This is a genomic window from Pseudoxanthomonas kalamensis DSM 18571 (assembly GCF_010211745.1).
GTDB lineage: Bacteria > Pseudomonadota > Gammaproteobacteria > Xanthomonadales > Xanthomonadaceae > Pseudoxanthomonas_A > Pseudoxanthomonas_A kalamensis.
Map to the genome: position 1 here is coordinate 1 of NZ_PDWQ01000007.1, position 57,671 is coordinate 57,671.

Annotated in this window: 46 protein-coding genes, 1 tRNA gene and 1 pseudogene (1 of these 48 running past the window's edge); 24 read left to right on the forward strand and 24 right to left on the reverse strand. The window is 67.2% G+C overall.

Annotated elements, in window-relative coordinates; all coding sequences use genetic code 11:
• Positions 1-453, forward strand: a pseudogene (locus tag CSC70_RS12965) (hypothetical protein); the annotation flags it as partial.
• 186 nt (positions 454-639) lie between these two features.
• Here CSC70_RS12965 and CSC70_RS12970 read toward each other — a convergent pair.
• The 4 genes from CSC70_RS12970 to CSC70_RS12985 all read right to left on the reverse strand — a co-directional run bounded on the left by CSC70_RS12970 (position 640) and on the right by CSC70_RS12985 (position 3,887).
• A complete protein-coding gene (locus tag CSC70_RS12970; RefSeq protein ID WP_162457071.1) occupies positions 640-1,461 on the reverse strand; it encodes a DUF5694 domain-containing protein in 822 nt (273 codons plus the stop codon).
• A gap of 223 nt (positions 1,462-1,684) precedes the next feature.
• A complete protein-coding gene (locus tag CSC70_RS12975; RefSeq protein WP_162457139.1) occupies positions 1,685-2,335 on the reverse strand; it encodes a hypothetical protein in 651 nt (216 codons plus the stop codon).
• Between the two features lie 134 nt (positions 2,336-2,469).
• Complete coding sequence (locus CSC70_RS12980) at positions 2,470-2,739, reverse strand: hypothetical protein (RefSeq protein ID WP_162457072.1); 270 nt, start codon at positions 2,737-2,739, stop codon at positions 2,470-2,472.
• 677 nt (positions 2,740-3,416) lie between these two features.
• Positions 3,417-3,887: a hypothetical protein gene (locus tag CSC70_RS12985; protein WP_162457073.1), complete on the reverse strand. Its 471-nt coding sequence runs from the start codon at positions 3,885-3,887 to the stop codon at positions 3,417-3,419.
• A 489-nt stretch (positions 3,888-4,376) separates the two neighbouring features.
• Here CSC70_RS12985 and CSC70_RS14620 point away from each other — a divergent pair, with 489 nt between their 5' ends.
• Positions 4,377-7,349, forward strand: coding sequence for a DNA methyltransferase (locus CSC70_RS14620; protein WP_343038783.1), 2,973 nt, complete (start codon positions 4,377-4,379; stop codon positions 7,347-7,349).
• On the forward strand, positions 7,346-8,236 hold the full coding sequence (locus CSC70_RS12995; RefSeq protein WP_162457074.1) for a nuclease-related domain-containing protein: 891 nt from the start codon (positions 7,346-7,348) through the stop codon (positions 8,234-8,236). Before CSC70_RS14620 ends, CSC70_RS12995 begins: the two co-directional genes overlap by 4 nt.
• 13 nt (positions 8,237-8,249) lie before the next feature.
• Here CSC70_RS12995 and CSC70_RS13000 read toward each other — a convergent pair whose 3' ends face one another.
• From CSC70_RS13000 to CSC70_RS13005, 3 genes are read right to left on the reverse strand one after another with little or no spacing between them, the layout of a single operon-like run.
• Positions 8,250-8,429 carry a hypothetical protein gene (locus CSC70_RS13000; protein WP_162457075.1) on the reverse strand — a complete coding sequence of 60 codons (180 nt, stop codon included), beginning with the start codon at positions 8,427-8,429 and terminating at the stop codon, positions 8,250-8,252.
• On the reverse strand, positions 8,410-8,532 hold the full coding sequence (locus tag CSC70_RS14830) for a hypothetical protein (RefSeq protein WP_281349623.1): 123 nt from the start codon (positions 8,530-8,532) through the stop codon (positions 8,410-8,412). The genes CSC70_RS13000 and CSC70_RS14830 overlap by 20 nt, the downstream gene beginning before the upstream one ends.
• A 3-nt stretch (positions 8,533-8,535) precedes the next feature.
• Positions 8,536-12,249 carry a methylmalonyl-CoA mutase family protein gene (locus CSC70_RS13005; RefSeq protein ID WP_246189432.1) on the reverse strand — a complete coding sequence of 1,238 codons (3,714 nt, stop codon included), beginning with the start codon at positions 12,247-12,249 and terminating at the stop codon, positions 8,536-8,538.
• Positions 12,250-12,470: 221 nt separating this feature from the next.
• Between CSC70_RS13005 and CSC70_RS13010 the strand changes: the two genes are divergently transcribed.
• Both CSC70_RS13010 and CSC70_RS13015 read left to right on the forward strand, forming a co-directional pair.
• Positions 12,471-13,571, forward strand: a complete 1,101-nt coding sequence (locus CSC70_RS13010; protein WP_162457077.1) for a Glu/Leu/Phe/Val dehydrogenase dimerization domain-containing protein — start codon at positions 12,471-12,473, stop codon at positions 13,569-13,571.
• A 112-nt stretch (positions 13,572-13,683) separates the two neighbouring features.
• Positions 13,684-14,841, forward strand: coding sequence for an isovaleryl-CoA dehydrogenase (locus CSC70_RS13015; RefSeq protein WP_162457078.1), 1,158 nt, complete (start codon positions 13,684-13,686; stop codon positions 14,839-14,841).
• A 7-nt stretch (positions 14,842-14,848) separates the two neighbouring features.
• Here CSC70_RS13015 and CSC70_RS13020 read toward each other — a convergent pair whose 3' ends face one another.
• Positions 14,849-15,616: a DUF2189 domain-containing protein gene (locus CSC70_RS13020; RefSeq protein ID WP_162457079.1), complete on the reverse strand. Its 768-nt coding sequence runs from the start codon at positions 15,614-15,616 to the stop codon at positions 14,849-14,851.
• A 43-nt stretch (positions 15,617-15,659) separates the two neighbouring features.
• Positions 15,660-18,479 (reverse strand): S8 family serine peptidase, encoded by a 2,820-nt coding sequence (locus tag CSC70_RS13025; protein WP_162457080.1) that lies wholly within the window; start codon positions 18,477-18,479, stop codon positions 15,660-15,662.
• Positions 18,480-18,642: 163 nt separating this feature from the next.
• Between CSC70_RS13025 and CSC70_RS13030 the strand changes: the two genes are divergently transcribed.
• Both CSC70_RS13030 and CSC70_RS13035 read left to right on the forward strand, forming a co-directional pair.
• Positions 18,643-19,818: a thiolase family protein gene (locus CSC70_RS13030; protein WP_162457081.1), complete on the forward strand. Its 1,176-nt coding sequence runs from the start codon at positions 18,643-18,645 to the stop codon at positions 19,816-19,818.
• A gap of 295 nt (positions 19,819-20,113) precedes the next feature.
• Positions 20,114-20,497 carry a hypothetical protein gene (locus tag CSC70_RS13035; RefSeq protein WP_162457082.1) on the forward strand — a complete coding sequence of 128 codons (384 nt, stop codon included), beginning with the start codon at positions 20,114-20,116 and terminating at the stop codon, positions 20,495-20,497.
• Between the two features lie 128 nt (positions 20,498-20,625).
• Here CSC70_RS13035 and CSC70_RS13040 read toward each other — a convergent pair whose 3' ends face one another.
• The 3 genes from CSC70_RS13040 to CSC70_RS13050 are packed head-to-tail and all read right to left on the reverse strand — an operon-like array spanning position 20,626 to position 22,975.
• Entirely contained in the window at positions 20,626-20,856 is a 231-nt protein-coding gene (locus CSC70_RS13040) for a DUF6587 family protein (RefSeq protein WP_425501586.1), read from the reverse strand.
• A gap of 11 nt (positions 20,857-20,867) precedes the next feature.
• A complete protein-coding gene (gene feoB / locus CSC70_RS13045; RefSeq protein WP_162457084.1) occupies positions 20,868-22,724 on the reverse strand; it encodes a ferrous iron transporter B in 1,857 nt (618 codons plus the stop codon).
• Positions 22,721-22,975, reverse strand: coding sequence for a FeoA family protein (locus CSC70_RS13050; protein ID WP_162457085.1), 255 nt, complete (start codon positions 22,973-22,975; stop codon positions 22,721-22,723). The genes feoB and CSC70_RS13050 overlap by 4 nt, the downstream gene beginning before the upstream one ends.
• Positions 22,976-23,173: 198 nt before the next feature.
• On the opposite strand from CSC70_RS13050, the gene CSC70_RS13055 reads away from it, so the two are divergent.
• The 5 genes from CSC70_RS13055 to yeiP all read left to right on the forward strand — a co-directional run bounded on the left by CSC70_RS13055 (position 23,174) and on the right by yeiP (position 28,227).
• Positions 23,174-23,566, forward strand: a complete 393-nt coding sequence (locus tag CSC70_RS13055; RefSeq protein ID WP_162457086.1) for a VOC family protein — start codon at positions 23,174-23,176, stop codon at positions 23,564-23,566.
• Positions 23,567-23,852: 286 nt separating this feature from the next.
• Positions 23,853-26,450 carry a sensor domain-containing protein gene (locus CSC70_RS13060; protein ID WP_162457087.1) on the forward strand — a complete coding sequence of 866 codons (2,598 nt, stop codon included), beginning with the start codon at positions 23,853-23,855 and terminating at the stop codon, positions 26,448-26,450.
• Between the two features lie 64 nt (positions 26,451-26,514).
• On the forward strand, positions 26,515-27,285 hold the full coding sequence (locus CSC70_RS13065; protein ID WP_162457088.1) for an SDR family NAD(P)-dependent oxidoreductase: 771 nt from the start codon (positions 26,515-26,517) through the stop codon (positions 27,283-27,285).
• 22 nt (positions 27,286-27,307) lie between these two features.
• On the forward strand, positions 27,308-27,631 hold the full coding sequence (locus CSC70_RS13070) for a hypothetical protein (RefSeq protein ID WP_162457089.1): 324 nt from the start codon (positions 27,308-27,310) through the stop codon (positions 27,629-27,631).
• A 29-nt stretch (positions 27,632-27,660) separates the two neighbouring features.
• The gene (gene yeiP, locus CSC70_RS13075; protein ID WP_162457090.1) at positions 27,661-28,227 is read left to right on the forward strand and encodes an elongation factor P-like protein YeiP; all 567 of its coding nucleotides are present in this window, start codon (positions 27,661-27,663) and stop codon (positions 28,225-28,227) included.
• Between the two features lie 7 nt (positions 28,228-28,234).
• On the opposite strand, the gene CSC70_RS13080 is transcribed toward yeiP, so the two are convergent.
• From CSC70_RS13080 to CSC70_RS13090, 3 genes are all read right to left on the reverse strand, one after another.
• Positions 28,235-30,073 (reverse strand): DUF7844 domain-containing protein, encoded by a 1,839-nt coding sequence (locus CSC70_RS13080; RefSeq protein WP_162457091.1) that lies wholly within the window; start codon positions 30,071-30,073, stop codon positions 28,235-28,237.
• Positions 30,073-30,384: a DUF2388 domain-containing protein gene (locus CSC70_RS13085; protein ID WP_162457092.1), complete on the reverse strand. Its 312-nt coding sequence runs from the start codon at positions 30,382-30,384 to the stop codon at positions 30,073-30,075. The genes CSC70_RS13080 and CSC70_RS13085 overlap by 1 nt, the downstream gene beginning before the upstream one ends.
• 73 nt (positions 30,385-30,457) lie before the next feature.
• Positions 30,458-31,846, reverse strand: coding sequence for an FAD-binding oxidoreductase (locus CSC70_RS13090; RefSeq protein WP_162457093.1), 1,389 nt, complete (start codon positions 31,844-31,846; stop codon positions 30,458-30,460).
• Positions 31,847-32,045: 199 nt separating this feature from the next.
• On the opposite strand from CSC70_RS13090, the gene serA reads away from it, so the two are divergent.
• Positions 32,046-33,284 carry a phosphoglycerate dehydrogenase gene (gene serA, locus CSC70_RS13095; RefSeq protein WP_162457094.1) on the forward strand — a complete coding sequence of 413 codons (1,239 nt, stop codon included), beginning with the start codon at positions 32,046-32,048 and terminating at the stop codon, positions 33,282-33,284.
• Positions 33,285-33,291: 7 nt separating this feature from the next.
• On the opposite strand, the gene CSC70_RS13100 is transcribed toward serA, so the two are convergent.
• Together CSC70_RS13100 and rnr are read right to left on the reverse strand one after the other, a co-directional pair.
• Positions 33,292-33,771 (reverse strand): GFA family protein, encoded by a 480-nt coding sequence (locus CSC70_RS13100; protein ID WP_162457095.1) that lies wholly within the window; start codon positions 33,769-33,771, stop codon positions 33,292-33,294.
• A 16-nt stretch (positions 33,772-33,787) separates the two neighbouring features.
• Positions 33,788-36,223: a ribonuclease R gene (gene rnr / locus CSC70_RS13105; protein WP_162457096.1), complete on the reverse strand. Its 2,436-nt coding sequence runs from the start codon at positions 36,221-36,223 to the stop codon at positions 33,788-33,790.
• 96 nt (positions 36,224-36,319) lie between these two features.
• On the opposite strand from rnr, the gene CSC70_RS13110 reads away from it, so the two are divergent.
• The 3 genes from CSC70_RS13110 (at position 36,320) to CSC70_RS13120 (ending at position 39,545) form a co-directional block, all read left to right on the forward strand.
• Positions 36,320-36,404: transfer RNA gene (locus tag CSC70_RS13110), tRNA-Leu, on the forward strand.
• A 91-nt stretch (positions 36,405-36,495) separates the two neighbouring features.
• The gene (gene parC / locus CSC70_RS13115; protein ID WP_162457097.1) at positions 36,496-38,745 is read left to right on the forward strand and encodes a DNA topoisomerase IV subunit A; all 2,250 of its coding nucleotides are present in this window, start codon (positions 36,496-36,498) and stop codon (positions 38,743-38,745) included.
• 140 nt (positions 38,746-38,885) lie between these two features.
• A complete protein-coding gene (locus CSC70_RS13120; protein WP_162457098.1) occupies positions 38,886-39,545 on the forward strand; it encodes a thiopurine S-methyltransferase in 660 nt (219 codons plus the stop codon).
• A 30-nt stretch (positions 39,546-39,575) separates the two neighbouring features.
• Here the strand turns inward: CSC70_RS13120 and bfr are convergent, their stop codons facing one another.
• A complete protein-coding gene (bfr, locus tag CSC70_RS13125) occupies positions 39,576-40,058 on the reverse strand; it encodes a bacterioferritin (RefSeq protein ID WP_162457099.1) in 483 nt (160 codons plus the stop codon).
• Between the two features lie 183 nt (positions 40,059-40,241).
• On the opposite strand from bfr, the gene CSC70_RS13130 reads away from it, so the two are divergent.
• Positions 40,242-42,626, forward strand: a complete 2,385-nt coding sequence (locus CSC70_RS13130) for a penicillin acylase family protein (RefSeq protein WP_162457100.1) — start codon at positions 40,242-40,244, stop codon at positions 42,624-42,626.
• A 35-nt stretch (positions 42,627-42,661) separates the two neighbouring features.
• On the forward strand, positions 42,662-42,970 hold the full coding sequence (locus tag CSC70_RS13135; RefSeq protein ID WP_162457101.1) for an I78 family peptidase inhibitor: 309 nt from the start codon (positions 42,662-42,664) through the stop codon (positions 42,968-42,970).
• Positions 42,971-42,976: 6 nt separating this feature from the next.
• On the opposite strand, the gene asnB is transcribed toward CSC70_RS13135, so the two are convergent.
• From asnB to map, 6 genes are all read right to left on the reverse strand, one after another.
• Complete coding sequence (gene asnB, locus CSC70_RS13140; RefSeq protein WP_162457102.1) at positions 42,977-44,674, reverse strand: asparagine synthase B; 1,698 nt, start codon at positions 44,672-44,674, stop codon at positions 42,977-42,979.
• A 222-nt stretch (positions 44,675-44,896) separates the two neighbouring features.
• The gene (gene dapE, locus CSC70_RS13145) at positions 44,897-46,027 is read right to left on the reverse strand and encodes a succinyl-diaminopimelate desuccinylase (protein WP_162457103.1); all 1,131 of its coding nucleotides are present in this window, start codon (positions 46,025-46,027) and stop codon (positions 44,897-44,899) included.
• Complete coding sequence (locus tag CSC70_RS13150) at positions 46,024-46,383, reverse strand: arsenate reductase (RefSeq protein WP_162457104.1); 360 nt, start codon at positions 46,381-46,383, stop codon at positions 46,024-46,026. The genes dapE and CSC70_RS13150 overlap by 4 nt, the downstream gene beginning before the upstream one ends.
• Before the next feature lie 153 nt (positions 46,384-46,536).
• Complete coding sequence (dapD, locus tag CSC70_RS13155; protein ID WP_162457105.1) at positions 46,537-47,475, reverse strand: 2,3,4,5-tetrahydropyridine-2,6-dicarboxylate N-succinyltransferase; 939 nt, start codon at positions 47,473-47,475, stop codon at positions 46,537-46,539.
• Positions 47,417-50,038, reverse strand: coding sequence for a [protein-PII] uridylyltransferase (gene glnD / locus CSC70_RS13160; RefSeq protein ID WP_162457106.1), 2,622 nt, complete (start codon positions 50,036-50,038; stop codon positions 47,417-47,419). The genes dapD and glnD overlap by 59 nt, the downstream gene beginning before the upstream one ends.
• A 4-nt stretch (positions 50,039-50,042) precedes the next feature.
• Positions 50,043-50,819: a type I methionyl aminopeptidase gene (gene map / locus CSC70_RS13165; protein ID WP_162457107.1), complete on the reverse strand. Its 777-nt coding sequence runs from the start codon at positions 50,817-50,819 to the stop codon at positions 50,043-50,045.
• Positions 50,820-51,152: 333 nt separating this feature from the next.
• Here map and CSC70_RS13170 point away from each other — a divergent pair, with 333 nt between their 5' ends.
• The 6 genes from CSC70_RS13170 to tsf all read left to right on the forward strand — a co-directional run.
• A complete protein-coding gene (locus CSC70_RS13170) occupies positions 51,153-51,647 on the forward strand; it encodes a Csu type fimbrial protein (protein ID WP_162457108.1) in 495 nt (164 codons plus the stop codon).
• 5 nt (positions 51,648-51,652) lie between these two features.
• Positions 51,653-52,453 carry a fimbrial biogenesis chaperone gene (locus tag CSC70_RS13175; protein WP_162457109.1) on the forward strand — a complete coding sequence of 267 codons (801 nt, stop codon included), beginning with the start codon at positions 51,653-51,655 and terminating at the stop codon, positions 52,451-52,453.
• A 7-nt stretch (positions 52,454-52,460) separates the two neighbouring features.
• On the forward strand, positions 52,461-54,872 hold the full coding sequence (locus tag CSC70_RS13180) for a fimbria/pilus outer membrane usher protein (RefSeq protein WP_162457110.1): 2,412 nt from the start codon (positions 52,461-52,463) through the stop codon (positions 54,870-54,872).
• A complete protein-coding gene (locus CSC70_RS13185; protein ID WP_162457111.1) occupies positions 54,869-55,903 on the forward strand; it encodes a Csu type fimbrial protein in 1,035 nt (344 codons plus the stop codon). The genes CSC70_RS13180 and CSC70_RS13185 overlap by 4 nt, the downstream gene beginning before the upstream one ends.
• 290 nt (positions 55,904-56,193) lie before the next feature.
• A complete protein-coding gene (gene rpsB, locus CSC70_RS13190; protein ID WP_162457112.1) occupies positions 56,194-57,039 on the forward strand; it encodes a 30S ribosomal protein S2 in 846 nt (281 codons plus the stop codon).
• Between the two features lie 117 nt (positions 57,040-57,156).
• On the forward strand, positions 57,157-57,671 hold the 5' portion of the coding sequence (tsf, locus tag CSC70_RS13195; RefSeq protein ID WP_162457113.1) for a translation elongation factor Ts. Its footprint extends 364 nt past the window's final position; the window shows 515 of its 879 coding nt (coding positions 1-515); its start codon is at positions 57,157-57,159; its stop codon lies beyond the right edge, outside the window.

Sequence of the window (57,671 nt, forward strand, 5' to 3'; positions counted from 1 at the left end):
GGTGGGGGTGTCGGTCTGCGCCAGCATGCCCGGCGCCGTCCCGAGTTGTGGGGCCGGCCGCCGGGCATGCTGGCGCAGACCGACACCCCCACCGACGCCGGCCGGGCGCAGGGTTCGGCGCGCAGCGAAGGCTACGGGCAGGACATCCACGCGGCCGAGCCGAGCATGCAGGTGGGCGGCTACCAGATCGTCTACGACCTGCGCAACGAAAACCGCCTGCGCGGCTGGCGCGATGAAGGCATGACCGAGATTTCGTTCCCGCTTCCGGGCATGCGGCAGTTCATGGTCTGTCCGCTGGAGATCGCCCTGCGCCGCGGCTCGGGCGGCTGCCGGCTGGCGGAACCGAACGACCCGGAGCTGGACAGCATCGGCGACGCGCGCAAGGTGGTCACCGTGGTCCGCGTCTATCACCGCGGCGATCTGGTCTGGCGCGGGCCGGGCGCGTACCGCTAGCCGAATGCGCCAAGTGGCTCAGGCCGCGATTCTCCCGATCCGCTGCACCGCATCACCGGCATGGTGGACCGGGGCCCACCCTGCGACAACGCATCGATGCAGCGGACGCCGGAAGCATGGTGTCCGCAGGGCGGGCTCAAGCCCGCCTTGCGCGTTGTTGCTTTTCCGCCCCGTGGCCCACGCCTTTCAGGGCATCAGGTAAGGCACCACGTCCTCGGCCTGGCGCTGCCCGTCGATCGCCAGCAAGTCCTTGAGGATGGCGGTATGGCCGGAGCCGGCGATCACCAGCACGCGCCGCCCCGGCGCGGCGGCCTGCTGCACGTTGGCGTACATGCGGAAGTTGCGATGCCACCAGCTCGCCGAGGCGTCGGCGCCGACGAATCCGCCCCCGGCATCCACGTCGTTCGTCTCGAGATACAGGTCCTTGTTCTCCCGCTCCCGTTCCGGGTTGTTGGCCAGGCGCAGCAGCTCGGGCAACGGCAACGTGGTCTGCTCGCGGGTTTCACGCGCCGACAGCGACGCGAGTTCCGCATCCAGCGCCGCCTTGAGGTCGGGGTCATGCGCGGCGATGTAGTCGAACAGCGCCCCACCCTTCCACTGCACCTCGCCCTCGTCGAAGCAGGTCACGCCACCCAGTCCGGCTTCCCTGGCCACGCGAAAACCGATCTGGTGGGTTTCATTGACGTCCAGCGCCGCGCCATCGTCGCGGTAGGCCGCATACGCCGCATCGTGCCGGGGTTGCGCCGACCGCTCGCACTCGATCAGCACATCGGTCGGCTGGAACGCCGCCAACCGCGTGGCCAGCGCCGCCAGATAGGCCTGGTTGTCGGCCGTCGTCACGTCGATCACCTTCGACTTGACCATGTCGCGGCCCGGATTGGCGAAATGGAACACGCCCAGCATCATCACTTTCGCCTCTTCCGGTGCGGGCTCCACCGCCCGCGCCGGCATCGGCAAACCCACCGCGCACAGCAACACCCAGACGCACCACGATCTGCAAACAGCCATCTCCACACCTCGAACGGTCGACAACACCTCTATCCAGATGCGCCAAACGGCCCAATGGTTGAACAGCGGCAGGGCGATCGATTCGCAGCGGGCGCAGACGTTGGGGCCGGGGGAAGATGAGCCGCGGGGGACAGTCGCATCGCGGCCCAACGGGCCTCGGAAAGTCTGTTCAGATCCCTGCCTTGCCGCTTCGATGGCGAAAGGCGGACAAGCCGTGCGCACCCTAATCGTTGCGCTGCGCCACGCGACCTTGCGCGAACCCGGGGAAGGTCTCCGCCATCGGCGCCGTGTCCGGCAGGATGTAGAACACCCCGCCCCGCTCGAACGTCGGACTGAGGATCTGCTCGTAGAACTCGGGCGCGACATTGATGCACCCATGGGTGATACGGTTGTCGTCCGGCGAAGGCGATGCGAGGCGTTCGACGCGTCGCTCGGCAGGGACACCCGTCGCGGTCGGGTGCAGGGAGACCGCGGAATCGTAGTCCACCCACAACACGCGTCCCGCGTCGATCGATGGACCGAAACCGCCCACGAAGCGTCCGGCCGGCGTGGTGCGGTCCCGGCCCGGAATCTCGCGCAGCGCGAGACCGGCGACGCCGGGCGCGGAATGGTCGCCGACCGCCGAGCCGAACAGACCGGGGGCCGCGCCGCGAAGCCGGCCATCGCCGCCGAACACCAGAACCTGCGCGGCGGCCTTGTCGATGACCGCGAACGGATAGCCCTGACTGTCGTTGGACGCGATGACCCAGCCCGCAAGCTCGATCACCGTGTCGGAGACCTCCTGGTCCGGCGGAAGCAGATCGACCGCGGCGACCGCTTGCGTGGCGGCCTGCCTGGCATTGGCCACGCCGACGCTGGCCGACGCCAGCGCCAGCAGCAGCGCACCGTGGGCGACCCGCATCGCAAGGCGTGTGGATGTACCGATGGGAGGACTCCCGGGAAAGAAAGGTGGCGCGCCGGGACCGCTGGCCAGCCAAGGCCACCGGGTCCCGGCACGGTCCGACCGGATCAACCGCGCGGCACGCGCCGCGGGGCCGATTCGATCTGCTGGACGCGGCCTTCCAGCGCATCCAGCCGCTGGTTGGCTTGCTGCGCGGACTGATTGGCCGATTCCGCACTCTGGGCCGCGCCCTGCACCCGCGTGTCGAGCGAATCCAGGCGCGAGTTGATCCGTGCGAAGTCGTCGTCGTAGGTGGCGCAGGCGCTCAGGCCCAGGGAAGCGACGAGCGCCACGCCGATCAGGCGCGCCATCGCCCGGTGCTGTTTGGTGAGGGACATATCCAATTCTCCTGCGTCGGGGGAATCGGGAATATAGCGGCGTTCGTGCCGATTGGCGGATGTGCCTTAAGGCCGCATTGGACTATGTGCATGGCGCGTGAAGTGCGTGCTGGCGGCGGATTTTCCGCGCCAGACCGTGTGGACGAAGGCCAGTGTCGCAGGGCCGGCTCAGCCCCGCCTTGCGCGGGTTGCGATTTGGACAAAATTTGTCCAACGGCGGAGATATTTTCTCCGCGGGCCGGGCTATTTGCTCGGCGGACGGACCTTTTAGCTCGGCGCTCGGGCCTTTTTGCTCGGTGGGCGGACCTATTTGCTCGGCCGGCCAGGAAAAAAGCTCGGCGGGCCGGGCCTGGAAGCCCGTGCGTCGGCCTATTTGCTCGGCGAACGGGCCTTTTTGCTCGGGCGGCGGGCCTATTTGCTTGGCGGGCGGGCCTTTTTGCTCGGCGGGCGGGCTTCGGAGAGCCGTGCGCGGGGAAATTCGGGGCGGCGGCGGGGCAAATAGGTCGAAGCGCGGGGTTCGGAGGCCGGCGGGCGGGCCGATTCGGGCGGAGCGCCGGCTGTCGGGGCCGGTGGGCGGGCAGGTTTTCCCGGTGCGCGGGGCAAAAAGCCCCGCAGGCCGGGTTCGGGGGCCGGTTCCCGTGGCGGAACAGGCGCCCCCGGCCCCGGCCGGTCACGGCTCAGGTGGCGGGTTGTTCCGCCGTGCGCCGCGAACTGTGGGAAAAGCGGGCGCCCAGGGCTTCGACCGCGCCCTCCAGCCCGCGATTGCGCCCGGACACCTTGAGCAGGCCATAGCCTTCCAGGGCGACGCTCATCAGGTCGCTGCCCAGCGCCATTTCCGAGTCGGACACGCGTTCCAGCAGGCGTTGCAGCCGGGTTTGCAGCGGGCGCAGGCGGTCCAGCGCCACCAGATCGGCCTGTGCCTCGGCCAGACCCAGCGCCGGCGGCACGATGTCGGGGTTCTGTTCCAGCACGGTCATGGTCTGGCGCACGAACGCCTCGGACTTGTCGCCCATCTTGGTGATCTGGCGGCGGGTGGCGTTGTCCAGCGCCAGCAGGCCGATCAGGCGGGCTTCCAGTTCGGTCAGGGCCGCGTTGATGGCGGTCATGTCTTCATCGGTCAGGGTCAACGACAACAGGTTCTGGCTCACGGCAAACTCCTTATGCATTCCATGTGAAGTGATGCCCGGCACATCCGGACCCCGGCACAGTGCAATGGCCCCTGCCGCCATGACCGCAGGGCAACGCCTCGACGATGGGTAGGGAAATACCGTGATCGGCTGTAGGAAATCGCGGATGCCCGCCGTGCCGGTCCGGCCTGCGATCTTTATCCGGTGCCGGAGATTCCCGGCACCCGCAGGGGGAACCACCAAAGCCGAATGTGCCGAATGGCTCAGGCCGCGATTCTCTCGATCCGCCCCACCGCATCGCCCGGCGATGGTGGGCCAGGGCCCACCCTACGACAACAATATCGGATGCCGAAATCATGGTGTCCGTAGGGCGGGCTCAAGCCCGCCTTGCGCGGGTTGCGACTTGCAGCGGCAGACCCGGATCGAACCCACCCCGCCACCGGACATAGTCCCCCGACCATCCTGTCCCCATGTCTGCGGTGTCGTATGCTCTCCGAAAAGGGGATCGGCATGCCGCTCAGCATCAACGAAATCAGGGACCGGGCGCGGGCATTCGCCAAGGAGTGGGCCGACGAAACCAGCGAGCGTGCCGAAGCGCAGAGCTTCTGGAACGAATTCTTCAACGTCTTTGGCGTCAACCGCCGCCGGGTGGCGGTGTTCGAGCAGAAGGCCCAACGGTTCTCCGGCAGCAAGCATGGCCGCATCGACGTGTTCTGGCCGGGGGTGATGCTGGCCGAACACAAGAGCGCCGGGGTCGATCTGGATGCCGCCTACCAACAGGCCACCGACTATTTCGCCGGCATCGCCGACGACGAACTGCCCCGCTACGTGCTGGTCTCGGATTTCCAGCGCTTCCGCCTGCACGACCTGGACGGCGATGCCGCGCCGGTGGAGTTTGCCCTGGCGGACCTGCACAGGGAAATCGGCCGCTTCGGCTTCATCAGCGGCTACCAGACCCGCCGCTACAAGGAAGAAGACCCGGTCAACGTGCAGGCCGCCGAGCGCATGGGCAAGCTGCACGACGCACTCAAGGCCGCCGGCTACGACGGCCACCCGCTGGAACTGCTGCTTGTGCGGCTGCTGTTCTGCCTGTTTGCCGACGATACCGGCATCTTCCCGCGGCAGGCCTTCCATGACCTGATCTCGCAACGCACCTCGGAAGACGGTGCCGACCTCGGCCTGTGGATCGCGCGGCTGTTCCAGGTGTTGAACACCCCGCCGGAAAAACGACAGAAGACACTGGACGAGCAATTGTCCGAGTTGCCCTACGTCAACGGCAAGTTGTTCGAGGAAGCCTTGCCGCTGGCGGATTTCAACGCCGCCATGCGCACCCTGCTGCTGGACGCCAGTACGCTGGACTGGAGCCGCATCAGCCCGGCCATCTTCGGCTCGATGTTCCAGTCGGTGATGGATGCCAAGGCCCGCCGCAACCTGGGCGCGCATTACACCAGCGAAAAGAACATCCTCAAGCTGATCGGCCCACTGTTCCTGGATGGTCTGAAGGACGAACTGGCGAAAGCCGGCAACGACGAAAGGAAGCTGGCACGGCTGCACCGCACGTTGGCATCGCTGAAGTTCCTGGACCCGGCCTGCGGCTGCGGCAACTTCCTGGTCATTGCCTACCGCGAACTGCGCGAGCTGGAGCTGGAGGTACTGAAGCGCCAGTTCGCCACCCAGCAATCGTTGCTGGCGCACGTGCAGGACCATGTCCTGGTGGACGTGGACCAGTTCCATGGCATCGAGATTGAGGAGTTCCCCGCACAGATCGCACAGGTGGCGATGTGGCTGATGGACCACCAGATGAACCTGCGCGTGTCCGAACAGTTCGGCGAAAACGTGGTGCGCCTGCCGCTGAAGAAATCCGCCGCCATCGTGCACGGCAATGCCCTGCGGATCGACTGGAACGATGTGATTCCGGCGGAGGAACTGGATTACATCCTCGGGAATCCGCCGTTCATTGGTCACCATTATCAGAACGCGGAACAGAAGGCCGACCAGGCCCGTGTCATGCACGAAATCCGGGGCAATGGCGTCATCGATTTCGTGGCGAACTGGTACGTCAAGGCCACCGAATATCTCAACCCCCGTCATTCCCGCGAAAGCGGGAATCGCCCTTCAACAGCGCGGAGCGCTGGTCATCCAGTGACTTTGGCTCCCGCGCCCGCAACGTCCATGGATCCCCGCCTGCGCGGGGACGACGGCGTGCGGGTGGCGTTCGTATCGACAAACTCGATCACCCAAGGTGAGCAGGTTGGCCTGTTGTGGCCGCTGCTTCTCTCCAGGGGCGCGCGAATTTTCTTTGCACACCGCACCTTCCAGTGGAACAACGAAGCACGTGGAGTCGCCGCGGTGCATTGCGTCATCGTCGGATTCGCGAACTGCGACATCTCGCCCAAGCGGCTCTTCGACTACCAGGACATCCGGGGCGAAGCTCAGGAGACAACGGCCACCAACATCAACCCTTACTTGGTCGATGCGCCGGATGTGGTCGTCACCAACAGGTCACTTCCGATCTGTGACGTTCCGAAGATGTCGTGGGGAAACAAGCCGACGGATGGTGGGCACCTCATTCTTTCTCCCGAAGAGCGCGACGAGCTGCTGGCATCGGAGCCGGGGGCTGCGAAATTCGCAAGGCGCTATATGAGTGGTGGCGACTTCATCAATGGAATCGAGCGCTACTGCCTGTGGCTCAATGATGCGACGCCCCAGGAGTTGAAGGCACTTCCGGAGGTGATGAAACGGGTGGAGGCCGTCAAGAAAAGCCGGTTGGCAAGCAAGGCCTCTTCCACGCGCGAGTACGCCAAATACCCCACCCGCTTCAGGCAGATCGCGCAGCAGGATTCGGACTATCTCGCAATTCCGGAGGTATCGTCGGAGCGACGCGATTACATTCCCATTGCATTTCTTGCCAAGGAAGTGATCTGCAGCAATAAAATTCAGTTCGTTCCGGATGCCACCCCATACCACTTCGGCATCCTGAGCAGTGCCATGCACATGGCATGGGTGCGCGCCGTTTGCGGTCGGCTGAAAAGCGATTTCAGCTACTCAAATACAATCGTCTACAACAACTTCCCTTGGCCGGATTTGCCGACAGCCAGCCCTGTAGGAGCGGCGTCAGCCGCGACAGCTGCCGGGGTCGCGGTTGACGCCGCTCCTACAGGGGAAAACAAATTGCGCACCACCATCGAAACCGCCGCCCAGAGCGTGCTGGATGCCCGCGCCCGGTTCCCCGACGCCACCCTGGCCGACCTGTACGACCCGCTGACCATGCCCCCGGCACTGGTCAAGGCCCACCAGCAACTCGACAAGGCCGTTGACAACGCCTACATCGCCGCCGAAAAAACCGCCGGCCGCAAGCCGCCCAAACTGTCCACCGACGCCGAACGCGTGGCCTTCCTGTTCGAGCGCTACCAGGCACTGACCAGCCTGCTGCCAGCGGAAAAGCCGAAGAAGGCACGGAAACGACGAGAGAAATCCGCATGAAGTGGCAATACTTCATTGGCCACGCCGTATTCATTGGCTCGGCGCTCATCACCATCGTCATTGTTCTTGCACTCAAGATAATGCGCGAGCGGCAGCAACGGCGTTCGCCACTACACGGCAGACAAATCGGGAATGTACCTGGGCAACAGATACAGGATCGCATCAACAAGGCCGGCGATGAGGCCGGTTTCGGCGTTGATGTCATGATCCTCGCCTTGCCCATGCTGTTCCTGATCTGGGCCACGATGCGAATCGACTGGACACAAGTTCGATTCGGCACGAGTGAATTGATCTTCCTCGTTGGGTGGGTGTTTTTCTTCGGATACGGCTTCTGGAAATACCAGCGTCACTCCAGACGCAGAGAACAGGCACGCGATGGCCTGCTGGCCGAACGCGTCACCGGCATGCAGCTCAATCGCCTATTCGCGCATGGATGCATCGTGATGCACGACCTCCCTTGCGGCGAGTTCAACATCGACCATGTCGTAATTGCCCCGCGCGGCGTGTATGCGGTGGAAACGAAGTCCTTCCGCAAGCCAAAGAACTTGCCAGCCGGCACGCCGGCCAAGGTCGAGTTCGATGGGGACACATTGAAGTTCAGCGACTTCACTAGCCGGAAACCGATTGAGCAATCCCGGCGCCAGGCCAGATACCTTTCCAGCTTCCTGCGTGAAAGCCTGGGCGAGGCCATCCATGTCGTGCCGGCATTGGCTCTGCCTGGCTGGTGGGTCGGAAAAACGGAGTCAGGCAAGGCCTCCGACATGTTCGTCTTCACCCCGATGGGCCGTGGCTGCGAATGGTTCACCTATGGAGAAGAATGCATTCCTGCTGCAAAGCGCCATCTGATCTCGCAAGCATTGGCCACCAAATACCCTGCTGCCACCTGAGACAGCCCAGCAACTACAATCGGCAATCCCGATAAATCGTCGGCTCCGGCATGGGAGCCGTCGGGCACAACGCTTCCACTGTCTCCATCAAGTCCAGCCATGCGGCAATGGCATCGCCTTCGGGCACGGCGCGATACGGCGGCCCCGCCTCGGCCACCAGCAACGGTCCACGATCACTCACCAGACGCTCCATCGTCTTGTCCGTTGACGAGTTCATCCAGCAATGCCTCGCGCTCGAAAAGTGCAAAGGCGAACGCCATCAATGCTTCCCGAATCTGATCTGCAAGCTTCGGCATCATCTACATGTTGCGGCGATATTCCCCACCCACGTCATACAACGCATGGCTGATCTGCCCCAGGCTATGCGTCTTGACCGCTTCCACCAGCGCCTCGAACACGTTGCCCCGCCGCCGCGCCGTGTCCTGAAGATACGCCAGCCCGTGGCCGTCGTGCACCTCTCCCTCGACTGTGGCGTCCTCGACCACGTGGCCGTGGCCGGTTTCCCCCTCCGGCGCCAGCCGGTTGCGTAGCGACTGCCAGCCGCGCACGTTGGCGATCTGCTGGGCCTTTTCCGCCTGCGTGCTGCGGATCAGCTCGATCTCGGTGGCGATCTCGCCGCCGTGCTCGCGCGGCAGGAAGGTATTGACCCCCACCAGCGGCAGGCTGCCGTCGTGCTTCTTGTGCTCGTAGTACAGGCTCTCTTCCTGGATCTTGCCGCGCTGGTACATGGTGTCCATGGCCCCCAGCACCCCGCCGCGCTCGCTGATGGCCTCGAACTCCTTGTACACCGCCTCTTCGACGATATCGGTCAACTGCTCGACGATGAAGCTGCCCTGCCAGGGATTCTCGTTGAAGTTCAGCCCCAGCTCCTTGTTGATGATCATCTGGATGGCCACCGCACGGCGCACCGATTCCTCGGTGGGGGTGGTGATGGCCTCGTCGTAGGCGTTGGTGTGCAGGCTGTTGCAGTTGTCGAACAGCGCGTACAACGCCTGCAGCGTGGTGCGGATGTCGTTGAACTGGATTTCCTGCGCGTGCAGGCTGCGGCCGCTGGTCTGGATGTGGTACTTGAGCATCTGGCTGCGGGCGCTGGCGCCGTAGCGTTCGCGCATGGCGCGCGCCCAGATGCGCCGCGCGACCCGGCCGATCACCGTGTATTCCGGGTCCATGCCGTTGCTGAAGAAGAACGACAGGTTGGGCGCGAAGTCGTCGATCTTCATCCCGCGCGCCAGGTAGTACTCGACGATGGTGAAGCCGTTGGACAGGGTGAAGGCCAACTGGCTGATCGGGTTGGCCCCGGCCTCGGCGATGTGGTAGCCGCTGATGCTGACCGAGTAGAAGTTGCGCACGCCGTGGTCGACGAAGTACTGCTGGATGTCGCCCATCATGCGCAGGGCGAACTCGGTGCTGAAGATGCAGGTGTTCTGCGCCTGGTCTTCCTTGAGAATGTCCGCCTGCACGGTGCCGCGCACGCTGGCCAGGGTCTGGGCCTTGATCCGGGCGTAGGTGTCGGCATCGACCAGTTGCTCGCCGGTCATGCCCAGCAGGGCCAGGCCAAGGCCATCGTTGCCGGGCGGCAATTCACCGTGGTATTGCGGACGCTCGCGGCCGGCGAAGAATTTTTCGATCTTCGCTTGCGCCTCGGCCCAGCGCGCGTCGTCTTCCTTCAGGTATTTCTCCACCTGCTGGTCGATGGCGGTGTTCATGAACATCGCCAGGATCATCGGCGCCGGGCCGTTGATGGTCATCGACACGCTGGTGGTCGGCGCGCACAGGTCGAAGCCGGAGTACAGCTTCTTCATGTCGTCCAAGGTGGGGATATTGACCCCGGAGTTGCCGATCTTGCCGTAGATGTCCGGGCGCGGCGCCGGGTCTTCGCCGTACAGGGTGACGCTGTCGAAGGCGGTGGACAGGCGCACGGCCGGCTGCCCGGCGCTGAGGTAATGGAAGCGGCGGTTGGTGCGCTCCGGCGTGCCTTCGCCGGCGAACATGCGGATGGGGTCTTCGCCGGTGCGGCGATACGGATACACGCCGCCGGTGTACGGGTAGCTGCCGGGCAGGTTTTCCTTCTGCAGGAAGTGCAGCAGTTCGCCCCAGCCGGCATACGGCGGCGGCGCGATCTTGGGGATCTGCTGCTGGCTGAGCGAGGTGGTGTAGTTGTCGATGCGGATGGCCTTGCCGCGCACCTGGTATTGGTTGACCGGGTCGGTCACCGCCTGCCGCCGCGCCGGCCATTCGCGCAGCAGCTTGAGCGCATCGGACGACAGCGACTGGATGGCGTCGTTGTAGCGCTGGCGCAGGGTCAGCAGGCTGCGGTCGGCCTGTAGTGCGGGCCCAGGCCCGCCGTCGACCACCTCATTCGCACCTGCATGGCGGGCCGGGGCCCGCCCTACGATGTCTTGCGAGGGAAGCAGGGCTTCCGGTGGGTACAGCTCCAGCGCTTTCGGCAGAGCCGGGTCGTCCAATTCCTTCAGCGCCTGCCAGCAGTGCTGGGCGCAGCTGGCGACTTCGGCTTCGCTGTCGATGCGGCGATTGATGCCGCGGCCCTGTTCGGCGATCTCGGCCAGGTAGCGCACCCGGCTGCCGGGGATCAGCACGGTGGCGCGCGGTTCCTTCAGCGTGGTGTCGATGGCCGGATGAAAGTCGCAGCGCGCCGTTCCCGTCCCGGCAGGAGCGGCGTGAGCCGCGAGGCTTTCATCTCCTGCGACCACCGTGGTTCCGCTGGTCGCGGCTGGCGCCGCTCCTACAACATGCAGCTTCTGGCGCAGCAGGCGGCACAGGCTGGCGAACATCCAGCTGACGCCGGGGTCGTTGAACTGGCTGGCGATGGTCGGATAGACCGGGATGTCGTCGTCGCTGGCCTGGAAGGCGTTGCGGTTGCGCTTCCACTGCTTGCGCACGTCGCGCAGGGCGTCCTCGGCGCCGCGGCGATCGTACTTGTTCAGCACCACAAGCTCTGCGAAGTCGAGCATGTCGATCTTCTCCAGCTGGCTGGCCGCGCCGTAGTCGCTGGTCATCACGTAGATGGGGAAATCGACCAGGTCGACGATCTCCGAATCGCTCTGGCCGATGCCGGCAGTCTCGACGATGACCAGATCGAAGCCCAGCGATTTCAGCAGGCCGATGCAGTCGCGCAGCACCGCGTTGGTGGCCACGTTCTGCCGGCGCGTGGCCATCGAGCGCATGTACACGCGATGGCTGCGCAGCGAGTTCATGCGGATGCGGTCGCCGAGCAGCGCACCGCCGCTGCGGCGGCGGGTCGGGTCGACCGAGACCACCGCGATGCGCATGGCCGGGAAGCTGGACAGGAAGCGGTTGAGCAGTTCGTCGGTGACGCTGGACTTGCCGGCGCCACCGGTGCCGGTCAGGCCGACCACCGGGGTCTTGCCGGCGGCCAGTTGCCATTGCTTGCGCAGGCGCGACAGTTCCGCTTCGGAAAGCTGTCCGTCCTCGATGGCGGATATCGCCTGGCCGATGGCGATCTCGTCGTCGATGCGGGGAACTTCGTCGGCGAGAGATAAGGAAGAAGAAAGGTGGCGGGCCTGGGCCCGCCCTATGGCATCGCGCGAGGCGGATGCGCGCGCGACCACGTCTTCGATCATTTCCACCAGCCCCAGCTTCATGCCGTCGTCGGGGTGGTAGATGCGCTCGACGCCGTAGTCCTGCAGCTCGCGGATCTCTTCCGGGGTGATGGTGCCGCCGCCGCCGCCGAACACGCGCACATGCGGCGCGCCCTTCTCCTTCAGCATGTCGACCATGTACTTGAAGTACTCGACGTGCCCGCCCTGGTAGGACGACAGCGCGATGGCGTCGGCGTCTTCCTGCAACGCCGCGCGGACCACGTCCTCGACGCTGCGGTTGTGGCCCAGGTGGATGACTTCCGCGCCCTGGGCCTGGATCAGCCGGCGCATGATGTTGATCGCCGCGTCGTGACCGTCGAACAGGCTGGCCGCAGTGACGAATCGCAGCGGCGTTGCGGCGTGCTGCCGCGCCGGGGCCGTGTCGGCCTGCATGACCATTGCAATCCTCCCGTTGCAATTCCGGTCACGATTGTAGCGGCCGGGCCGTGATCGTGCGGTCTTGCACCCGCGCGCGGCGATTGCTTTAGACTAGGCCCGCGCGACGTGACCGCCGCACCACGGCAACGTCGCTTTTTTCTTTTCCATCAGCCGGTTAGGTAAAGTTCTGCCACTTCGTGCCGCCATCGATGCGGCGCAGAATCGGAGCCACCCCCATGATCTTCGACACCCTGGCGACCTCGGGACACGAGCATGTCGTGTTCTGCCACAACCCCGACATCGGCCTGAAGGCCATCATCGCGATCCACAGCACGGTGCTGGGCCCGGCGCTGGGCGGCGTGCGCATGCGCCCCTACGCCAGCGAGGAGGACGCGCTGCGCGACGCGCTGCGGCTGAGCCGCACGATGACCTACAAGAACGCGCTGGCGGGGCTGAACGTCGGCGGCGGCAAGGCGGTGATCATCGGCGACCCGCAGCAGGACAAGACCGAGGCGCTGTTCCGCGGCTTCGGCCGTTACGTCGATTCGCTGGCCGGGCGCTACATCACCGCCGAGGATGTCGGCACCGACGTCGCCGACATGGAACACGTCTATCGCGAAACCGAATACGTGGTCGGCGTGCACCAGGTGCATGGCGGCTCCGGCGACCCGGCGCCGTTCACCGCCTACGGTGCGATGCAGGGCCTGATGGCCGCGCTGAACCGCAAGTTCGGCAACGAGGACCTGGACCAGCGCAGCATCGCCGTGCAAGGCTTGGGCCACATCGGCATGGAATTCGCCAAGTTGATCGGCGAGCGCGGCGCCAAGCTGATCGTCTCCGATCTTGACCCCGAGCGGGTCGAGCGCGCGGTGGAGGAATTCGGCGCCGAGGCGGCCAAGCCCGACGACATCTACGACGCCAATGTCGACGTGTTCGCACCGTGCGCGTTCGAATACGCGATCAACGAACAGACCCTGCCGCGGCTGAAGGCCAAGGTGATCTGCGGCACCGCCAACAACCAGATGTCGCACGCCACCGGCATCGAGGCGGCCAAGCGCGGCATCCTGTACGCGCCGGACTACGCGATCAACGCCGGCGGGGTGATGAACGTCTCGCTGGAGATCGACGGCTACAACCGCGAGCGCGCGATGCGGCTGATGCGCAACATCTACCACACGGCCAACGAAATCTTCGACCTGGCCGAGCGCGAGGACATCGCGCCGCAGTACGCCGCCGACCGCCTGGCCGAGGCGCGGATCGCGTCGATCGGCAAGCTGAAGCTGCCGCTGGGCCGCACCGCCCCGCGCTTCGTCGGCCACCTGCGCGGCGCGCACTGAGCGATTCGTACGCAGCAGCGGCGGATTTTCCCGCCGCGCAACACGGAATGACGGAGTTTTCCGGTAGAGTCCGTGTCCGATAGTTTCAGAAGATACGGACCAAGGGGACAGGATGCGGGCTTTCGCCATCAACGAGGACACCGACGCGCTGCGCGAGGCGGTGCGCCGTTTCGCCGACACCGAAATCGCCCCGCGCGCCGCGCAGATCGACCACGACAACGCCTTTCCGCAGGACCTGTGGCCCAAGCTGGGCGAGATGGGCCTGCTGGGCATCACCCTGCCCGGCGAGTACGGCGGCAGCGAGATGGGCTACCTGGCCCATCTGGTGGCGATGGAGGAGATTTCCCGCGCCTCCGGTTCGGTCGGCCTGAGCTACGGCGCGCATTCCAACCTGTGCGTGTCCAACCTGTACCTCAACGGCAACCCCGAGCAGCGCCGCAAATACCTGCCGCGACTGTGCAGCGGCGAATGGAAGGGTGCGCTGGCGATGAGCGAACCGGGCGCCGGTTCGGACGTGGTCGGGTCGATGACTTGTCGCGCCGAGCTCCGCGACGGCGTCTGGATCGCCAACGGCAACAAGATGTGGATCACCAACGGCCCCGAGGCCGACGTGCTGATCGTCTACATGCGCACCGCCGGCCGCGACGCCGGCAGCCGCTGCATGACCGCCTTCATCGTCGAGAAGGGCATGCCGGGATTTTCCACCGCGCAGAAACTGGACAAGCTGGGCATGCGCGGCAGCAACACCTGCGAGCTGGTGTTCGAGGATTGCGCGATCCCGGCCGAAAACGTGCTGGGCGAAGTCAACCAGGGCGTGCGCGTGCTGATGGGCGGCCTGAACACCGAGCGCCTGGTGCTGAGCGGCGGCCCGCTGGGGCTGATGCAGGCGGCGCTGGACATCGCCCTGCCCTATGTGCGCGAACGCCGCCAGTTCGACGCGCCGATCGGCAGCTTCGGCATCATGCAGGCCAAGCTGGCCGACATGTACACCGCGCTGCAGTCCAGCCGCGCCTTCGCCTACCAGGTGGCGCGCGATTTCGACGCCGGCCGCCATTCGCGCACCGACGCCGCGGCCTGCCTGCTGCATGCCTCGGAAGCGGCGGTGCAGGTGGCGCTGGAAGCGATCCAGGCGCTGGGTGGCAACGGCTACATCAACGAATTCGCCACCGGCCGGCTGCTGCGCGACGCCAAGCTGTACGCGATCGGCGCCGGCACCAACGAGATCCGGCGCATGCTGATCGGCCGCGAACTGTTCGCCGAACGCGACTGATCCGCGACTAGCCCAGCTCCGGCCACGACGAGGCATCCAGGGTTTCGCGGTAGGCATGCCAGGCCGAATAGGCCAGCCACGGCATGATGACGACCAGCCCCAGCAGGGCGGTGGCGAAGCCCAGCACGGTCAGCGCCAGCAACAGCAGGCCCCACAGCGCCATCACCCCCTTGTTGCGCAGCACCGCGTTCACGCTGGAGACGCCGGCGGTGACCATGTCGACGTCGCGGTCGGCGATCATCGGCAGCGAAAACGCGGAAATGGCGAAGGTCAGCCAGGCGAACACCGCGCCGATCGCCGAACCGATGGCCAGGTATTCCCACAACGCGCTTGCGCCTTCCCCGTCCAGCGGGAAGAAGGCGCTGAGCATCATGCCCGCCCGCGCCCACAACAGGATGATCACCCCCTGCCCGAGCGCGAAGATGCCGGCCTGGCCGACCACCCGGCAGGCCAGCACGAAGGAATCGCGCAGCTTCGGCGTGCGCCCGCGCTCCAGTCCGCGGCTGACGCAGTACAGCCCCACGCACAGCAGCGGCGCCACGAACACGAATCCCGACAGCAGGGTGGCGAGCAGGGCGAAGCGGCCCATCTTCCAGCCCAGCCACGAGATCGCCAGGCTCAGCAGCGCGATCACCACCCCGAACAGCAGCGACAGGCCCGGCGCACGCCGGTAATCGCGCCATCCGGCCACCAGCCAACGCCACGGCGCATCGAACCGTAACCGCGCGCACGGCACCACGAAGGGACGCGTTTCGTCCCCGGTTCCTGTCGTCACCCTGTCCCTCCCGCGTATCGAATACCTGCCTGCGCCGCCTCCGTCAGAACCCGTGGCGGTAACGCAGCGAAACCCCGCGCACGGCATCGCCGCCGCCGAAGCGTTGGTCGTAACCGAACGACAGCGACGAGGCCGGCGTCAGCCAGGCATCCAGCCCGAGACCAACGCGACCTCCGTACAGTGCCTGGTCGCCCTGCAACGGCGACCACGCTTCGACGCCGGTGAAGCTGGCCTGCCGCTGCACCGGATCGTCGCCGAACGACTGCAGCCATTCAGCATAGCCGCGCAACGACAAGCCGCGCCCGCCGACCTGACCCCAGTCGCGACGGGCGCGCAATCCGGCGACGGCACGGACGCTTTCCAGAGTGTCGGCATTCGCCCGCAGGCCGAAGCCGCCGGCGTCGGACTCGGCGAAACCGCCGCGGCCCATTTCCAGATAGCCCGCACCCAGATACGGCACCACGTGGCTGGCGCCATCGCCGAAGCGATAGCCGAACTCGAGGTCGGCACGGACAAAATCGCCGGCATATTCGCTGGCCACGCCTTCGCGTTCGTCGCCCAGCATCAATTCACGACGCAGCTGTCGCTCGTATCGGCCCAGTGACAACTGGCCGAGAACCTGCATCCGTCCGAACACCTTGCCCAGGTACATTTCCGCCTGGGTCTGGCGGTCGCGGCTGCGACCGGCGCTGTCGTTGCGGTAGCCATCCAGCCGGTTCTCGCCAAAGGCCAGGCCGACGACGAACCCTTCGCCGAGTCGCTGGTCCTGGCCCAGCACCCAGCCATTCATCTGGAAGCCCGCAACGCCCTGGCCGGGACCCCCCAGGTCGCGATACCAGGCGCCCTGCAGCAACGGCTGGCCAGCCAGCGCATCGAGGCGCGCGGACAGGGCCCGCCGCCGCGCCTCCAGCGCCTCCACTCCGGCCGCATCGGCGGCAGCGTGCAACTCGCCGGACAGGCTGCGCAACGACGCCAGCGCCTCGACTTCGTTCGATGCCGTCTGGAAGCGGCCTGCCATCTCGAGGAACCCCGCATCGGCTACCTCGCCCCCCTGTTCCGCTGCATCGACGCGATCGAAGGCGGCTTCGATCCGGTCGGCGGCGGACTGCGAGGCGCGGCTGATGCCCTTCATCGCCTTGGCCGTCGCCGAAACATCCAGACGGCTGATGTCCAGCCAGGCGCTGCTGGCGTCGTAACCGGCCGTCGCCTCGAGGAATACGCCGGTGGCCGCACCGACGCTGTCGAACCGGCCGGTCAACCCTCCCTGCGCGACCAGTACCTCTTCGCGCGCCGTGGCCACGTAACCGTCCACCACACCGAGCACCTGCAGATCGCCGCCCTGCAGCGTCGCCGCGCCATCGATCTGCAGGCTGTTCGGCAGCAGCAATGCCAAACGCGCGTCGGCGCCTTGCAGGTAATCGCCGCCGATACGCATCGGGCCGCCACCGTCCAGCGCCAGCGTGCCCTGGTTGTCCACGTCCCCGCCCGTCGATCCATCGCCGGACAACGTGCCCGCAGCGCCAATGCGGATCGAGGAATTCTGCAGCGCTCCGCTCAACTGCAGCGTTCCATCCAGAACCTGGGTATCGCCGAGATAATCGCTACTGCCGCTCAGCACCAGAATCCCGCTGCCGCGCTTGATCAGGCCGCCATCGCCGGTGATGTCGTTGCCCCAGGTCGAAGTGATGGCGTCGAAATCGGCGGTCACGTCGCCCCAGTCGAAGCGCCCGGGGCCGTTGACTGCACGACCGACGTCTAGCGAGCCGTAGCCGAACACCGCATCCACGCCCGGATCGCCAAGGTCGGTCGCCGTGCCCAGCAAAGTCTGCCGGACCAGATCGTTGTCGAAATAGGGAAAGGCCTCCCAGACCAGCGCAGCGGCGCCGGATACCAGCGGCGCGGCCAGCGAGGTGCCCGACCAGCGCCAGTATTCCGGAGCTGTCGGCGGATCGTCGGTGCCGGTGACCACCACGGTTCCGGGCGCGGCCAGGCAATAGTGCATGGCGATGCCGCAGGCGTTGGAATAACTGGCCAGCGCGTTCGGACTGTCCGCATCCAGCGCCACCACCGTCAGCCAGCCGCGCTCCAGATCGGCCGCCGGGCGGGTGCCTCCGGTTCCCGGCTGGCTGGGCAACGCCGCCATGTCGCTGGGATCGGCCCGCGATTCGTTGCCGGCCGCGAACACCACCAGCCCGTCGTTGCCGACGATGAACGGCCGGTACTCGGCAGCGATCGGTGCGGTAGCCGCCGGGTTGGTCCAGTACAGCCCGCCCCAGGAGTTGTTCATGATGCGGACGCCACGATCGATCAGGTCCTGGTGGATCGGCGCCAGGCCGAGGGCGCCATCGACCTCGTTGCCTTCGCCGCTGCCGTCGTCTTCCGGCGGGTCGTCGCTGATGATCCGCGCCGACACGATTTCCGCGCCCGGCGCGATTCCGCCCGGCCATTGCCCGAAGGCGCTGCCGGCCGCCGCCTGGGCCACCGCCGTGCCGTGCTCGACCACGTCGTCAACCGACAGATCGTTGTCCTGGCCGTTGATGTAGGTCAGGTTGGCGACCACCCGGTCCGACAGCGCGGGATGGTCGCGGTTGACGCCGCTGTCGACGATGCCGATGCGTACCCCGGCACCGGTGAACCCAGCGTCGTGGGCCGCGTACGTATTCGTCCACTCCAGATGCTGGCTGTAGGCCGGGTTCGGTGCTTCCACCACCGGCGGTGTGGGTGGAGGGGTCGGCGGAGGCGCCGCAGGGGGCGGATCGGCGCGCACGGCTCCCCCGCCACCGCCACCACAGGCCATCAAGCTGAACAGGGGCAGCAACAGCGAAAACCGCACCAATGTGGCAACAAAGTGTCGTACCGCCATTTCCCGATCCTCCCTAATTCGGCCCGGCTGCCGGTATACCACAACGCCTGCACTGGATTCGGCCGGGCAAGCGTGCCGCATCCGGCTTGCACCAACGTCCATGTTTACCGCCCCCGCCGCAGCCGCGATAATCTGGAGTCTTACCCCCTGGAGGAGAGCCCCCATGTCCGAGGTCGTCATCGTCGCCGCCAAGCGCACCCCCATCGGTTCGTTTCTCGGCCAGTTCACCGGCGTTCCCACCCCGACCCTGGGCGCCACCGCCATCGCCGCCGCGCTGGAACAGTCCGGCGTGCCTGCCGGCGACGTCTCCGAAGTCATCATGGGCTGCGTGCTGCCGGCCAATCTGGGCCAGGCGCCCGCACGCCAGGCCTCGCTGGCGGCCGGCCTGCCGAAGTCGGCCGGCTGCACCACCATCAACAAGGTCTGCGGCTCGGGCATGAAGGCGATCATGCTGGGCCACGACCTGATCAAGGCCGGCTCGGTCAGTGTCGTCGTCGCCGGCGGCATGGAGTCGATGACCAACGCGCCGCACATGATCCCCAACTCGCGCACCGGCAACCGCTACGGCAACTTCCAGGCGGTCGACCACATGTCCTGGGATGGCCTGACCAATCCCTACGACGGCCAGGCCATGGGCGTGTTCGCCGAGGCCACCGTGGAGAAGTACGGCTTCAGCCGCGAGGACCAGGACGCCTTCGCCATCGAATCGGTCAAGCGCGCGCAGGCGGCGCAGGCCTCCGGCGCCTTCGACGGCGAGATCGCCCCGGTCAAGGTCGCCACCCGCAAGGGCGAAGTCGAATTCGCCAGCGACGAACAACCCGGCAAGTCGAACATCGACAAGATTCCGACCCTGCGCCCGGCGTTCAAGAAGGACGGCACCGTCACTGCGGCCAGTTCGTCCAGCATTTCCGATGGCGCCGCCGCCACCGTACTGATGAGTGCCGACGAAGCCGCCAGGCGCGGGCTGAAGCCGCTGGCGCGGATCGTCGGTCATGCCACTCATTCGCACGAACCGGAATGGTTCACCACTGCCCCGGTCAGCGCCATCGGCGCCCTGCTCAAGCAGGTCGGTTGGAGTGTCGACGAGGTCGACCTGTACGAAATCAACGAAGCCTTCGCCGTGGTCGCGATGGCCCCGATCAAGGAACTCGGCATCCCGCACGCCAAGGTCAACGTCAATGGCGGCGCCTGCGCCCTGGGCCACCCGATCGGCGCCAGCGGCGCCCGCCTGGTGGTGACCCTGCTCAACGCCATGGCCAAGCGCGGCGGCAAGCGCGGCATCGCCTCGCTGTGCATCGGCGGCGGCGAGGCCACCGCGATCGCGGTCGAACTGGCGTGAATGCCGGTTTCACATATCCTTGACGAAGCTAACCAGCGGGACGCTTGACAGCTTCTTTCGGCTTGCGATCATGTCGACGACGCGCAAAAGCGCGTCGTCGACAACCCACCGGGAAAGCCGCCAGGGCCGATTTCTTGGCTGAACAGGCGTTTTCCACGTAATATGGAAGGTCGCTGGCGATTGTCGGCGGCCCTTCCAGGATCCACGGAGGGTGCTATGGGCGCCGCGGCGCCCGAGCCGTTACAGTTCCATCACGATTGAACCAGTTGTTGCTAACCACCCTTTGGAGAGAAACATGAAGACCAAGTTGCTGATCCTGCTGGCCGCCTCCGTGTTCGCGCTGGCCGCCTGCCAGAACACCGCCGAAGGCGTGCAGGAAGACGCTGCCGCCGCCGCTGACGCTGCTGCCGACACCGCCGCCGACGCCGCCGACGCTGCTGCTGCTGCCGCCGACGCCGCTGCCGACACCGCCACCGACGCTGCCGCCGCCACCGGCGAAGCCATGAGCGATGCCGCCGATGCCACTGCCGATGCCGCCGACGCCGCTGCCGATGCTGCCGCCGACGCTGGCGAAGCCATGAGCGACGCCGCTGCCGACGCCGCCGACGCCGCCGTCGATGCGGTCAAGGACGCAGCCGACGAAGCCGCCGACAAGGTGAAGGACGCCGTGGATCAGTAATCCACGCGCTCCACAGCTGTACCCGACAAGGCCCGCGCAAGCGGGCCTTGTTTTTGCGTGGCGTTTTTGCAGCGACGACGCTTTCCATGCCGCAGGATCGCAGCGTCAGGCCGGCCCCACTGCCCCACTCAATCCGAGCAGTTGTCGCAACCGCCGCAGCCGGACGCAGGGGCAACCGGAGGCGGCGCGATCCGGCGGCCGACCGCATGCAACCAGGCCGGCCGGCCTTCGCGCAGCAGCGGCAGGGCCAGGGCGACCCGCGCCTTGCGCAACGCATTCGGGAATTGCTTCCTGGCCACCACCCACGCGCTGATCGCCACCGCGACGGCGATGATGGCGTATTGCAGGGGCAGCGGCAGTTGCACGACGGTCAGCCCGCTCCCAGCAGTCGCGCCAGCTGGTAGGTCAGCAGCGATGCGGCATAGGCCAGCGCGAACAGGTACAGCGTGGCAAAGCCCATCTGCTTCCAGGAATTGGTTTCGCGCTTGATCGTGGCCAGGGTGGAGATGCACATCGGCGCGTAGATGTACCAGACCAGCAGCGACAGACCGGTGGCCAGCGACCAGCCATCGCCGATCAGCGGCGTCAACGCCTGCGTAGCGGCATCGTCGTCGACCGCCGACAGCGCGTAGACGGTCGCCAGCGAGGACACCGCCACCTCGCGCGCGGCCATGCCGGGGATCAGGGCGATGCAGATCTGCCAGTTGAAGCCCAGCGGGGCGAAGAACGCCGCCATCGCGTGGCCGATGCGGCCGGCGAAGCTGTAGTCGATCGCCGGACCGACCGCATCGGCCGGCGCCGCCGGGAACGACAGCAGGAACCACAGCAACACGGTCAGCGCCAGGATGATGCCGCCGACCCGCTTGAGGAAGATCATCGCCCGCTCCCACAGGCCGATCAGCAGGTCGCGCGGATTCGGCAGGCGGTACGACGGCAATTCCAGCAGCAACGCATGTTCGCCCTTGTCGCGACGCCATTTCTTCATCACCCAGGCGACCAGCAGTGCGCTGGCGATGGCGACCGCATACAACCCGAACAGCACCAGCCCCTGCTGGTTGAAGATGCCGATCCGCTTCTGCGGCACGAAGGCGCCGATCAGCAATGCGTACACCGGCAGCCGCGCCGAACAGGTCATCAGCGGCGCCACCAGGATGGTCGCCAACCGGTCGCGCGGGTCCTGGATGCTGCGCGTGGCCATGATGCCGGGAATCGCGCAGGCGAAACTGGACAGCAGCGGGATGAACGAGCGTCCCGACAGACCGGCCGACGCCATCATCCGGTCGAGCAGGAACGCCGCACGCGGCAGATAACCGCTTTCTTCCAGCGCCAGAATGAAAGCGAACAGGATCAGGATCTGCGGCAGGAAGATCACCACGCCGCCGAGACCGGCGATGACGCCGTCGACCAGCAGGCTCGACAGCGGCCCCTCGGGCAGGATCGCGGCGACGCTTTCGCCGAGCCAGCCAGTGCCGGCGTCGATGGCGTCCATCATCGGCGTCGCCCAGGCGTACACGGCCTGGAAGATCAGGAACATCACCACCGCCAGCGCCAGCAACCCGAACACCGGATGCAACAGCCAGCGGTCCAGCGCATCGTCGATCCGCGCGGTGCGTGCGGGCATCGCCACCGCCAGCGCCAGCAGGCGGCGGGTTTCGGCATGCAGGTCGGCGCCCTCACCCAGCGCGACTTGCGGCGGGCGCGGATCGGCAGCAATGCGGTCGACCTGTTCAACCAGCGCTCGCGCGCCGTTGTGCTTCACCGCGACCGTCTCGACCACCGGCACGCCCAGTTCGCGTTGCAGCGCCTCCAGGTCAATGGCGATGCCGCGCCGGCGCGCGGCGTCCATCATGTTGACCGCCAGCACCATCGGCCGGCCCAGCTCGCGCACTTCCAGTGCAAAGCGCAGATGCAGGCGCAAGTTGGTGGCGTCGACCACGCAGACCAGCACGTCGGGCGCGGCCTCGCCGGGCAGGAAGCCGCGGCACATGTCGCGGGTGATCGCCTCGTCCAGGCTGGCCGCGTTCAGGCTGTAGGCGCCAGGCAGGTCCAGCAACGTGTACTGGCGCCCGTCGGCGCCGCGGAAGCGGCCTTCCTTGCGCTCCACGGTCACGCCGGCGTAGTTGGCCACCTTCTGCCGGCTACCGGTCAGCTGGTTGAACAACGCGGTCTTGCCGCAATTGGGATTGCCAACCAGCGCCAGCCGCCGGATGTCCGCCATCGCGTTCATGCTGCCTCCTGGCCATTGCCGGCACGCAGGCGCACCCGCGCCGCTTCGGCCTTGCGCAGGGCGAACCGGGTGAAGCCGACCTGGACCAGCAGCGGATCGCCGCCGAACGGGCCGCCGGCCATCACCTGCACCGGCTCGCCGGCGACGAAACCCAGTTCGCGCAAGCGGCGTGCGATGTGGTCGCCCGGCTGCATTTCCTGCACGCAGTCCACGATGCCGGTCGTACGGCGGGGCAAATCGTTCAAGGTCACGGGTCGATACGGCTTAAATGGGAACTATTCTCATTCTAGCATTTCCTGCCTTCCGCGCACGCCCTTCCGAAGCTCGCAAGACCCGCAGTCGAGGGCCGCTATCATTCACCGATGGGCACATGCCGAACCCCTTCCCGACCCGACCGGGTCCGGCGTGCAGCGACCCGATCGATTTCCCGACAAGCCCGAGAAGAGAACATGCTCGACCATATCGGCATCCCGGTTTCCGACTACGCCCGCAGCCTGGCGTTCTACACGCAGGCGCTGGCCCCGCTGGGCATCGGCCTGACGATGGAGGTCACCGCGGACATGACCGGCAGCAGCAACGCCGCTGGATTCGGACGCGACGGCAAGCCGTTCTTCTGGTTCGGCGACGATGGCGCGCCTGCGCCCGGCCGGCATACCCATGTGGCCTTCGCGGTGGACAGCCGCGCCGACGTGGACGCTTTCCACGCTGCCGCGCTGGCCGCCGGCGGGCGCGACAATGGCGCCCCCGGCCTGCGCCCGCACTACCACCCCGACTATTACGGCGCCTTCGTGCTGGACCCGGACGGACACAACATCGAGGCGGTCTGCCATCGCCCGCAATAGGCACCGATTCCGGCAACGAGAACGACGATGCGGGACGCGATCCGGTCCGCATTCGCCATACGGCCCCGTCCTGCGGCACACTCTGCCTGTCCTGCCCTCGCCCGGGCCTGCGTTCCAATAACGAGGCCCGAGGCTTGCGTGTTTCCCGAAATGAGCGATCTCTCATGGTTCACGCCATCGAATGCCATCAGGCTTGCAGACAGCCCGGCCCTCTCCGGACCAGGGGGATGCCGATGGCGGGCGCGATAACGCCGGCACCACGGGCACCGACGGACGCATGATACGCATGCCCACAGGCCAGGACGCCACGGACAGGGACGAAGACGACACCCTGCTCAGCGACGAGGAACTGACCAGCACGCTGGCATCTCTGGTCGCGGCAGCCGGCAGCGCCGGGCATTCACAGCGTTCGCGCAAACTGCTGCGCCGTGCCGTCCACGCGCTGCGTACGTCGCTGGAGAACACGGAACGCGCACGCAACCGCTACCGCGCGCTGTTCGACGCGGTCCCCGATCCGGTCAGCATCCTGGCCGAGGACGGCACCGTGCTCGACCTCAACCAGGCCGGCATGCGTGCCTACCGTCGCCCGCGCGACGAAGTGGTCGGCAAGAACATCAGCGTGCTCAACCCGGACCTGCCGGAAGGCCACCTGGGACCGGTCTGGGAAACCCTGGATCGCGGCGGCACCTACGTGATCGAAGTCACCAACATGCGTGCCGACGGCACTCGCTTCCCGGTGGAAGTGCATTCGGCCAACTTCGACTTCGACGGGCGCAAGAGCCTGGTCGCGGTCGCGCGCGACCTCAGCGGCCGCCAGGAAGCCGAGCTGCGCTACCGCGAACTGATGGAAGTGGTCGACAAGGGCATCGTGGTCCAGGACCGCAAGCTGCAGATCGTCCACATCAACCGCGCCGCCCAGCGCATCCTCGACACCAGCGAGAACGGCATGCACGCGCGCGAGGAACTGCGCCTGGGCCGCTGGCAGATTGTGGACGGCAACGGGCACGAGATCGACCCCGAAGACCTCCCCCCCAGGCGCGCCCTGCGCAGCGGACAGGTCGTCGAAAGCGCGCTGCTCGGCCTGTACCACCGTATCCGCAAGCAGATGCGCTGGATCACCGTGACCTCGGTTCCGCAGTTCGCCGCCGGCAGCGACCAGCCGACCCAGGTCACCTCCATCTTCAGCGACGTCACCGCACTCAAGCGCGACAGCGCGCTGTTCGATCGCGTGCAATCGCTGGCCCACATTGGTGGCTGCGAATGGGATGCCGTCAACGACCGCCTGCACCTGACCGAAGAGGCGGTACGGATCCTGTCGCCGGCGCAGCCGATCCATCGCCTGGAAGATCTGTTGCGCTGCCTGCGCGAACCGGATCGCCGCCGCCTGCATGCCGCCATCGAGGCCTGCATCACCACCGGCAACGCCTTCGACCTGGAATTGCAGGGCACCCGCCACAACGGTCGCAGCTTCTGGATCCGTGCCATCGGCGAGCCCGACAGCGCCCATCCCGACGTCTCCCGCGTCACCGGCACCCTGCAGGACATCTCGCTGGACAAGCTGACCGAGGAATCGCTGCGGTTGCAGGCCTCGACCGACCCGCTGACCGGGCTGATCAACCGCGACGCCATCCTGCGCGAGCTAGACCGGCGCCTGATCGAGCAGGAGAACGCCGGTGTCGCGGTGCTGTACATCGACCTGGACCGCTTCAAGACCGTCAACGACGCGCTCGGCCACAACGCCGGCGACGAAGTGCTGCTGCAGGCCGCGCACCGCATCCTCGCCGCGACCAACGACCGCGGCATGGTCGCACGTTTCGGCGGCGACGAATTCCTGGTCGTCTGCAGCCTGCAGGAAAACAGCCAGCTGGCCGAACAGCTTGCCGACAGCATCCTCGCCGCCTTTGCCAAACCATTCCGCCTCGGTGACGACGAATTCAGCGTCGGCGCCAGCATCGGCATCGCCGTCGCCCCCGATGACGGCATCCGCCCGCAGGTACTGATTCAGAATGCCGACTTGGCGATGTACGAAAGCAAGCATCGTTCGCGCAACACCTGGCAGCCGTTCACGGTGGAACTGGCGCGTCAGCAGCACGACCGCCTGCAAATCGAAATGCAGTTGCGGCGGGCCGCCGACAACAACGAATTCCACCTGGTCTATCAGCCGCAGGTCGACCTGCGCCGTGGGCATACCGTCGCCGCCGAGGCGCTGATCCGCTGGCAGAATTACCAACTGGGCGAGCTGCGCCCCGACCTGTTCATCGGCCACGCCGAAACCACCGGCGACATCGTCCGCATCGGCCGCTGGGTACTGCGCGAAGCTTGCCGGCAGGCGCGCCAGTGGCGCGAGCAGGGGCTGGGCATCGTCCGCATCGCGGTCAACGTGTCGTACAAGCAGTTCGCCGGGGACACCCTGGCCGCCTACGTCGGCGGCCTGTTGCAGGAATTCGACCTGCCCGGATCGGCACTGGAACTGGAGTTCACCGAGCGTGTGCTGATCGAGGACGCGCCGGTGACGATGAAGACCTTCGCCGAACTGCGCGCGCTCGGCGTGATCCTGACCATCGACGATTTCGGCGAAGGCTACAGCGCGCTGAACTATCTGCGTCGGCTGCCGATCCACGGCCTGAAGATCAGCCAGCTGTTCACCGAAGGCGTGCCCGGCAACCGCTCCGACGTGGCGGTCTGCCAGGCGGTCTCGGCCATCGCCCGCAGCCTGGGGCTGGGGCTGGTCGCCGAAGGCGTGGAATCGGATGCGCAACGGCAGTTCCTGCTGCAGCTCGGGGTCCCGATCGGCCAGGGCTTCCTGTTCGCGCCTGGCCTGCCGGCTGACGAATTTGCCCGCCGCTTGGCCGGCATGCCGGTGGGCCGCGCCGCCTACGGCTGATGCCGCAGCGTGCCTGCGGGGCCCATCGGCTAGAATGCCGCCCTTCTCCACCGGCACCCACACCATGCAGATTTCCGCTACCCGCGCCATCGTCACCGGCGGCGTTTCCGGCCTCGGCCTGGCCGTCGCGCAACGCATCGTCACCGACGGCGGCAAGGTCGCGCTGTTCGACGTCAACGACGACAAGGGCGAGGCCGCGGTGGCCGCGCTCGGCGCCGGCAACGCCCGCTACTTCCACACCGACGTCACCAGCGAGGACGGGGTCGCCACCAATGTCGTGGCCGCCAAGGAATTCCTCGGCGGCCTGAACGCGGCGGTCAACTGCGCCGGCATCCTCGGCGCCGGGCGCGTACTCGGTCGCGAAGCGCCGATGCCGCTGGCGCAGTTCCAGGGCACGGTGATGGTCAACCTGGTCGGCAGCTTCAACGTCGCCAAGGCTGCCGCCGCGCTGATGCAGCACAACCCGCCCGGCGACGACGGCGAGCGCGGCGTGATCGTCAATACCGCCAGCGTGGCCGCCTACGAAGGCCAGATCGGCCAGGCCGCGTATTCGGCCTCGAAAGGCGGCGTGGTCGGCATGACCCTGCCGATGGCGCGCGAACTGGCCCGCTTCGGCATCCGCGTCAACACCGTCGCCCCCGGCATCTTCTGGACGCCGATGGTCGACGGCATGCCGGACGAGGTGCAGACCTCGCTGTCGGCCTCGATCCCCTTCCCTTCGCGCCTCGGCCGCCCCGAGGAATTCGCCGAACTCGTCGCCCATATCCTCGGCAACCGCTACCTCAACGGCGAAACCATCCGCCTCGACGGCGCGGTGCGGCTGGCGCCGAAATGATCACATCCTGCCGAGTCATCCCATGAGCATCATCGCCCGCTTCACCTACCGGATCCGGCCCGGCGGCATGCCTGCCTTCCGCGCCAAACTGCAAGCATCCGCCGATGCCAGATTCGTCTCGGCCTCGATGCCGCAGGCCATCCGCTTCTATCAGCCGGCCCTGCCCGGCGCGGATGCCGACCTCGTGATTCTGGACATCGAGTACCCGTCGCTGGCCGCCTTCGGCGAGCGTACCGATTACGAGCAGGCACACCCGGAATGGATGGCCATCTGGGGGCCGCAACCCGATGCCCCGGAACAGCTGCTTGGCGTCACCCTCGTCAAGCCATTCGATCCCTTCGCATAACCGACAGACCGACACACCACGGAAATCCCATGAAGGCATCCGACATCAAGAAAGGCAACGTCGTCGAATACGGCGGCGGCGTGTACCAGATCCGCGACATCGATCGCAGCTCGCCGCAGGGGCGCGGCGGCAACGTGCGCTTCCGCTTCGTCATGTACAGCGTGCCGGGCGGCAACAAGCTGGATGCCAGTTTCGACGCCGACGACAACCTGAGCGAAGTCGAGCTGCTGCGCCGGCAGGCCAGCTTCTCGTACATGGACGGAAGCGCCTTCGTGTTCCTGGACGACGAGGACTACACCCCGTACATGCTCGACGCCGAGGTGGTGGGCGATGACGCCGGCTACATCACCGAGGGCTTGGGCGGCTGCTACGTGCAGGTCATCGACGATGCGCCGGTGGCGCTGCAACTGCCGCAGCACGTCGTGCTGGAAGTGGTGGAAACCCCGCCGGAGCTGAAGGGCGGCACCGCGACCAAGCGGCCGAAGCCGGCCAGACTGAGTACCGGCATCGAGATCATGGTGCCGGAATACATCGCCAGCGGCGAACGCATCCTGGTCAACACCACCACCGGCGAGTTCGGCGGCCGCGCCGACTGATCGCGGGCTACGGCGGCGACCCGCTGCCGCTTTCCTCCGCCGCCAGTTCGCGCAGCCGCACCGACAGCGCGGCCAGGTTGGCGTCGATAGCGTCCAATGCCCGCTGCCGTACCGGCGACAACGCCGCATGTGCCTGCCGCAGCAATTCTTCACGCAAAACGTCGGCCTGCCCACGCCGCGCACCGGCCTGGGTCATGGCGCGCGCGATCTCGTCCGCCTGCGGCAGGCCATAACCTTCGGCGATCAGGCCAGCCGGACGCGATAGCGCGGCCTCCTCGGCCAGCAAGGCCTGCAACGCCTCCGCTGCCGGCCCGGCATCGCCGTCGCGATCCAGCAACCGGCGTTTCAGTTCGTCGCGAGCCAGCGCCTGTTGCCGTCGCAGGGCCGCCTGTTCCAGCACCAGCAGGGCGGCGCTGCCGCGCAAGCCGGCCTGTGTCAGCCACGGCGCACGCTGCTCCGGCAACAGGTCGAGCCAGTCCACGGCGCGCGATTGCGGCAGCGCCAGTTCGCCGCGCGCCGCGTCGAGCATGTCCTGGTAGTAACTGTCGGCCGCTTCGAACCGATAGCCCTGCCGGCGCGCCCGTTCTTCGTCGCCCAGGACCGAATCGTCGGCGATCCCCTCGCGTTGCAGGCGGCGCAGCAATCCGTTCGGGGTGATGCTGCGCAAAGGCGCGGCAGCCAGTCGTGGGACGCCATCGTGCAACAGGCGCCAGGTTTCCACCGCGCAGTTGTTGGATACGAAGTAGTAGCGGCCGTCGTAGCTCCAGTGCACGCGGGCCGCGCGTTCGAGCAAGGCGGCAATCTCCTCGCGCGACAATCGTAGCGGCAGCGAGTGCAGGCCGCGAAGCTGCACCTGGGTGTATTCCTCGACGACCTGCGACAGCGGCAGCATGAACAGCCGCGAGGGATAGTCCCCGGTCAGTCCGCGCCAGCTGGAAATCTGCACGTCGTCGACGAAGGCGCGGAACGACAGTACCCGGTGATACTCCAGATCCAGCCGACACTCCGGCCCCGGCACGCGCCCCGGCGCGCAGATCACCAGACGCAGCATGCTGTGCCCCCAGCGGCTCAGCGGCTGCGCATTGCCTTCGGCCAGCAGGTATTCAACTGCGTACACCCGCGCCGGATCCAGCGACAGCAGCGGCGCATCGGTCGCCGCAGTCGGCGATTCGACGAAGGCCAGCGTGCTGGTACATTCCGGATGCGCCGGCTGCACGGCGAAATGCGCGGCGAAATACCGGTACAGCGCCGGTCGCCGGCAGGCGTAGTCCGGGTCCAGCAGAAAATGTTCCAGATTGACTGCGACGAATTCGTCCGGCGACTCCAGCTCGTAGCGGTCCGGGCCGCGGTCGCGGAAATCATTGCGGCCGCCGCGACCGCCGAAACGGAACGGGCTGGCCGGCCAGCCGGCGAGGTCGAGCAGGCGTGAATCGGCCTGCAACCGACCTTTCGGCGTGCGCAGGTAGAAATGCGCCAACTCGTGGATCAACGCCGCCTGCACCGCGCGGGTCGGCGCGGCGGCGACATCGTCGGCCGAAGCATCCGAAGCAATGAAATCGTCCAGCAGCTGCCGGCGCAGCTGCACGCCCTGCCGTGCGCGCCCATGCACGCCTTCGGGCAGGTCGTCTCGCCAGCGCAGCGACAACGGCCCCAGCGCCTGCGTCCAGCGCGACGGCAGACGCGCAAGCGTGGCTTGCAGCAGTTCGCGGCTGGCGGTCGCGTGCGCGGCGTCCAGCTCCGATTCGTCCACCTGCAGCCGCAAGCCGTCCGCCGGCGCGGCCACGGCCAGACCCGAACACAGCAACAGCCACGGCAACCACAGGCAGGGGCGCAGCCCCCGCCGCATCAGCGCGCCAGGATCGCCTTCGCCAGCGCCAGATCGCTGGCCTGACGCGAAACGGCATCGTTCTCGCGCAGCAGGTGCAGCGCCGCCTCCAGCCGCACGCCGCGGATGCGGCCGTCGCTGGCGACGAACAGCGCCGCGTCGTCGCGGGCCGCCAGCACGATCTTGTCATCTCCGGAACTGCTGCCGGACGAGGCCGAGGTGCCGTTGGAACTGGCGCCGGCCGAACTACCCGCCGTGGTACCGGCAAAACTGCCCGCCAGCACCGGCGTGCAGGCAGCGGCAAGAAGAACAGTCGTCAGCAGTCGGCGCATGGTGTTCGCTCCGGGGAATCGTCGGCGACAAGCATACGGGCTGGACGCCGGCACGCCCAGCCTTGCGCCGGATTCAGGTGTCCAGCAGCTTGCCCGGATTCAGGATCCCATTCGGGTCGAAGACCCGCTTCAGGCCGCGCATCAGCGCAATTTCGGCCGCGCTGCGGGTGCTTTCCAGATACGGTTTCTTGACCAGTCCGATGCCGTGCTCGGCGGAAATGCTGCCGGCGTGCCGCTGCAGCACCCCGGCCAGCAGCTTGGTGACCTGCTCGCACTGGCCGACGAACACGTCCTGCGCCATCGACTCGGGCTTGAGCACGTTGATGTGCAGGTTGCCGTCGCCGATGTGGCCGAACCAGACCACCTCGAATTCCGGATAGGCCTGGCCCAGCAGCGCCTGCGCCTCGGCCAGGAACGCCGGCATCGCGGAAATCCGCACCGAGACATCGTTCTTGTACGGCACGTAGCAAGCGATGCTTTCGGTGATGCCTTCGCGCAGCCGCCACAACTGCGCGGCCTGCGCATCGCTCTGGCTGATCGCGCCGTCGACGATCCAGCCCTGCTCCATGCCGTATTCGAACGCGGCCATCGCCGCCGCCTCGCGCGCCTCGTCGCCGATGGCGAACTCGGTGACCACGTAGTACGGATAGGCGGCGTCGAACGGATTCTGGGCGCCGTGCGCCAGCACGTGGCGCAGCGCCACGTCGGTGAAGAATTCGAAGGCCTCCAGCTGCAGCCGTTCGCGGAAGGCGGCGAATACCCGCATCAGCACCTCGAACGACGGCAGTGCCAGCAGCATCACGTTGGTCGGCGGCGGCGGATCGGTCAGCTTCAGCGTGGCCTCGACCACGATCCCGAGCGTGCCTTCCGAACCGATCATCAACTGGCGCAGGTCGTAGCCGCTGGAATTCTTGATCAGGGCGCGATTGAGCTCCAGCAACTCGCCGCTGCCGCTGACCACCTTCAACCCGGCAATCCACTCGCGGGTGTTGCCGTAGTGGATCACGCGGATGCCGCCGGCATTGGTGGCGATGGTGCCGCCGATGGAACACGAGCCGCGCGAGGCGAAATCGACCGGATAAGCCAGCCCATGGTCGCGGGCAGCGTTCTGCGCCGCCTCCAGCGGGATCCCGGCCTGCACGGTCAGCGCGCGGTCCACCGGATCGAAGTCCAGCACCTTGTTCATCCGCTCCAGGCTCAGCACCAGTTCGCCGCTGGCGGCCACCGCACCACCGGACAATCCCGTGCGGCCGCCGGACGGTACCAGCGCCACGCCCTGCGCATTGGCCCAGCGCACGATGGCCTGCACCTGCTCCACCGTGTCCGGCAGGGCCACCGCCAGCGGCGCCGGCGTCCAGCGCCGGGTCCAGTCTCGGCCGTAGTGCTCCAGGTCGGCGGGATCGGTCTTCAGGCGCAGCGCGGGCGCGGCCTGCTTCAATGCGTCCAGGCGCGGGTCGGTCATCGGTACGGACAAGCGGGGCGAAAGGGGACTGCCAGCGTGCCAGCGCGCCGTGCCGGCGTCCAGCCATCGCGCCACGATCCGGCGATGACGGTTTCAGCGGCAACGAACGCATCGGCGGAATACCGCGTTCCGCCGCAGCATCGATGCAGCGGTTCTGGCATAGTGGCGACCCTTTCCGCGCCGTCAGCGCAGATCGCACATGTCGAAGAAAACCTCGTTTCCCAAGGGCGACCTGCGCGTCCTGCTGCTGGAAGGCATCAGCCAGACCGCCGTCGATACCTTCCGCGCCGCCGGCTACACCCAGATCGAATACCACAGGAAGTCGCTGCCCGAGGACGAGCTGAAGGCGCGCATCGCCGAGGCGCACATCGTCGGCATCCGTTCGCGCACCCACCTGAGCGCCGATGTGCTGGCCGAGGCGCGCCGGCTGTTCGCCGTGGGCTGCTTCTGCATCGGCACCAACCAGGTCGATCTGGAAACGGCCGAACTGGCCGGTGTCCCGGTCTTCAACGCGCCCTACTCCAACACCCGCAGCGTGGCCGAGCTGGTCATCGCCCAGGCCATCATGCTGCTGCGCGGGGTGCCGCAGAAGAACGCCGAATGCCATCGCGGCGGCTGGTCCAAATCCGCCGAGGGCAGCCACGAGGCCCGCGGCAAGACCCTGGGCATCATCGGCTACGGCCACATCGGCACCCAGGTCGGCGTACTGGCCGAGGCGATCGGCATGCAGGTGGTCTTCCACGATATCGAGACCAAGCTGTCGCTGGGCAACGCGCGGCCGTCGGAAAGCCTGCGCGAACTGCTCGGACGCAGCGACGTGGTATCGCTGCACGTACCGGAAACCGCGGCGACCCGGAACATGTTCGGCGCGGACGAAATCGCCGCGATGAAGGCCGGAGCGCACCTGATCAACGCCTCGCGCGGCACCGTGGTCGACATCGACGCGCTGGCCTCGGCGATCCGCGACGGCCGCCTCGGCGGCGCGGCGGTGGACGTGTTCCCGGTCGAGCCCAAAGGCAACGGCGACGAATTCGAATCGCCGTTGCGTGGGCTGGACAACGTCATCCTGACCCCGCACGTCGGCGGCAGCACGCTGGAGGCGCAGGACAACATCGGCATCGAGGTGGCGTCCAAGCTGGTCCGCTACAGCGACAACGGCAGCACCCTGTCGGCGGTCAACTTCCCCGAGGTCACCCTGCCCGGCCACGAAGGCAGCCGCCGCATCCTGCATATTCACCGCAACGTGCCGGGCGTGCTGTCGCAGATCAACGACGTGTTCCGCGGGCGCGAGGTCAACATCGACGGCCAGTTCCTGCGCACCGATCCGCAGGTCGGCTACGTGGTCATCGACATCACCGCCAGCGAGGAACAGACCACCGACCTGCGCGAGGCGCTGACCGCGATCCCCGGCACCCTGCGCACCCGCGTGCTGTACTGAGCCGCGCTCAGCCGCGTGGCGGCGGCCAGTCCGCGGTGTCGTGGTCGGGGTGCTGGAAGGACACGATGCGGGCCAGAAACTCCGCCGCCGCTTCGTCTTCCTCGGTGCGTCGCTGCGGCAGTGCGGACAGTCCGTCCACGTAGGGCAGCTTGCCCTCCACCCCGTACTGCACCCACGGCGCCAGCGCGGATGGGTCGTCGAACGCACCGGCCGCGATGGCCAGGCCGTCTGGCGCCTCGTAGGTCAGCGGCGTGCCGCAGTCGGCGCAGAAGCCGCGATTGACCAGGTTCGACGAAGCAAAACGCCGGGGCTCGCCGCGGGTCCAGGCGAACTCGGCGCCGCGCACCGACACCAAGGGCGCGAAATAGCCGCCGAACGCCTTCTGGCACATCCGGCAATGGCAGATCGAGGCATCGTCCAGTTCGCCGACGACCCGGAACCGGACCGCGCCGCACTGGCAACCACCGCTATGGACTGGCTTAGGCATGGATGCTCCGGCGCGCTCAGTATTTCTGCTTCTTGCGCCGTGCCGGGAAGGCACGCTGGCCGCTGCCGGCCGCTTCGTCCTCGCGGCCTTCGACCAGGCGGAAATCGATCTTGCGCTCTTCCAGGCTGGCCTTCAGCACCACGATCCGTACCCGGTCGCCAAGGCGGAACTCCATCCCGCGACGCTCGCCGGTCAGGGTCTTGCGCACCGGGTCGAAGTGGTAATAGTCGTGCGGCAGCTGGGTGACGTGGATCAGACCGTTGACCTTGGACTGGTCCAGCTCGACGAACAGGCCGAAGCTGGTCACCCCGCTGATCACGCCGTCGAACTGCCCGCCCACGTGCTGCTCCATCCACGCCGCGCGGTAGCGTTCGTCGACCTCGCGCTCGGCCTCGTCCGCACGCCGCTCGCGCTCGGAACACTGCAGCGACAGCGCCGCCATCTCGTGCGGGCTGTAGCGGTACTTGTCGGACTTGCCACCGACCAGCGCGTACTTGATCGCCCGATGTACCAACAGGTCCGGATAGCGGCGGATCGGCGAGGTGAAATGGGCGTAGGCCTCCAGCGCCAGACCGAAATGGCCGACGTTGTCCGGCGAATACACCGCCATGCTCTGGCTGCGCAGCAGCACCGACTCCAGCAGCGCCGCATCGGGGCGGTCGCGCACCTTCTTCAGCAGCTTGCTGAAGTCGGCCGGCTGCACCTTGCTCCAGGCCGGCAGGCTCAGCTTGAATTCCTTCAGGAACTCCAGCAAGTCAGCGTACTTGGATTCCGGCGGCCGCTCGTGGATGCGGTACGGCGCCGGAATGTGCTTCTTCAGCAGGTAACGCGCCGCCTCGACGTTGGCGGTGACCATGCATTCCTCGATCAGCTTGTGCGCGTCGTTGCGCAGCAGCATGCCGGCCTGGGTCACCTCGCCGCGATTGTCGAGCACGAAGCGCACTTCCGAGGACTCGAACTCGATCGCCCCGCGCCGCTTCCTGGCCTTGGCCAGCACCTGGTACAACTGGTGCAGGCGCTGCAGCTGCGGCAATTGCGCACCGACCTGCGCCTGCGCTTCGGCGTCGTCCTCGCCTACCGCCTTCCACACCTGGGTATAGGTCAGGCGGGCGTGCGAATTCATCACCGCCTCGTAGAACTTCGAACGGGTCACCTCGCCTTCGTGATCGATCTGCATGTCGCAGACGAAGCACATGCGATCGACCCGCGGATTCAGCGAACAGATGCCGTTGGACAGCGTTTCCGGCAGCATCGGCACCACGAAGCCGGGAAAATACACCGAGGTGGCACGCCGTTGCGCCTCGTCGTCCAGCGGACTGCCGGGGCGCACGTAATGCGACACGTCGGCGATGGCGACCAGCAAACGGAAGCCGTTGCGGTTGGGTTCGCAGTACACCGCGTCGTCGAAATCCTTGGCGTCCTCACCGTCGATGGTGACCAGCGGCAACTGTCGCAGGTCGACCCGGTCGCCGAGCATCGACGCATCCACCTGCAACGGCACCGCCGCAGCCTCATCCAGCACCGCCTGCGGGAATTCGCTGGGAATGTCGTGGCCGTGGATGGCCATCTCGACCACCAGCGACGGCGTCAGCTTGTCGCCCAGCACCGCCAGCACCCGTCCGATCGGCGGCCGCCGCGGGTCCGGCGCCTGCACCAGTTCGCACACCACCAGTTGTCCGTCGCGGGCATCGCCGCGCGCGTCCGGCGGGATCTGCACGTTGCGCTGGATGCGCTTGTCGTCCGGCACCACGTAGCTGATGCCCGCCTCCAGTTCGAAGCGGCCGATCAGCCGGCTCATCCGGCGCTCCAGCACCTCGACGATGGCGCCTTCGCGGCGACCGCGACGGTCCATGCCGGTGATACTGGCCATGGCGCGATCGCCATGCATGACCTTGCGCATCTCGTACGGCGGCAGGAACAGGTCGTCGCCGCCGGCATCCGGGCGCAGGAAGCCGAAGCCGTCGGGATTGGCGATCACCACCCCGGGCACCAGGTCCATCTGCTCGGCCGGCGCATAGCCGCCACGACGGTTGAGCAGCAACTGGCCGTCGCGCACCATCGCCGACAGCCGCTTGTCCAGGGCCTCGCGACGGTCCGGTTCGGTCAGCCGGAAAGTCTGCGCCAGGAAATCGGCGTCCTGCGGGCCATCAGACGCCGCCAGCAGTCCGAGAATGGCCTCGCGGCTGGGGATCGGATTGGCATAGCGCTCGGCCTCGCGCGCGGCGTGCGGATCGTGGAACCCCTTGCCCCTGGCCGGCCGCGCGGTCGCCTCCTTGGCGGGTCGCGAAGGCTTGCCCGGCTTGGGACCCCGGACCGGGGCAGCGGCCGTTTCCGGCATCCATGGCGGCAGCTTGCCACCGCCCTTGTTGCCGCCGGAACGGGGCGCGGTGCCCTTGCCGGAAGCCTTGCCTGGCGCGGTCTTCCCGCCGCGCTTGGGGGTACGTTTGCTCATCGCCGCATGGTACACCCGCCCTGCCCCGACCCAGCGCCGCCCGGTGCCTGGCCGTTGACAACATCCAGGCCTGGCTTCAAAATTGGCGGCTCACCTGCCCAGGTGGCGGAATTGGTAGACGCACTAGTTTCAGGTACTAGCGGGTAAAACCGTGGAGGTTCGAGTCCTCTCCTGGGCACCAAGACATGAAACCCCGCTGCGGCGGGGTTTTCGCTTTCCGGGTGTCGGCGACGGGTAGAATTCATCGATTGAATTCGCAAGCCCATCGCATCATGACCGAATCCTCCACGCCACGTCCCAGCTTCCACGGTTTCGAGCAGATTCCGCTGCGCGAGTACGCCGAACGCGCGTATCTGGACTACTCGATGTACGTGGTGCTGGACCGCGCCCTGCCCTTCATCGGCGACGGCCTCAAGCCGGTGCAGCGGCGCATCGTCTATTCGATGAGCGAGCTTGGCCTGTCCGCCGCATCCAAGCCGAAGAAGTCCGCGCGCACGGTCGGCGACGTGATCGGCAAGTTCCATCCGCACGGCGACAGCGCCTGCTACGAGGCGATGGTGCTGATGGCGCAGCCGTTCTCGTACCGCTATCCGCTGATCGATGGCCAGGGCAACTTCGGCTCGGCCGACGACCCGAAGTCGTTCGCGGCCATGCGCTACACCGAGTCCAAGCTGACCCCACTTGCCGAGGTGCTGCTGGGCGAGCTGGGCCAGGGCACGGTGGACTGGGTACCCAATTTCGACGGCACGCTGGAAGAGCCCAGCTGGCTGCCGGCGCGACTGCCGCACCTGCTGCTCAACGGGACCACCGGCATCGCCGTGGGCATGGCCACCGACGTACCGCCGCACAACCTGGGCGAAGTGGTCAGCGCCTGCATCCGCCTGATCGACGACCCGCAGGCCAGCGTGGCCGACCTGTGCGAACACGTGCGTGGTCCGGACTATCCGACCAGTGCAGAAATCATCACCCCGGCGGCCGACTTGCGCGCCATGTACGAAACCGGCACCGGCAGCGTCCGCGCCCGCGCCACCTGGGAGCGGGAAAACGGCAACCTCATCGTCACCGCGCTGCCCTATCAGGTGTCGCCGTCCAAGGTGATCGAGCAGATCGCCGCGCAGATGCGGGCCAAGAAGCTGCCGTGGCTGGAAGACATCCGCGACGAGTCCGACCACGCCAACCCGGTGCGGATCGCACTGATTCCGCGCTCCAACCGGGTCGATGCCGAACAACTGATGGGCCACCTGTTCGCCACCACAGACCTGGAAAAGAGCTACCGGGTCAACCTCAACGTGATCGGTCTGGACGGCAAGCCGCAGGTCAAGCACCTGAAACTGCTGCTGGAGGAATGGCTGCAGTTCCGCTACGACACCGTGACCCGCCGGCTCAAGCACCGGCTGGAGAAGGTCGAACGTCGCCTGCATCTGCTGGAAGGCCTGCTGATCGCCTTCCTGAACCTGGACGAGGTGATCCGGATCATTCGCAGCGAGGACGAACCCAAACCGGCACTGATCGCCCGCTTCGACCTCAGCGAAGCGCAGGCCGAATACATCCTGGAGACCAGGCTGCGCCAGCTGGCGCGGCTGGAGGAAATGAAGATTCGCGGCGAACAGGACGATCTGGACAGCGAGCGCGACCGCCTGATCGCCACCCTCGACAGCAAGGCCAAACTAAAGAAGCTGATCAAGGACGAATTGCTCGCCGATGCGAAGAAGTTCGGCGACGCTCGCCGCTCGCCGCTGGTCGCGCGCGAAGCCGCGCAGGCGCTGGACGAAACCGAACTGGTCGCCAGCGAGCCGGTGACCGTGGTGCTCAGCGCGAAAGGCTGGGTGCGCGCGGCCAAGGGCCACGATGTCGAGGCCGCCGCACTGTCCTACCGCGAAGGCGACGGCCTGCTGGCCGCGGTGAAAGGCCGCAGCACGCAGCAGGTGGCCTTCCTAGACAGCCAGGGCCGCAGCTATTCGACGCTGGCGCACTCGCTGCCGTCGGCACGCGGCAACGGCGAACCGCTGACCGGACGCTTCTCGCCGGCCGCCGGCGCCGGTTTCGTCGCGCTGGCCAGCGGCGGCAACGACGACCGCTTCGTGCTGGCTTCGTCGCACGGCTACGGCTTCGTCACCCGCTTCGAAAACCTGACCGGGCGGCAGAAAGCCGGCAAGGCGATGCTGTCGCTGGCCGAAGGCGCGCGGGTACTGCAACCGGCCGCGGTCGGCAGCGTGGAAACCGATCGCCTGGTCGCGGTGACCAGCGCCGGTCACCTGTTGGCGTTCCCGGTCTCCGAACTGCCCGAGCTGGACAAGGGCAAGGGCAACAAGCTGATCGAGATCCCCAAGGCCAAGCGCGGCACCGAACGGGTCGTCGCCGTTGCCGTGGTCCCGCCCGGCGGCAACCTGCAGGTCAAGTCCGGCGCGCGCACGATGAGCCTGTCGTTCAGGGATCTGGAACCGTATCTGGGATCGCGCGCCAGTCGTGGCGGGCTGTTGCCGCGGGGGTGGCAGAAGGTCGACGGACTGGATGTGCAGTAGGCCATGCCCTCCATTGTTTGCCACCGTCTCGCGCTGCGGCGCGTTCTTCACCGCGACAGCGGACAGTTCGACTCGGCGCGGCAAAAGGTGGACGGACTGGATGTGCAGTAATTCTTCCGCTCTCCGCTGCATCGAAACGCATGGATACCGACTTCTGGCTTGATTGCTGGCAGCAAGGCCGGACCGGCTTCCACCAGTCCCGCGTGCTGCCGCTGCTGCAGAAGCACTGGCCGGCACTGGGCTTGCCGGCGGGCAGCCGGGTGCTGGTTCCGTTGTGCGGCAAGAGCCTGGACATGCACTGGCTGGCCGCGCAGGGCCATCGGGTTCTGGGGCTGGAGCTGTCGCCACTGGCGGTACAGCAATTCTTCGACGAAGCCGACCTGCAGCCGCAGCGGCATCGCAGCCGATATGGCGAACACCATGTCGCCGGCCCGATCGAAATCATCTCCGGCGATGCCTTCGACGCCGATACCGCGCTGCTGTCCGACGTGGCCGGCGTGTACGACCGCGCGGCGCTGATCGCCCTGCCCGATGCCCTGCGCCAGCGCTATGTCGATACCGTCTACGCCGCCCTGCCCGCCGCTTGCGACGGCCTGCTGCTCACGCTGGAATACGATCCGGTGCAGATGGACGGGCCGCCGTTCCCGGTGGCGGAGGACGAAGTGCGATCACGGCTGCAGGGCTGGTCACCGGTATTGCTGGAACGACGCGAACTGCTGTCGCAGGAACCGCGTTTCCGCGAACGCGGGCTGAGCGCGCTGGATACCGCGGTGTATCGCCTGCGCAAGTCCGCTAGCTGATCCAGGGCCGCGCCCGAGCGGAGAACCCGGTCAGCTCGCTGGCGCGTCGTCCAGTTTGGTCAGCAGGTAGTTGGCCAGGCCCAGTCGCCGGATCAGCGAAAGCTGCTGCTCCAGCCAGTGCGCATGGTCTTCCTCGGTGTCCTTCAACTGCACTTCCAGCATGTCGCGACTGACGTAGTCGCCGTGCTGCTCGCACAAGGCCACGCCCCTGGCCAGGTTGGCGCGCACCGCGTATTCGGTCTGCAGGTCCAGCTGCAGCATCTGTTCGACGTCCGTGCCCGGCTCGAACGGCTCCGGCCGCATGTCCGGATCGCCCTCCAGGAACAATATCCGCCGCAGCAAGGCATCGGCGTGCTCGGTTTCTTCCTGCATCTCATGGTCCAGGCGCTGGTACAACGCCGTCAAACCCATGTCCTCGTAGCGGCGCGAATGGATGAAGTACTGGTCGCGCGCGGCCAGTTCGCCACGCAGCAGCTGCTTCAGGTATTCGACGACGTCGGGGTGGCCTTTCATCGGGCAAGCATCCAGGTTCGGAACCGCGAACGATGATGCCCGATCGCCAGCGGCGCCGGCAGAATCGGAATCAGTCTCGTTCGTCATCGACTTCCAGCATCGATTTCCGGCATCGACAGGGTGATGCCGGTTGCTGCTTCCGTGGCATCATCGACCGCTGTCGTCCGTCGGGGGAACTGCATCATGTGGAAATGGCTGCGCCGCATCGTCCTGCTGCTGATCGTCCTGCTGCTGGCGGCCGTGGTCGTGGCCTGGTGGATGTTGCGCGGCAGCCTGCCGCAACTGGATGGCGAGCTGGCCCTGCCCGGGCTGTCGGCGCCGGTCAGCGTGCAGCGCGACGCCTTGGGCGTAGTCACCGTCGAGGCGGCGAACGAAACCGACATGGCGCGTGTGCTGGGCTACGTGCACGCGCAGGAGCGTTTCTTCGAAATGGACCTGATGCGGCGCAGCTCCGCCGGCGAACTGTCCGAACTGTTCGGCCCGGTGGCGCTGGAGCTGGACAAGCAGCGCCGCGTGCACCGCATGCGCGCCCGCGCCGAAGCCAGTCTGGACAGCTTCGCCGGCAACCGGCGCACGCAACTGCAAGCCTATGTCGAGGGCGTCAACGCCGGCCTGGCCGCACTCGACTCGCGTCCCTGGCCCTACCTGCTGCTGCGCCAGCAGCCGCGTCCGTGGACGATGGCCGACTCGGCCCTGACCGGCTACGCCATGTACTTCGACCTGCAGGACGAACGCAACCTGCGCGAACTGGCCCTCGCCCAGATTCGCCAGCACTCGCCGCCGGCGTTGTACGCGCTGATCGCCCATGACGGCAGCCGCTGGGACGCGCCGCTGTACGGCCCGCCGCGTGGCGATGCCGTTCTGCCCGGTCCCGATCAACTCGACCTGCGCACGCTGCCGACACCGGACGGCGATCCGGCGCCCGCCATCGACGATGCCGGCACGCCCGGCAGCAACAACTGGGCGGTATCCGGCGCCTTGACCGCCGATGGTCGCGCCATCGTCGCCGACGACATGCATCTGGGTCTGCGTGCGCCCGGCATCTGGTTCCGGGCACGCCTGCGCTATGCCAATACGCGCGCACCGGGCGGCACGGTCGATGTATCCGGCTTCACCCTGCCCGGCCTGCCGGCAGTGATCGTCGGCAGCAACGGCCACGTGGCCTGGGGCTTCACCAACAGCTACATCGACACCGCCGACTGGAAACGCATCGCCAAGGCCGACTTGCCTGCGGCGGGGCTGCGGGAGCACGTCGAACGCATCGCCGTGGCCGGCGCCGAACCGATCGAACTGCGCGTGCGCGACACCGACTGGGGGCCGATCCTGCACGAGGACGCCAATGGCGACGCACTGGCCCTGCGCTGGGTCGCCCATCTGCCCGGCGCGGTCCGCGTCGATCTGGCCGACATGGCCGTGGCCGGAGACCTCGACGCCGCCTTCGCCGTGGCCGACCACGCCGGCGTGCCGGTGCAGAACCTGATGCTGGCCGACAGCCAGGGCCGCATCGGTTGGCGCTTGATCGGCATGCGTCCGCAGCGCAGCGGCGAATGCGGACTGCCGCTGGATGTCCCGTCTCCAGCCGTAGATGCCGAAGCCGGCGTAGCGCCCCAGGCGGAACCGGCCACCGCCTGCCCCGACTGGCCGATCCACGCCGACGCCGCACCGCAGGATGTCGATCCGGACAGCCATCGTCTGTGGACCGCCAATGCGCGCACGCTGGACAGCGAGGCACTGCAAGCGGTCGGCGACGGCGGCTATGCCTTCGCCGCGCGCGCGCAGCAGATCCGCGACGACCTGTTCGCCAGCGAACGCTTCACCGAGCACGACCTGCTGGCGATCCAGCTGGACGACCGCGCCGTGTTCATGCAGCAGTGGTGGCAATTGCTGCAGGCGCAGCCGGCCGCCGACGGCAGCGCGCTGGCCGAACTGGCGGCAGCGGCGAAGGACTGGAGCGGACGCGCCTCGGTCGATTCGGCCAGCTACCGGATCGTCCGCGCCTGGCGCCTGGCCGTGCGCGAACGCATCGCCGACGGCCTGACCGCCCCGGTACGCGCCGCCCTCGGCGAGGACTTCCAAATGCCGCAGCTGGGGCAACTGGAAGGCGTGGTCTGGCCGCTGCTGCAACAGCGCCCGGCGCATCTGTTGCCGCGTCAGTACGCCAGCTGGGATGCCCTGCTCGAGGATGCCGCCCGCGCCACCCGCGACGAACTGGCCGCGCAAGGCCCGCTGGCGCAGCGCAGCTGGGGCGAACGCAACACCGCACGCATCTGCCATCCGCTGTCCGCCGCGCTGCCGCTGGGCGATCGACTGCTGTGCATGCCGCACGAACCCTTGCCGGGCGACGCGATGATGCCGCGCGTGCAGGGGCCGGCCTTCGGCGCCAGCGAACGCATGGTGGTGTCGCCCGGGCACGAGGCCGACGGCATCATCCACATGCCCGGCGGACAGAGCGGGCATCCGCTGTCGCCGTTCTGGGGCGCCGGCCACGACGACTGGGTGCAGGGCCGCGCCACGCCGTTCCTGCCGGGCCCGGCCCGGTATACATTGCGCTTCTCGCCCGTGCGCTGAGCACGCCGCCCGCCCTGCACAACCGGAGTCCCGCCATGTCGCCGCGCATCCTGCTTTGCTGTCTTGCCGCCACCGTTCTGGCCGCCTGCAGTTCGGTACAACCCGCACCGGGCAAACCCGACGAACGTGCCGCCGCATCCGGCGAATGCACGGCCGAGCCGGTGCAATGGGCAATCGGGCAACCCGCCTCGCAGGAAGTCATGGGCAAGGTCTGGCGCGAAAGCCATGGCGGCCTGATCCGGCCGATCGCGCCCAACCAAGCCGTCACCCAGGACTACCGCGCCGACCGCGTCAACGTCGTCGTCGACAAGGACAATGTGATCACCCGCATCTATTGCGGCTGACGGCGGCTACTCCCCCGCCAGCGCCTGTTCGTGCACGCCGGCCACCGCGCGGCCGGACGGGTCGGCGGCATTGGCGAAGCTGGCGTCCCAGGCGATCGCCGCCGGTGACGAACAGGCAATCGACTTGCCGCCCGGCACGGATTCAGCCGCGGCCGGCGTCGGATAGAAACGCTCGAACACGCTGCGGTAGAAATACGCTTCCTTGGTCTGCGGCGGGTTGATCGGGAAACGCTTGTCGGCGGCGGCCAACTCGCGGTCGGACACCTGTGCCTCGGCGTGCGCCTTCAGCCCGTCAATCCAGCCGTAGCCGACGCCGTCGCTGAACTGCTCCTTCTGCCGCCACAGGATCGAATCGGGCAGGTAGCCGTCGAAGGCCTGACGCAACACGCCCTTCTCCATCCGCTGCGGGCCGGCGCTGCTCTTGTCGACCATCTTGTACTTCGCGTCCATGCGCATGGCCACGTCGAGGAACTCGCGGTCCAGGAACGGCACCCGCGGCTCCACCCCCCAGGCCATCATCGACTTGTTGGCGCGCAGGCAGTCGTAGTTGTTCAGCGCGTCCAGCTTGCGTACCAGCTCCTCGTGGAATTCGCGCGCGTTCGGTGCCTTGTGGAAGTACAGGTAGCCGCCGAAGATCTCGTCGCTGCCTTCGCCGGACAGCACCATCTTCACGCCCATCGCCTTGATCCGTCTCGCCAGCAGGTACATCGGCGTCGAAGCGCGGATGGTGGTGACGTCATAGGTCTCGATGTGGCGGATCACTTCCGGCAATGCGTCCAGACCTTCCTCGAAGCTGTATTCGAAGCCGTGGTGCACGGTGCCCAGCGACTCGGCCGCAATCGCGGCGGCGGCCAGGTCCGGCGAGCCCTTCAGGCCGATGGCGAAACTGTGCAGGCGCGGCCACCAGGCCTCGGCCTTGTCGTCGTCCTCGATGCGATGGCGCGCATAGCGCGCAGCGACCGCGGCCACCAGCGACGAATCCAGCCCGCCGGACAGCAGCACACCGTAGGGCACGTCGGTCATCAGCTGCCGGTGCACGGCCGCTTCGAAGGCTTCGCGCAGTTCCAGCGGCGCTACTTCGACGCCTTCGACGGCATCGTAATCGCGCCATGGCCGCTGGTAATAGCGGCTCAGCTCGCCGGTCGCGCTGTCGTACCAGTGCCCCGGCGGGAACTGCGCCACGTCGGCGCAAGTATCGGCCAGCGATTTCATCTCCGAGGCCACCCGCAACCGGCCTTCCCTGTCGTGGCCCCAGTACAGCGGCACCACGCCGATCGGGTCGCGGGCGATGATCGCGCGACCCTGCGCCTTGTCCCACAGCGCGAAGGCGAAGATGCCGTTGAGGCGGTTCAGGTAACTGGCCGGTTCGTCTTCCAGATACAGCGCATTGATCACTTCGCAGTCCGAGCCGGTCTGAAAGGCGTAGTCCTGCTTCAGCTGCTTCTTCAGTTCGCGGTGATTGTAGATCTCGCCGTTGACCGCCAGCGCCAGCCGTCCGTCGTCCGACAGCAGCGGTTGCGACCCGCCGGCCGGATCGACGATGGCCAAGCGCTCGTGGACCAGGATGACGCCCTCGTCCAGGTACACACCGCTCCAGTCGGGGCCGCGATGGCGCTGGCGTTGCGACAGTTCCAGCGACTGCCGTCGCAGATCCTGCAGGTCGTCGCCCGGTTGCAGGCCGAAGATGCCGAAGATCGAACACATGGGGAAGGTTTCCGTTTTCCGTTGAAGGGCTTGGGCGAAAAAAAACCCGCATCTCGCGATGCGGGCTTGCTGATTCGGCTTGGTGTACTTCGCCTAGTCGCGGACCCGCATCGGCCGCGCACGATTGTTCGCGCACGGATTGTTGCGGTTGGCGTTGTTGGCGTTGTTGGCGAACATGAGCATGCAGTCACGCTATCCGATGCCGGTGCTGCAGCGCAACAGTTACGCCAGCAACCGTTCGATCAGTTCCAGGTACAGCCCCGGCAGCGCCTGCAGTTCGTCCACGCTGACGTGCTCGTCGACCTGGTGGATGCTGGCGTTGACCGGGCCGATCTCGACGCACTGCGCGCCCAGCGGCGCGATGAAGCGCGCGTCCGAGGTGCCGCCGCCGGTGCTTTCCTCCGGCGGCACGCCGATGAACTGCGTCAGCACCTCGCGGGCGACGCTGCGCAGGCGTCCTTCCGGGGTGTAGAACGGCTCGCCACTGCGGTGCCAGGCCAATGTGTAGTCCAAGCCGTGTTCGCCCAGCATCGCCTCGATCTCCGCCTCGAGCCGCGGCGCGTCCCAGTGCGGGTTGTAGCGAAGATTGAACAGCACCTGCAGTTCGCCTGGGATGACGTTGTTGGCGCCGGTGCCGGCATGCACGTTGCTGATCTGCAGGCTGGTCGGCGGAAAGCTTTCGTAGCCGTCGTCCCAGTGCCGCGCGACCAACGCGGCCAGCGCCGGCGCGGCCTGGTGGATCGGATTGCGCGCCTTGTGCGGATAGGCGACGTGACCCTGCACACCCCTCACCGTCAAGGTACCGGACAGGCTGCCGCGGCGGCCGACCCGCAGCAAGTCGCCCAGGGTGTCGGCCGAGGATGGTTCGCCGGTAATGCACCAGTCGATGCGCTGACCACGCTCGCGGAACATCTGCGCCACTTTGCGCACGCCGTCGATGGCGTCGCCTTCCTCGTCCGAAGTCAGCAGCAGCGCCAGCGTACCCGGATGTCCGGGATGCGCGGCGGCGAAGCGTTCGGCGGCGATGACGAAGGCGGCCACGCTGCCCTTCATGTCGGCCGCACCGCGACCGTACAGCGCACCGTCGCGAATCTCGGACACGAACGGATCGCTGGCCCAGGCCTCGCGCGGGCCCGGCGGCACCACGTCGGTATGCCCCAGCAGGACCAGCACCGGCCCGCCGCCGCTGCCATGCGAGGCCCACAGGTTGTCGACCTCGCCGAAGCGCAGGGATTCGCAGGAAAAGCCTGCTGCCCGCAGCCGCGCGGCGATCAACGCCTGGCAGCCGGCATCGTCCGGCGTCAGCGAAGCGCGCGCGATCAGTTCGCGGGTCAGGTCGAGGACATCGCTCATGCGCCGATGCCGAAACGCTTCTTGAAGCCGTTGTCGCTGAAGCCCTGGCTGACCTGGCCGTCGTCGGTCACCACCAGCGGGCGCCGGACCAGTTGCGGGTATTCGCGCAGCAGCAGCTTCCATTCGGCCTCGCTGCCCGGCGCCTTGCGGTTGTCCGGCAACTGCCGCCAGGTGGTCGAGGACTTGTTGATCAGCGCATCGAATCCATCCGCCTGACCCGCCCACTCCGCCAGCGTCTCCGGCGACGGCTTGTTGTCGCGGTAATCGACAAAGGTATACGCCACCCCGAAGCGATCCAGCCACTTCATCGCCTTCTTGCAGGTGTCGCAGTTCTTCAGGCCATAGATCGTGGTCATTACCCGTACTCCTGTTCCTTCGGACCCCGCCACTCAGGATCGTCATCCCGGCGAAAGCCGGGACCCAGCTCCTGCCGTTGTTTTGTCTTTCAGTGCTCTAACGACACGAGCATAAGCCTGAATCCCGGCTTTCGCCGGGATGACGGGCAATATTCAGTCCGCCAGGCCGCGCAGCAGGTCGTTGACACTGGTCTTGCTGCGGGTCTTTTCGTCGACCTGCTTGACGATGACGGCGCAGTACAGCGAATGCGAGCCGTCGCTGGCCGGCAGCTGGCCGGACACCACCACGCTGCCCGGCGGCACGTAACCGTAGGAAATCTCGCCGGTCGCGCGGTTGTAGATGCGCGTGCTCTGGCCGAGGAACACGCCCATGCCGATCACGCTGTGGTGGCCGACCACCACGCCTTCGACCACTTCCGAGCGCGCGCCGATGAAGCAATGGTCCTCGATGATGGTCGGGCCGGCCTGCAACGGCTCCAGCACGCCGCCGATGCCGGCACCGCCGGACAGATGCACGTGCTTGCCGATCTGCGCGCAACTGCCGACCGTGGCCCAAGTATCGACCATCGTGCCCTCGCCCACGTAGGCGCCGATGTTGACGAAGCTGGGCATCAGCACCACGTCGCGGCCGAAGTAGGTCCCGCGCCGCGCCACCGCGCCCGGCACCACGCGCACGCCGAGCGCGCGGAATCGGGCTTCGTCATAGCCGGCGAAACGCGCTTCGACCTTGTCCCAGAACGGCGCCGGCTGTGCGTCCACCAGCGCCATGTCGTTGACGCGGAAATACAGCAGTACCGCTTTTTTCAGCCATTGGTTGACGGTCCAGCCGCCGTTGCCGTCCGGCTCGGCCACCCGCAGTTCGCCGCTCTCCAGGCCAGCGATGGCCTGCAGCACCAGCGGCCGTACCTGCGCCTCGGCCTCACCCGGCGTCAGTTCGGCGCGGCGCTCGAAGGCGGCTTCGATGGACGATTTCAACGACTCGGTCTTGCTCAACGTGGGGCTCCTGGCAGCGGTCGGCCTCGATGCCGACGGTTCAATTCTTCTCGTTATCCAGTCCCGCAAGCAAGGCCTCGCGCAAGGCCTGCTGCGCATCGGCTGTCAGCGGACGGTCGGTCTCGTCGGTGATCTGGAAGAAATCCTCGGCGCGTTCGCCGAAGGTGGCGATGCGCGCCTCGTGCACGCGCAAGTGCTGGCGGCGCAGCACCTGGGCCACGTCGGACAGCAGGCCGGGACGATCCGGCACGACCAGACTCAGCACGGTCTGCCGACCGTCCAGAGTGGCGCCGAACTCGATCCGCGGGGCGAAACGGAAGTGCTTGAGTTGCCGAGGCAAGGCCCGCCGCGAGGTGCGCACCGCGTCCAGCGGACCGTCCAGCGCCTGCTGCAGCGCCTGCGCCACCTCGTCCGGGTCGCCGCTGGCGTAACTGTCGGCCGGCAGCACCTCGAAGCTGTCGAACACCGTACCGCCCGGCCCCATCAGCACCCGCGCCTGATGGATGCCGAAGCCCATGCGGTCCAGGCTGGCGAGGATGGCGGCGAACAGGCCGTCGCGGTCCGGCGAATGCACGAACACCTCCATTGCACCGGCGTCCGCGTCGACCCGTCTTGCACTGGCGCGGGTCTGGCCTGCGCCCACGCCGCGGATCGCCAGCGCCTGCCAGACCACCTGCTCCGGCCGCAGCCGCAGGAAGCTCTCGCGCGGCATCCGCGCGAACAAGGTGTCGGCCTGCGGCGCCGGCACGCCCTGCACCGCCAGCAGCCGGCGCACCTCACTGCGCGCCTCGGCCAGTCGTGCAGCCATCTCCACCGGATGCTCCAGCCCTTCGCGCAGGGCGCGACTGGCGGCGAAATACAGGTCGGCCAGCAGCCGGTCCTTCCACGCATTCCACAATTTGGGGCTGGTACCGGCGATGTCGGCGCAGGTCAGCAGGTACAGATAGTCCAGGTGCTCGCGATCGCCGACCAGGGTGGCGAAACGGCGGATGACTTCGGGGTCGGCAATGTCCTGCTTCTGCGCGGTCACCGACATCCGCAGGTGCTGTTCCACCAGCCAGGCGACCAGCGCGGTATCGCCGCTCGACACGCCATGCGCCTGGCAGAACTCGCGCGCATCGACCGCGCCGAGTTCGGAATGGTCGCCGCCGCGGCCCTTGGCGATATCGTGGAACAGCCCGGCCAGCAGCAGCAGCTCGGGCTTGCGCAACCGCGGCCACACTTCGTGGGCAATCGAAAAACGCTCGTCCGGCCGTCCCTGGGTGAACAGCGCGATGTTCCGCAGCACCATCAGCGTGTGCTGGTCGACCGTGTAGACATGGAACAGGTCGAACTGCATGCGCCCGGACACCTGGGCGAAGGCCGGGATCCACTGCCCCAGCACCCCCAGCCGCGCCATCCGGGTCAGCGTGTCGACCGCGCGCGGGCTGCGCAGCAGGGCCATGAACGCCTCGCGCTGCGCCGGCGTGGCCTGCGGATACGCCGTCAGCCTGGGCAGCGCCTCGGCCAGCGCGCGCGCGGTCCGCGAATGCAGGCCACGTGCCTGCGGATGCGCCGCCCAGCAGGCGAACAGCGCGAACACCTGCTCCGGCTCGCCGCGCGGCCAGTCGCGCGAACGCGCGGCCAGATAGCCATTGCGCAGGGCGAACCGGTCGTCCAGCGGTTCCGGCACGCCTTCGCCGTCGAACTGTTCCTCGAAGCGATGCAGCAGCCGGTCGCTGATGCGGCGGACGATCGCCGCGCTGCGGTAGAACCCCTGCATCATCTTCTCGACCGCAAGGCTTTCGGCGTCGTCGACGAAACCCAGATGGCTGGCCAGGGTCTTCTGGTAATCGAAACGCAGGCGTTCTTCCGGACGGCCGGCGACCAGGTGCAAGCCGTAGCGCAGGCGGCTGAGCGCATTGCGCTCGCGCGCCAGCGCGCGTGCTTCGTCCGGCCCCAGGTGACCCAGGCCGACCAGCGCTTCCAGATCGTGCACGCCGAAGGTACGCAGCGCCATCCAGCCCAGCGTGTGCAGGTCGCGCAGGCCGCCGGGGCCTTCCTTGATGTTGGGCTCCAGGTTGTCCGAGGTGTCACCGTGGCGGGCATGCCGCGCACGCATTTCGTCCAGCTTGGCGGCGAAGAAGGCGCGTGCCGGCCACACCCGGTCGGCGCCGATGGCCGCCTCCAGCAGCGCGACCTGTTCCGGCGTGGCAACCAGCGGACGCGCCTCGATCAGCGCGGTCAGCACGGTCTGGTCCTCGGCCGCTTGGGTGGTCTGTTCGGGCGAACGCACCGCATGGCTGGCCGCCAGTCCCGCATCCCACAACCGGGCGAACAGCGCCGACAGCGCCTCGCGATGGGCCTGCTGGACGTCCGCTTCGGCCAGCACCAGCAAGTCGATGTCCGAATGCGGGAACAATTGCCCGCGGCCATAGCCACCGACCGCGAACAGCGCCAGCGGCGCATTGGCCGGCAGGCATTGCCGCCAGACGCGACGGAGGATCTGGTCGACGCCGCGCGCGCGCAGCGCCACCAGACGGTCCATGCCGTTGCCGCGCACGCCGGCATCGAAGCGCCGGTTCAGGCGCGCGTCCAGTGCCTCGAGGTCTTCGCGCAGCGAGGCGACCGGATCGGTTTCGCCAGCGGCGTGCACCGCCGGATCGGGCACGGCCGCGGACATCGGATCAGAGATCGTTGTCGTCGCCCGGCAGCCGGGTCAGGATTTCGACGCCATCCTCGGTCACCGCCACCGTGTGTTCCCACTGCGCCGACAGCTTGCGGTCCTTGGTGACCACGGTCCAGCCATCCGGCAGCGTGCGGGTATGGCGGCTGCCTTCGTTGATCATCGGCTCGATGGTGAAGGTCATGCCCGGCTTCAGCACCACGCCCTCGCCGGGGCGACCGTAATGCAGGACTTGCGGCTCGTCGTGGTAGACCGTGCCGATGCCGTGACCGCAATACTCGCGCACGACCGAGAAGCGCTCGGATTCCGCGTACTGCTGGATGGCGTGGCCCACGTCGCCCAGCGTTGCTCCCGGCTTCACCGTGCGAATGCCGCGGAACATCGCCTCGCGGGTGACTTCGACCAACCGCCTGGCCATCACCGACGGCGTACCGACGTAGTACATGCGGCTGGTGTCGCCGTGCCAGCCGTCCTTGATGACGGTGACGTCGATGTTGACGATGTCGCCGTCCTTCAGCACCTTGCCAACGTTGGGGATGCCGTGGCAGATCACGTTGTTGACCGAGGTGCAGACCGTCTTCGGGAAACCACGGTAACCGACGTTGGCCGGGATCGCGCCCTGCACGTTGACGATGTGGTCGTGGCAGACCTGGTCGAGCTCCTCGGTGGTCACGCCCGGCTTCACGTACGGGGCGACGACCTGCAGCACTTCGGCGGCCAAACGGCCGGCGACGCGCATGTGCTCGATTTCCTGTGGGGTTTTCAGTTGTATCGACATTTGCTGATTATCGTCGATTTCGACCCAACCTGAACGGAATGCGGATTCCACCCCCGTTCGACCCGTCCATGGCACAGACCATGGTCGAACGGCGCGCCCGCCATAATGTGACAAAATGAGGCAGTTGCTAGCGCATCGCCTTCCCGCCGGCCACGATCAACCACCGCCAAATCCGTGACTGCCATAACACTTTGCACGCGTTCTCCTGCATGTTTGATGCGGGATGCAGTTCAACGAAAAGTTGGCATGGTCCGTGCGTACACCCGATCACCCGGCGCTTTCCGACCGGCTTCCAGTTGCCAACTCCCTGAACCACATCTCCAAGGACTTTTCATGAACGTGTTCAAGACCAGCCTGATCGCCACCGCCCTGATTGCCGCGGGCGTTGCCGGCAGTGCCCATGCCGCTACCGATACCGCTACCTTCCAGGTGCAGATCGTCATCACCGAGTCCTGCGACATCTCGACCGTCGCACCGACCGACATCGATTTCGGCACCCATACCCGTTCCACCGGCGCTCCGGCCGATGCCACCGGCACCATCACCGTCAACTGCTCGAACGGCACCCCGTATCAGATCGGTCTGGACAACGGTCAGAACGCCCTCGCCACCCAGCGTCGCATGGCGAACGGCGGCATCTTCGTTCCCTATAACCTGTACAGCGACAACGGCCGTACCGTTCTCTGGGGCAACACGTTGAATACCGACACGGTCTCCGGCACCGGTACCGCCGCCGACCAGGCCTATACCGTCTACGGTCGTGTGCCTTCGACCAACTACCCGACCGGCACCTATCTCGACACCGTCACCGCCACGGTCATCTACTGAGCCGAATGAGCTCCGTCGCCGCTCGACAGCAACGGCCAGCGCTGATCCGCTGGCCGTTGCGCATCGGTCTGACCGGTCTGCTGACTGCGACCTGTGCATTGTTCGCACCGGTACTGTCGGCCGCCAGCCTGCAGGTCGCGCCGATCCTGCTGGAATTTCCGGCGGATGAGCAGGCGCAGGGCCTGTGGCTGAGCAACACCGGGCAGGCACCGATCCGTGCCCAGGTCCGGGTGATGCAGTGGTCGCAGACCGACGGCAGCGACCAGTTGACGCCGACCCGCGAACTGCTGGCCAGCCCGCCGATCCTGGAGATCGCGCCGGGCCAGCGGCAACTGGTCCGCATCATCCGTCCGCAACCGCAGGCGCCAGGCTCGGAGCTGTCCTATCGACTATTGGTAGACGAACTGCCCGATGCGGAAGCCGAGTCGAACGGCGGCCTGCAATTCCTGCTGCGCTATTCGGTCCCGGTCTTCGTCCTGCAACCGGGACGGACGCCGGCGATCGCCGCCATCGGGCCGCACCAGCCATACGATACTTCGCCGCTGTCGGCACGGATTGCCGACGGTACGCTGGAAGTGGCGAACGGCGGCAACACCCGCGCGCGAATCAGCCAGCTCAGCTACGTCAACCGCGACGGCAGCCGAGTGTCGCTGGTCCCCGGACTGGTCGGCTACGTGCTGGCCGGGCAACGCATGCAATGGCCGCTCGAGCTGCCGGACACCGTACGCCCGGGCGGCGCATTCAAGGCGATGTTCAACAACGACCGTGAAGAACAAATCCTGCCGTTGCCCGAAACCACGCCTTGAGCTCTCCTTGCCGGGAATCGTGCTGTCGTGCCTGCTGTACGGTGCGCAGGCCGACGCGACCGCGCTTGCGACGGGCACGCACGCCAGCGGCCTGACCCTGGCCGACAACGGCAGCAGCATCGTCGATGGCAGCTTCGACGACGACGGCCTGCGCACGGACGATACCGAGTTGTATCTGGAAGTGGTGCTGAACCAGGCCGCCACCGGGCAACTGGCCCGCTTCGTCCAGCGTGGCGACCGCTTCTACGCCAGCGCCGCCACGCTGCGCAACCTCGGCCTGTCCTGGCCGAGCAGCACGACCGCGAACGGTCTGGTCGCACTCGACGACCTGCCGGGCCTGCAGGCCGAATACGACCCCGCCGCCCAGCGCATCCGCCTGACCGCGCCGGTGGACATGCTGTCGGCCGCGCCCGCTCAGCTCGGATACCGGCAGCCCGAGGTGCCGCAGATCGATCCGGCCACGCAACGGCCCGGCCTGATCCTGAACTACGATCTGTACGCACAGGATGGCGACGGCTACCGCTCGGTCAGCGGCTGGAACGAACTTCGACTGTTCGGCCTGGGCCCGGGCGTCTGGAGCAACACCCAGAGCCTGCGCATGGACAGCGTCGACGGCCGTGACAGCCGCCACGAGTCGGTCCGGCTGGACACATTCTGGCAGATCGACTTCCCCGACCGCATGCTGTCGCTGACGGTCGGCGACAGCCTGACCGGCGCGGTCGCCTGGTCGCGCGCCACCCGCATCGGCGGCATCCGGCTGGCCCGCAACTTCAGCCTGCAGCCCTATCGCATCACCACCCCACTGGCCTCGTTCCTCGGCGAAGCCGCCCTGCCTTCCACCGTCGACCTGTACATCAACGGCCTGAAGCAATCCAGCCAGCAGGTCCGTCCCGGCCAGTTCCAGATCGATTCGGCGCCGGCGCTGAACGGCACCGGCCAGGCGCAGATGGTGATCACCGACATCAACGGCCAGGCCCGGGTCGTGGACTTCAACCTGTACGGCACTCCGCAACTGCTGCAAGCAGGCCTGTCCGACTGGTCGCTGGATCTGGGCACGGTACGCCGCGAATACGGTCTGCGTTCGTTTTCCTATGCCGGCCAGCCGATGCTCAGCGCCAGCGGGCGCTACGGCGTGACCGACGACTTCACGATGGAAGGCCATGCCGAAGCGGTGGAAGGCCTGCAGATGGCCGGCGCCGGCGGCAACTGGCTGCTCGGCCAGCGTGGCGGCGTGTTCGGCGTGGCGCTGGCCGGCAGTCGCCACGCCGGCGAACAGGGCCGCATGGCCGGCGCCAGCTACCAATGGAATTCCAGCCGCTTCAACCTGTACGCGCACAGCCTGCGTCGCAGCCGCGATTTCCGCGACGTGGCCAGCCTGGAAGGCTCGCTGCTGGCGCGCAGGACCGACCAGATCTATCTGGGCCTGTCGACCCGGATGGGCCAGTGGGGCGCCAGCCTGGTTAGGCAGGAGTACCCGGACGCCGATCCCAGCCGCTTCGCCAGCCTGACCTGGTCGCGCAGCCTGCCCGGCAACGGCTCGCTCAATTTCAGCTTCAACCGCGACCTTGAGGATCGCGACGGCGACAGCTACTACCTGTTCTGGTCGATGCCGCTGGATCGCCGCACCTCGGTTTCGGCCAGCGCACGCCATGCGCCGAACAGCGACAGCCTGACCGCCGAGATCAACCGCTCCGTCCCCAGCGACGAAGGCGGCTGGGGCTGGCGCGCGCAAGGCACGGTTGGCGACAACGCCGGCGGACAGGCACAGGTCAGCCAGCTCGGCCGCTACGGGCAATGGAACGCCGGCTTCTACTACTGGCAAGGCAGCGGCAACGCGGATTCGACCACCACCTACTACGCCAGCGCCAACGGCGGCCTGGTCCTGATGGGCGGCCATTTGCAGGCCATGCGCCGGGTCGACGACGCCTTCGCCCTGGTGTCGACCGCCGGCGTGGCCGACGTGCCGGTCAAGCTGGAAAACCGCCTGATCGGCCACACCGACAAGAACGGCCTGTTGTTGATCAATCGGCTCAATGCCTGGCAGGACAACCTGCTGTCGATCGACCCGATGCAGTTGCCCGCGGACATGGAGATCGAAACCACCCGCCTGCAGGCGGTGCCGGCCAGCCGCAGCGGCAGCCTGATCGAGTTCCCGATGCAGCGCACACGTTCGATCACCCTGGTCCTGAACGATGTCAGCGGCAAGCCGATCGCCGCCGGCAGCCCGGTGCGGATCGTCGGCGCCGGCGACCAGGCCGTCACCGTAGTCGGCCAGGACGGCATCGTCTACCTGCGCAACCCGCCAAGCGGTGCGCGATTGCTGGTAGGCACCGCCGAAAACCGCTGCACTGCTACCCTGCCCGACATGGCCGACGATGCCGCGGGCATGATCGATCTGGGCGAGTTGACCTGCCGATGAACACCGAATCCCTGCATTCCGAAACCCACCCCGCCAGCCGCGCCTTGCCGGTCCGCGCATGGCTGCTGGCCGTGCTGGCCCTGTGCGCGCTGGTGCTGGCGCCGCGTCCAGCCGCCGCGCAGAGCTGCTGGATCAATGGCAGCATGAGCATCGATTTCGGCACGGTCACTTCGGCCGGCAAGGACACTTCGAACACGCTCGGCTTCACCTGCTCCAAACCCGGGCTGCTCAATGCCGCCTATCGCGTATGCCTGTTCATCCCCGAAGGCAGCCCGATTCCCGGTGTCAACCCGCGCTGGCTGACCAACTACAACGGCGGCCAGATGGCCTACGACCTGTACTCCGACGCCGCGCGCACGCAGATCATCGGCCCCTACGGCAGCGGCTACCCGACCTACAGTTCCACCTTCTCGATATCGGGACTTGCCTACCAGGAAAGCAACGGCACGCTGCCGATCTACGGGCGGGCGCATGCAGGCCAGAGCCTGCCGGCCGCCTACGCCTACGCAAGCCAGATCAGCAATTCGCAGCTGCGCTACAGCTACAACGCAACAATCTGGCCGTTCAGCGTCTCTGCTCCCAGCGTCGCCGAATGTCTGTCCGGCGGCGGCTCGGGTTCGGGCATCGTGAGCTACTACACCGGGGTCGCTGCCACCTTCGCCAACACCTGCCATATCGTGGTAGCCAGCGACATGGATTTCGGCACCGCCCCGGCGCTGACCGGCAACGTCGATCAGACCTCGACCATCCAACTGGAGTGCCCGGTCGGCACCAGCTGGCAGGTGCGGCTGGACAACGGCAACCACGCGACCGGAAACACCCGGCGGATGGCCTCCGGCGGCAACTTCGTCACCTACAATCTCTACCGCAACGCCGCCCGCACACAGCGCTGGGGCAACAACAACGGCAGCGACGTGGATGGCTCCGGCAACGGCGCCACCCAGACGCTGACCGTGTACGGGCGGGTGCCGGCGCAGGCCGCCGTCTCCGGCACTTATACCGACACCATCACCGTCACCCTGGTCTACTGACCCCGGATTGCCGGCGGCGGCGGCGGCGGGCTATAATTCCGCGGCTTTGCGGGGCAACCCGTCAGGCACGTCCACGCCGGACGTCACCGGCGAATACACACCCATCGCCACCACCCGTGCCGGGGTGCCCCGAGACTTCTGGGATATTTCCAGAAAAATCAACGGGTTCGGTCACGGAAGCGATGGGGAGGCCCAACCCCGGAATCGTCGTGCCCGCCCTGGCGGACACTCCCTTGCGCGGCTCAACCAAGCCTGCCGCGCCCGGGCGATTCCCCATCAGGAGTACTGCAATGCCCCAGATCACCATGCGCCAGATGCTGGAAGCCGGCGTCCATTTCGGCCACCAGACCCGCTACTGGAACCCCAAGATGGCACCGTACATCTTCGGCGCCCGCGGCAAAATCCACATCATCAATCTGGAAAAGACCGTCCCGCTGTTCAACGACGCGATGAACTTCCTCTCCGGCGTCGCCCAGAAGCGCGGCACCATCCTGTTCGTCGGCACCAAGCGCAGCGCGCGCGAGGCGATCAAGGAAGAGGCCGAGCGTTGCGGCATGCCGTTCATGACCCAGCGCTGGCTGGGCGGCACCCTGACCAACTTCGCCACGGTGAAGAAGTCGGTGGCGCGCCTGAAGGAACTGGAGTCGGCCGAAACCGACGGCACCTTCGACAAGCTGGTCAAGCACGAAGTGCTGGGCCTGCGCCGTGAGCGCGACAAGCTGGAAGCCTCGCTGGGCGGCATCAAGGACATGAACCGCCTGCCGGACGCACTGTTCGTCATCGACATCGGCCATGAAGACATCGCCATCAGCGAAGCCAAGAAGCTCGGCATCCCGGTGGTCGCCGTGGTCGACAGCAACTACGACCCGGCCCTGGTCGACTACGCCATCCCCGGCAACGACGACGCCATCCGCGCCGTGCAGCTGTATGCCCGCGCCGCCGCCGATGCCGTGCTGGAAGGCAAGGCCGCTGCTCCGAACGCCGCCAGCGTGCGCGAGGAAGACTTCGCCGAGTCCGGCGAGGACAAGCCCGCCCGCCGTCCGGCGCGCAAGGCGCCGGCGAAGAAGGCCGCCGCCAAGGCCGACGACGCCGGCAGCGACACTGCGGAAGCCGCCGAGGCTCCGGCCGCCGAGTAACCGGCGCGCAACGCAGCCGCGCCAGACTGCGCGGCTGCCCTTTCCCGGACTGCGGGTCCGGGCAACCGACATGGCGGGCACGTCCCGCCCAATCGCATTTCAATTCGAGGTTTACCCATGGCTGAAATCACCGCTTCCCTGGTCAAGGAACTGCGCGAGCGCACCGGCGCCGGCATGATGGAGTGCAAGAAGGCACTCACCGAAAGCAACGGCGACATCGACGCCGCCGCCGAGGCGCTGCGCAAGTCCGGTCTGGCCAAGGCCGACAAGAAGGCCGGCCGCGTGGCCGCCGAGGGCCGCATCGCCGTGGCCCAGGACGGCGGCACCGCCGTGCTGGTCGAGATCAACTCCGAAACCGACTTCGTCGCCAACGACGCCAACTTCAAGGCGTTCACCGATGCCGTCGCCCAGGCCGCGCTGGCCTCCGGCGCCGCCGACGTCGAAGCGCTGAAGGCAGCCAAGCTGGCTTCCGGCGAGACAGTCGAGGAAGCACGCGCCGCTGCCATCGCCAAGCTGGGCGAGAACATGCAGATCCGCCGCCTGGTCCGCATCCAGAGCAGCAACAACGTGGCCGCCTACGTCCACGGCGGCAAGATCGGCGTGCTGGTCGAGCTGGCCGGCGGCGACGCCGA

Bases quoted from the DNA above. Each gene is read 5' to 3' on its own strand.
- yeiP (WP_162457090.1), top strand. From the start codon at position 27,661: ATGAAGGCATCCGACATCAAGAAAGGCAACGTCGTCGAATACGGCGGC.
- rnr (WP_162457096.1), bottom strand. From the start codon at position 36,223: ATGAGCAAACGTACCCCCAAGCGCGGCGGGAAGACCGCGCCAGGCAAG.
- CSC70_RS13010 (WP_162457077.1), top strand. From the start codon at position 12,471: ATGATCTTCGACACCCTGGCGACCTCGGGACACGAGCATGTCGTGTTC.
- CSC70_RS13015 (WP_162457078.1), top strand. From the start codon at position 13,684: ATGCGGGCTTTCGCCATCAACGAGGACACCGACGCGCTGCGCGAGGCG.
- dapE (WP_162457103.1), bottom strand. From the start codon at position 46,027: ATGAGCGATGTCCTCGACCTGACCCGCGAACTGATCGCGCGCGCTTCG.
- CSC70_RS14830 (WP_281349623.1), bottom strand. From the start codon at position 8,532: ATGCCGAAGCTTGCAGATCAGATTCGGGAAGCATTGATGGCGTTCGCC.
- CSC70_RS13070 (WP_162457089.1), top strand. From the start codon at position 27,308: ATGAGCATCATCGCCCGCTTCACCTACCGGATCCGGCCCGGCGGCATG.
- CSC70_RS13000 (WP_162457075.1), bottom strand. From the start codon at position 8,429: ATGGAGCGTCTGGTGAGTGATCGTGGACCGTTGCTGGTGGCCGAGGCG.
- CSC70_RS12980 (WP_162457072.1), bottom strand. From the start codon at position 2,739: ATGTCCCTCACCAAACAGCACCGGGCGATGGCGCGCCTGATCGGCGTG.
- CSC70_RS14620 (WP_343038783.1), top strand. From the start codon at position 4,377: ATGCCGCTCAGCATCAACGAAATCAGGGACCGGGCGCGGGCATTCGCC.
- CSC70_RS13065 (WP_162457088.1), top strand. From the start codon at position 26,515: ATGCAGATTTCCGCTACCCGCGCCATCGTCACCGGCGGCGTTTCCGGC.
- CSC70_RS13150 (WP_162457104.1), bottom strand. From the start codon at position 46,383: ATGACCACGATCTATGGCCTGAAGAACTGCGACACCTGCAAGAAGGCG.
- CSC70_RS13055 (WP_162457086.1), top strand. From the start codon at position 23,174: ATGCTCGACCATATCGGCATCCCGGTTTCCGACTACGCCCGCAGCCTG.
- glnD (WP_162457106.1), bottom strand. From the start codon at position 50,038: ATGTCCGCGGCCGTGCCCGATCCGGCGGTGCACGCCGCTGGCGAAACC.
- CSC70_RS13060 (WP_162457087.1), top strand. From the start codon at position 23,853: ATGCCCACAGGCCAGGACGCCACGGACAGGGACGAAGACGACACCCTG.
- CSC70_RS13030 (WP_162457081.1), top strand. From the start codon at position 18,643: ATGTCCGAGGTCGTCATCGTCGCCGCCAAGCGCACCCCCATCGGTTCG.
- CSC70_RS13135 (WP_162457101.1), top strand. From the start codon at position 42,662: ATGTCGCCGCGCATCCTGCTTTGCTGTCTTGCCGCCACCGTTCTGGCC.
- CSC70_RS12995 (WP_162457074.1), top strand. From the start codon at position 7,346: ATGAAGTGGCAATACTTCATTGGCCACGCCGTATTCATTGGCTCGGCG.
- CSC70_RS13130 (WP_162457100.1), top strand. From the start codon at position 40,242: ATGTGGAAATGGCTGCGCCGCATCGTCCTGCTGCTGATCGTCCTGCTG.
- rpsB (WP_162457112.1), top strand. From the start codon at position 56,194: ATGCCCCAGATCACCATGCGCCAGATGCTGGAAGCCGGCGTCCATTTC.
- CSC70_RS12970 (WP_162457071.1), bottom strand. From the start codon at position 1,461: ATGGCTGTTTGCAGATCGTGGTGCGTCTGGGTGTTGCTGTGCGCGGTG.
- dapD (WP_162457105.1), bottom strand. From the start codon at position 47,475: ATGCGCAGCAGGCCTTGCGCGAGGCCTTGCTTGCGGGACTGGATAACG.
- CSC70_RS13090 (WP_162457093.1), bottom strand. From the start codon at position 31,846: ATGACCGACCCGCGCCTGGACGCATTGAAGCAGGCCGCGCCCGCGCTG.
- feoB (WP_162457084.1), bottom strand. From the start codon at position 22,724: ATGAACGCGATGGCGGACATCCGGCGGCTGGCGCTGGTTGGCAATCCC.
- CSC70_RS13005 (WP_246189432.1), bottom strand. From the start codon at position 12,249: ATGCAGGCCGACACGGCCCCGGCGCGGCAGCACGCCGCAACGCCGCTG.
- CSC70_RS13035 (WP_162457082.1), top strand. From the start codon at position 20,114: ATGAAGACCAAGTTGCTGATCCTGCTGGCCGCCTCCGTGTTCGCGCTG.
- map (WP_162457107.1), bottom strand. From the start codon at position 50,819: ATGTCGATACAACTGAAAACCCCACAGGAAATCGAGCACATGCGCGTC.
- CSC70_RS13170 (WP_162457108.1), top strand. From the start codon at position 51,153: ATGAACGTGTTCAAGACCAGCCTGATCGCCACCGCCCTGATTGCCGCG.
- CSC70_RS13080 (WP_162457091.1), bottom strand. From the start codon at position 30,073: ATGCGGCGGGGGCTGCGCCCCTGCCTGTGGTTGCCGTGGCTGTTGCTG.
- parC (WP_162457097.1), top strand. From the start codon at position 36,496: ATGACCGAATCCTCCACGCCACGTCCCAGCTTCCACGGTTTCGAGCAG.
- bfr (WP_162457099.1), bottom strand. From the start codon at position 40,058: ATGAAAGGCCACCCCGACGTCGTCGAATACCTGAAGCAGCTGCTGCGT.
- serA (WP_162457094.1), top strand. From the start codon at position 32,046: ATGTCGAAGAAAACCTCGTTTCCCAAGGGCGACCTGCGCGTCCTGCTG.
- CSC70_RS13120 (WP_162457098.1), top strand. From the start codon at position 38,886: ATGGATACCGACTTCTGGCTTGATTGCTGGCAGCAAGGCCGGACCGGC.
- CSC70_RS13100 (WP_162457095.1), bottom strand. From the start codon at position 33,771: ATGCCTAAGCCAGTCCATAGCGGTGGTTGCCAGTGCGGCGCGGTCCGG.
- CSC70_RS13085 (WP_162457092.1), bottom strand. From the start codon at position 30,384: ATGCGCCGACTGCTGACGACTGTTCTTCTTGCCGCTGCCTGCACGCCG.
- CSC70_RS13175 (WP_162457109.1), top strand. From the start codon at position 51,653: ATGAGCTCCGTCGCCGCTCGACAGCAACGGCCAGCGCTGATCCGCTGG.
- asnB (WP_162457102.1), bottom strand. From the start codon at position 44,674: ATGTGTTCGATCTTCGGCATCTTCGGCCTGCAACCGGGCGACGACCTG.
- CSC70_RS13025 (WP_162457080.1), bottom strand. From the start codon at position 18,479: ATGGCGGTACGACACTTTGTTGCCACATTGGTGCGGTTTTCGCTGTTG.
- CSC70_RS13185 (WP_162457111.1), top strand. From the start codon at position 54,869: ATGAACACCGAATCCCTGCATTCCGAAACCCACCCCGCCAGCCGCGCC.